Annotated in this window: 47 protein-coding genes and 1 tRNA gene; 22 read left to right on the top strand and 26 right to left on the bottom strand. The window is 41.2% G+C overall.

Translation table 11 applies throughout. The features are described 5' to 3' along the window. Nucleotides 1–36 precede the first annotated feature (36 nt). Nucleotides 37–810 (top strand): MerR family transcriptional regulator, encoded by a 774-nt coding sequence (locus ABI367_RS06525; RefSeq protein WP_462231205.1) that lies wholly within the window; start codon nt 37–39, stop codon nt 808–810. 13 nt (nt 811–823) lie between these two features. Here the strand turns inward: ABI367_RS06525 and ABI367_RS06520 are convergent, their stop codons facing one another. The 7 genes from ABI367_RS06520 to flxA form a co-directional block, all read right to left on the bottom strand. After that, a complete protein-coding gene (locus ABI367_RS06520; protein ID WP_462231203.1) occupies nt 824–1189 on the bottom strand; it encodes a hypothetical protein in 366 nt (121 codons plus the stop codon). Beyond that, on the bottom strand, nt 1183–2229 hold the full coding sequence (locus ABI367_RS06515) for a beta-ketoacyl synthase chain length factor (protein ID WP_462231201.1): 1047 nt from the start codon (nt 2227–2229) through the stop codon (nt 1183–1185). Before ABI367_RS06515 ends, ABI367_RS06520 begins: the two co-directional genes overlap by 7 nt. 1 nt (nt 2230) lies before the next feature. Further along, entirely contained in the window at nt 2231–4069 is a 1839-nt protein-coding gene (locus ABI367_RS06510) for a beta-ketoacyl-[acyl-carrier-protein] synthase family protein (RefSeq protein WP_462231199.1), read from the bottom strand. A gap of 122 nt (nt 4070–4191) precedes the next feature. Next, the gene (locus ABI367_RS06505; protein WP_462231197.1) at nt 4192–5316 is read right to left on the bottom strand and encodes a beta-ketoacyl-[acyl-carrier-protein] synthase family protein; all 1125 of its coding nucleotides are present in this window, start codon (nt 5314–5316) and stop codon (nt 4192–4194) included. Between the two features lie 2 nt (nt 5317–5318). Further along, nucleotides 5319–5732, bottom strand: coding sequence for a 3-hydroxyacyl-ACP dehydratase (locus ABI367_RS06500; protein ID WP_462231195.1), 414 nt, complete (start codon nt 5730–5732; stop codon nt 5319–5321). A gap of 161 nt (nt 5733–5893) precedes the next feature. Then, a complete protein-coding gene (flxB, locus tag ABI367_RS06495; protein WP_462231193.1) occupies nt 5894–6613 on the bottom strand; it encodes a flexirubin biosynthesis SDR family reductase FlxB in 720 nt (239 codons plus the stop codon). A 1-nt stretch (nt 6614) separates the two neighbouring features. Next, nucleotides 6615–8168 (bottom strand): flexirubin biosynthesis tyrosine ammonia-lyase FlxA, encoded by a 1554-nt coding sequence (gene flxA, locus ABI367_RS06490; RefSeq protein WP_462231191.1) that lies wholly within the window; start codon nt 8166–8168, stop codon nt 6615–6617. Nucleotides 8169–8820: 652 nt separating this feature from the next. Here flxA and ABI367_RS06485 point away from each other — a divergent pair. Beyond that, nucleotides 8821–9042, top strand: coding sequence for a hypothetical protein (locus ABI367_RS06485; RefSeq protein ID WP_462231189.1), 222 nt, complete (start codon nt 8821–8823; stop codon nt 9040–9042). Next, on the top strand, nt 9039–9350 hold the full coding sequence (locus tag ABI367_RS06480) for a type II toxin-antitoxin system RelE/ParE family toxin (RefSeq protein ID WP_462231187.1): 312 nt from the start codon (nt 9039–9041) through the stop codon (nt 9348–9350). Before ABI367_RS06485 ends, ABI367_RS06480 begins: the two co-directional genes overlap by 4 nt. A gap of 68 nt (nt 9351–9418) precedes the next feature. On the opposite strand, the gene flxY is transcribed toward ABI367_RS06480, so the two are convergent. The 3 genes from flxY to ABI367_RS06465 all read right to left on the bottom strand — a co-directional run bounded on the left by flxY (nt 9419) and on the right by ABI367_RS06465 (nt 11965). Then, nucleotides 9419–10711, bottom strand: a complete 1293-nt coding sequence (flxY, locus tag ABI367_RS06475; protein ID WP_462231185.1) for a flexirubin biosynthesis putative acyl-CoA ligase FlxY — start codon at nt 10709–10711, stop codon at nt 9419–9421. A gap of 28 nt (nt 10712–10739) precedes the next feature. After that, on the bottom strand, nt 10740–11618 hold the full coding sequence (locus ABI367_RS06470; RefSeq protein WP_462231182.1) for a CE1 family esterase: 879 nt from the start codon (nt 11616–11618) through the stop codon (nt 10740–10742). A 167-nt stretch (nt 11619–11785) separates the two neighbouring features. Next, nucleotides 11786–11965 carry a hypothetical protein gene (locus tag ABI367_RS06465; RefSeq protein WP_462231180.1) on the bottom strand — a complete coding sequence of 60 codons (180 nt, stop codon included), beginning with the start codon at nt 11963–11965 and terminating at the stop codon, nt 11786–11788. A 100-nt stretch (nt 11966–12065) separates the two neighbouring features. On the opposite strand from ABI367_RS06465, the gene ABI367_RS06460 reads away from it, so the two are divergent. Further along, nucleotides 12066–12257, top strand: coding sequence for a cold-shock protein (locus tag ABI367_RS06460; RefSeq protein WP_462231207.1), 192 nt, complete (start codon nt 12066–12068; stop codon nt 12255–12257). Between the two features lie 67 nt (nt 12258–12324). On the opposite strand, the gene ABI367_RS06455 is transcribed toward ABI367_RS06460, so the two are convergent. Further along, entirely contained in the window at nt 12325–13674 is a 1350-nt protein-coding gene (locus ABI367_RS06455; RefSeq protein WP_462231178.1) for a sensor histidine kinase, read from the bottom strand. Between the two features lie 206 nt (nt 13675–13880). Here ABI367_RS06455 and ABI367_RS06450 point away from each other — a divergent pair, with 206 nt between their 5' ends. Next, nucleotides 13881–14861, top strand: coding sequence for an acyl-ACP desaturase (locus tag ABI367_RS06450; protein ID WP_462231176.1), 981 nt, complete (start codon nt 13881–13883; stop codon nt 14859–14861). Nucleotides 14862–14918: 57 nt separating this feature from the next. On the opposite strand, the gene ABI367_RS06445 is transcribed toward ABI367_RS06450, so the two are convergent. After that, the gene (locus ABI367_RS06445) at nt 14919–15791 is read right to left on the bottom strand and encodes an AraC family transcriptional regulator (protein WP_462231174.1); all 873 of its coding nucleotides are present in this window, start codon (nt 15789–15791) and stop codon (nt 14919–14921) included. Between the two features lie 292 nt (nt 15792–16083). Between ABI367_RS06445 and ABI367_RS06440 the strand changes: the two genes are divergently transcribed. Together ABI367_RS06440 and ABI367_RS06435 are read left to right on the top strand one after the other, a co-directional pair. Beyond that, nucleotides 16084–19278, top strand: coding sequence for a SusC/RagA family TonB-linked outer membrane protein (locus tag ABI367_RS06440; protein ID WP_462231172.1), 3195 nt, complete (start codon nt 16084–16086; stop codon nt 19276–19278). A 10-nt stretch (nt 19279–19288) separates the two neighbouring features. Further along, entirely contained in the window at nt 19289–20980 is a 1692-nt protein-coding gene (locus ABI367_RS06435; protein WP_462231170.1) for a RagB/SusD family nutrient uptake outer membrane protein, read from the top strand. Between the two features lie 113 nt (nt 20981–21093). Here ABI367_RS06435 and ABI367_RS06430 read toward each other — a convergent pair whose 3' ends face one another. Continuing rightward, the gene (locus tag ABI367_RS06430; RefSeq protein WP_462231168.1) at nt 21094–21423 is read right to left on the bottom strand and encodes a hypothetical protein; all 330 of its coding nucleotides are present in this window, start codon (nt 21421–21423) and stop codon (nt 21094–21096) included. 88 nt (nt 21424–21511) lie between these two features. Here ABI367_RS06430 and nth point away from each other — a divergent pair, with 88 nt between their 5' ends. Beyond that, entirely contained in the window at nt 21512–22270 is a 759-nt protein-coding gene (gene nth, locus ABI367_RS06425; RefSeq protein WP_462231166.1) for an endonuclease III, read from the top strand. Nucleotides 22271–22408: 138 nt separating this feature from the next. Beyond that, entirely contained in the window at nt 22409–23419 is a 1011-nt protein-coding gene (gene recA, locus ABI367_RS06420; protein WP_462231164.1) for a recombinase RecA, read from the top strand. Nucleotides 23420–23638: 219 nt separating this feature from the next. Here recA and dnaA read toward each other — a convergent pair whose 3' ends face one another. Beyond that, entirely contained in the window at nt 23639–25063 is a 1425-nt protein-coding gene (gene dnaA / locus ABI367_RS06415; protein ID WP_462231162.1) for a chromosomal replication initiator protein DnaA, read from the bottom strand. A 611-nt stretch (nt 25064–25674) separates the two neighbouring features. Further along, nucleotides 25675–26205: a DUF7935 family protein gene (locus tag ABI367_RS06410; protein WP_462231160.1), complete on the bottom strand. Its 531-nt coding sequence runs from the start codon at nt 26203–26205 to the stop codon at nt 25675–25677. Nucleotides 26206–26297: 92 nt separating this feature from the next. On the opposite strand from ABI367_RS06410, the gene ABI367_RS06405 reads away from it, so the two are divergent. The 3 genes from ABI367_RS06405 to ABI367_RS06395 all read left to right on the top strand — a co-directional run bounded on the left by ABI367_RS06405 (nt 26298) and on the right by ABI367_RS06395 (nt 29309). Then, nucleotides 26298–26651: a HesB/IscA family protein gene (locus ABI367_RS06405; protein WP_462231158.1), complete on the top strand. Its 354-nt coding sequence runs from the start codon at nt 26298–26300 to the stop codon at nt 26649–26651. 111 nt (nt 26652–26762) lie between these two features. Beyond that, nucleotides 26763–28019: a C4-dicarboxylate transporter DctA gene (gene dctA / locus ABI367_RS06400; RefSeq protein WP_462231156.1), complete on the top strand. Its 1257-nt coding sequence runs from the start codon at nt 26763–26765 to the stop codon at nt 28017–28019. A 51-nt stretch (nt 28020–28070) separates the two neighbouring features. Continuing rightward, nucleotides 28071–29309, top strand: a complete 1239-nt coding sequence (locus ABI367_RS06395; protein ID WP_462231154.1) for an ABC transporter permease — start codon at nt 28071–28073, stop codon at nt 29307–29309. A gap of 73 nt (nt 29310–29382) precedes the next feature. Here ABI367_RS06395 and cdaA read toward each other — a convergent pair whose 3' ends face one another. The 3 genes from cdaA to ABI367_RS06380 are packed head-to-tail and all read right to left on the bottom strand — an operon-like array spanning nt 29383 to nt 32260. Then, nucleotides 29383–30174 (bottom strand): diadenylate cyclase CdaA, encoded by a 792-nt coding sequence (gene cdaA / locus ABI367_RS06390; RefSeq protein ID WP_462231152.1) that lies wholly within the window; start codon nt 30172–30174, stop codon nt 29383–29385. 57 nt (nt 30175–30231) lie between these two features. Beyond that, nucleotides 30232–31287, bottom strand: a complete 1056-nt coding sequence (locus ABI367_RS06385) for a TerC/Alx family metal homeostasis membrane protein (protein ID WP_462231150.1) — start codon at nt 31285–31287, stop codon at nt 30232–30234. Between the two features lies 1 nt (nt 31288). Beyond that, on the bottom strand, nt 31289–32260 hold the full coding sequence (locus tag ABI367_RS06380) for a polyprenyl synthetase family protein (protein ID WP_462231148.1): 972 nt from the start codon (nt 32258–32260) through the stop codon (nt 31289–31291). Nucleotides 32261–32596: 336 nt separating this feature from the next. Here ABI367_RS06380 and ABI367_RS06375 point away from each other — a divergent pair. From ABI367_RS06375 to ABI367_RS06335, 9 genes are all read left to right on the top strand, one after another. After that, nucleotides 32597–32684, top strand: a tRNA-Ser gene (locus tag ABI367_RS06375). A gap of 328 nt (nt 32685–33012) precedes the next feature. Further along, nucleotides 33013–33849 carry an amidohydrolase family protein gene (locus tag ABI367_RS06370; RefSeq protein WP_462231146.1) on the top strand — a complete coding sequence of 279 codons (837 nt, stop codon included), beginning with the start codon at nt 33013–33015 and terminating at the stop codon, nt 33847–33849. Between the two features lie 2 nt (nt 33850–33851). After that, the gene (locus ABI367_RS06365; protein WP_462231144.1) at nt 33852–34862 is read left to right on the top strand and encodes a zinc-binding alcohol dehydrogenase family protein; all 1011 of its coding nucleotides are present in this window, start codon (nt 33852–33854) and stop codon (nt 34860–34862) included. 11 nt (nt 34863–34873) lie between these two features. Then, on the top strand, nt 34874–36391 hold the full coding sequence (locus ABI367_RS06360; protein ID WP_462231142.1) for a tagaturonate reductase: 1518 nt from the start codon (nt 34874–34876) through the stop codon (nt 36389–36391). 41 nt (nt 36392–36432) lie between these two features. Then, nucleotides 36433–38394 (top strand): sialate O-acetylesterase, encoded by a 1962-nt coding sequence (locus tag ABI367_RS06355; RefSeq protein WP_462231140.1) that lies wholly within the window; start codon nt 36433–36435, stop codon nt 38392–38394. A gap of 25 nt (nt 38395–38419) precedes the next feature. Further along, nucleotides 38420–39556, top strand: a complete 1137-nt coding sequence (locus tag ABI367_RS06350; protein ID WP_462231138.1) for an alpha/beta hydrolase-fold protein — start codon at nt 38420–38422, stop codon at nt 39554–39556. Nucleotides 39557–39579: 23 nt separating this feature from the next. After that, nucleotides 39580–42018 carry a glycoside hydrolase family 31 protein gene (locus ABI367_RS06345; RefSeq protein ID WP_462231136.1) on the top strand — a complete coding sequence of 813 codons (2439 nt, stop codon included), beginning with the start codon at nt 39580–39582 and terminating at the stop codon, nt 42016–42018. 42 nt (nt 42019–42060) lie between these two features. Next, a complete protein-coding gene (locus ABI367_RS06340; RefSeq protein WP_462231134.1) occupies nt 42061–42867 on the top strand; it encodes a 3-keto-disaccharide hydrolase in 807 nt (268 codons plus the stop codon). Nucleotides 42868–42892: 25 nt separating this feature from the next. Next, a complete protein-coding gene (locus ABI367_RS06335) occupies nt 42893–44827 on the top strand; it encodes a glycoside hydrolase family 97 protein (RefSeq protein ID WP_462231132.1) in 1935 nt (644 codons plus the stop codon). A 131-nt stretch (nt 44828–44958) separates the two neighbouring features. On the opposite strand, the gene ABI367_RS06330 is transcribed toward ABI367_RS06335, so the two are convergent. From ABI367_RS06330 to ABI367_RS06305, 6 genes are all read right to left on the bottom strand, one after another. Beyond that, entirely contained in the window at nt 44959–48003 is a 3045-nt protein-coding gene (locus ABI367_RS06330; RefSeq protein WP_462231130.1) for an efflux RND transporter permease subunit, read from the bottom strand. Then, on the bottom strand, nt 48000–48941 hold the full coding sequence (locus ABI367_RS06325) for an efflux RND transporter periplasmic adaptor subunit (RefSeq protein ID WP_462231128.1): 942 nt from the start codon (nt 48939–48941) through the stop codon (nt 48000–48002). The genes ABI367_RS06330 and ABI367_RS06325 overlap by 4 nt, the downstream gene beginning before the upstream one ends. Before the next feature lies 1 nt (nt 48942). Then, nucleotides 48943–50178: a TolC family protein gene (locus tag ABI367_RS06320; protein ID WP_462231126.1), complete on the bottom strand. Its 1236-nt coding sequence runs from the start codon at nt 50176–50178 to the stop codon at nt 48943–48945. Nucleotides 50179–50222: 44 nt separating this feature from the next. Next, on the bottom strand, nt 50223–51482 hold the full coding sequence (locus tag ABI367_RS06315; protein ID WP_462231124.1) for a sensor histidine kinase: 1260 nt from the start codon (nt 51480–51482) through the stop codon (nt 50223–50225). Continuing rightward, entirely contained in the window at nt 51479–52156 is a 678-nt protein-coding gene (locus tag ABI367_RS06310) for a response regulator transcription factor (protein WP_462231122.1), read from the bottom strand. The genes ABI367_RS06315 and ABI367_RS06310 overlap by 4 nt, the downstream gene beginning before the upstream one ends. Before the next feature lie 190 nt (nt 52157–52346). Continuing rightward, a complete protein-coding gene (locus ABI367_RS06305) occupies nt 52347–53108 on the bottom strand; it encodes a hypothetical protein (RefSeq protein ID WP_462231120.1) in 762 nt (253 codons plus the stop codon). A 254-nt stretch (nt 53109–53362) separates the two neighbouring features. On the opposite strand from ABI367_RS06305, the gene ABI367_RS06300 reads away from it, so the two are divergent. After that, nucleotides 53363–54334 carry a hypothetical protein gene (locus ABI367_RS06300; RefSeq protein ID WP_462231118.1) on the top strand — a complete coding sequence of 324 codons (972 nt, stop codon included), beginning with the start codon at nt 53363–53365 and terminating at the stop codon, nt 54332–54334. A gap of 91 nt (nt 54335–54425) precedes the next feature. On the opposite strand, the gene ABI367_RS06295 is transcribed toward ABI367_RS06300, so the two are convergent. Beyond that, the gene (locus ABI367_RS06295) at nt 54426–55544 is read right to left on the bottom strand and encodes a sulfotransferase family protein (protein WP_462231116.1); all 1119 of its coding nucleotides are present in this window, start codon (nt 55542–55544) and stop codon (nt 54426–54428) included. A gap of 1 nt (nt 55545) precedes the next feature. Next, nucleotides 55546–56452, bottom strand: a 907-nt coding sequence (locus ABI367_RS06290; protein ID WP_462231114.1) for a DUF5777 family beta-barrel protein, incomplete at its 5' end; no start/stop codon positions are given.

Here is a 56452-nt window from a genome sequence, read left to right as displayed (position 1 = left end):
TGACTCTTACCCTGCGTCATAGCCTACCTTTGTATCATGGATCAAAATTATACCGTTAAGCAATTGGCAAAAATGGCCGGCATTAGCGTGCGTACCCTGCACTTATATGACAAGCTTAAGCTATTGCGGCCCGCTTTGCGTACCCGGGCAGGCTACCGGATGTATAGTGAAGCCGAACTGTTGCGACTACAACAGATCCTATTTTATAAAGAGCTTGATTTTCCATTAAAAGATATTGGACGAATTTTAGATGAGCCGGGCTTTGATATCATCAAAGCGCTGCAGGGTCATAAAAAGGCCCTCGGCTTAAAAAAAGCAAGGATAAATACATTATTAAAAACCATTGATAACACATTACAAAACCTAAAAAATAAAACCATGTTAAACGCAGATGAACTATACGATGGGCTTTCGCCGCAGCAGGCGGCAGCTTATCGCAAAGAGGCCATTGAGGCCTATGGTACCGAGGTGGTTGAGCGGGCAGAAAACTATCTTAAAAAACTTAATAAAGAGGAATTAAAGGCATTGGTTGCCAAACAAAAGGAACTTGGCGCATTGCTTTACCAATTAAAGGATATGGAGCCAACGGCCGCACAGGTACAGGAATTAATAGCGCAACATTATACCAACACCCGCAAGTTATGGGGAACGGATGGTGCTGCCGATAAGCAGGCTGAAGCGTATAAAGGATTAGGTAATTTATACCTAACTGATGAGCGCTTTATTTTGGCAGGCGAAAAGCACGATGCGGATTTTGCCGGGTTTATTAAAACCGCCATGGCGCATTTTGCAGATGAGCAATTAAGCTGATATACAACCAACGTTATTTCTGCATAAATACACCCTGAAACTTAAAGTAAACCACATCTTCGGCTGTAAGGTCGCCGTTAACTTTTATCAGGTCATCTTCGGTGGTATAGTTTAATTGCAGGTATAGGTTAGTGGTAATACGCGGATCTATAAGAACAAGGAATTTCAGGTTATTGGCTATTTTTAATTGCAGGGTAGTGGCCAGTTTTTTCTCCAGCACATCTTTTACTAACTGTACCATACAGGCGCCCGGCACTACCGGTTGATCTGGAAAGTGGCCGTTAAATATTTCGTTATCAATATCTATTTCTAAGGCGGCACTAATTAAGCCCTCGGTGCTGTTAATGGATAAAATTTTAAAAACAGGGTGCGTTAACATGCGGACAATAGCATTAATGAATGATAGTTTCCTTGATATTGATTGTAAATTAATACTTTTTTAGGTGCCATATCGCTATCGGCCACAATTGTTGGCACTTTGCCATTTTTAATACAATTAGCCGCCAGCCATAACGCGAACGAGGACGACGTCGGGTATTCGCCGCAAAGATGTTTATAGTTTGCGGTAAGCTTATCAGCAAAAAGGGATTGGCTTAACTCATTATATATTTTATCATTCTTTATATCGCCGTTTCGTCCGGTTATGATTAGGTCGATATCAGCAATGGTTAAATCATTGTCGGCTAAAAACGTGGTGATATTTTGTTCAATGCCATCGGGCTTGTACAACGTTTTCAAAGCAACCAACTCGGCCATGTTTGCTGTGGATGGTTTATCGGTCAACAGAAAAAATGATGCGCCCTCGCCGCCTATGGTACCTTTGCTTTCTTCTTTATATAGATCAAGGTTTGATAGGGGATGACGTTTGTAAAGGCCCAGACGCGTTAAAACGGTAAAGCTTACGTCTATCATTTCCTCGGTGCCGCCCACTAAAATATTATCAGCCTCGCCTTCATTTAACAGCATCACGGCGTCCAGCAAAGCGTTTTCAAACGATACCCCTTTATGCACAAACGTATTATTATACTCGTGGCATTGCAGCATCAGCGCAATTTGCGCGGCCACCGTGTTATGGGTTGATTGTATAAAAGCAGTTGGCGGCAGCATCTCCTCGTTCAGTTCTATTATCCGCGTTAAAAAAGCTACGGTATCTTCCATACAACCAAATGCGGTGCCTGTTATAATAGCACCCGGCATTTCAACCCCGGCACGGTTTAAACAATCTTTAGCTGCCGATACACCCATTTTAATAACATGGCTCATGCGGCGTATCAATTTGGGGTCGATGTATTGTTTATAATCGGGCTCGATAGCTTTTAAGCGGGTGCCTACCGATTCGACTATATCCGTTAAAATGCCATTTTCCCCAAAGGTGTTTTGCGGCGATATACTGGATGCAGAACGTATATAGGTCTTCATTTTATATCTCCGAAAATATTAATGATGTACAATTACCGCCAAACCCAAACGAGTTAGACATGACGTGTTTTACTTTTTGCCCGGTTAAAAAATGGGTTTCGGGTTTAAAAGGCAATTCGGCCATAGGTGTTTCAAATCGCAGGTTGGGATAAATGATACCTTTAGCAATTGCCAATGCCGAAAATACCGCCTCGATAGCACCACTTGCCCCCAGGGTATGCCCGGTGAACGATTTGGTAGAGCTCATGGGCGGGAAATCCTTTTCAAACAAACGCAAAATGGCTGTACCCTCGGCGCTATCGTTATTAGGCGTGCCGGTGCCATGCAGGTTAATGTAGCTAATATCAGTTGTGGCTAATCCCGCTTTTGTGAGCGCGCCTTTCATGGCCAGGTATGAGCCCGTTCCATCAGGCGATGAGGCTGTTTGATGGTAGGCATCATTGCTGTTATTATAACCGCTTAGTTTGCAATAGGCCGGCTTAGTTAAGGTTTTAGCTACTTTGTCAGACACCAGCACCACATAGCCTGCGCCTTCGCCCAGGTTAAGGCCCTCTCGGTGTTCATCAAAGGGTTTGCAAAACTGTTTATCCAATATCATAAGGGTATTAAAGCCATTAAGGGTAAACTTGGTTAAGGCATCTGTACCGCCCGCAATCACCACGTCCAGTATATCATTTTTAATCAACCTTGCCCCATAAAATACCGCGTTGGCTGATGAGGAGCAGGCCGTGCTGATGGTGGTCATATAATCTGTTATGCCCAATTTATCAGCCACCACTTCGGTAACACTGCCACATTCGTGGTCAAAAACGTTCTTTAATTTGCCTTTGCTGTTATCTTTTAAAAACTCCACAAAAAAGGCTTCGCTTTTATCCATGCCACCTACCGAATTTGCCGATACAAACCCGATGCGTAAGTTAGTTAGGTTGGGTATGGCAGCATCATTTAAAGCCTCGCGGGCGGCTACTAAACTTAACATGGTGGTGCGGCTCACATCAACAGAAAGTCCGGTCATCTCCGCAAGTTCTTCGTTGGTTAATTTCACTTCGGCAACCGGTATTTCGCCCCGGTGTATGGTTTGCATGTGCGTAATAGCACCCATGCCTGCTTGTTCCTTTTTAAAGGATGCCAAACATTCGGCAACATTATTACCAATAGCGGTAATGGCTCCCAACCCGGCAATAAAAACTTCCGGAGGGGTAATTGGTTTATTTTTTTTATCGCTTGTAAAAAGCTTATTCATATTGTCTGCATTAAAACTTAAAGCGTTTGGTGCCGCTTGTTTTTCAACCAAATATAACGCGGCTTTATAATCCGTGTCAAGTACGTCAACCCAGCCGCAAATACATGCTTGCAATATATCATTATCCAGCAGTTGGCCCACATAGCTCGCGGTAAAATCAGCGTCAAATTTATTTGCTACAAAAAACGCGTCCTCACCTTTAAAATTATTACGGATACATATTTCGCCCGTCATGATGTTGGGCAGGGTATATACAAACAACGCCGGACTTGGGATATCGTCCACACTTTTCAGATACTTTTGGTCACTGTCCAAACTGGCATTCGCGTTAGCTAAAATTAACCCTACATCTTCCGGTTGATAAGCATTTTTGTTAAAGCTATCCTTTAATAGTATTTCGGAGGCGAGCCAGCACAGCTTGCTCAGGTTGTCCATTTTATAGAACCGTGGATAGTTAAGCTGAAAATGCTGGTATACTGATAACAGGAACGCCGCCACATCTGCCGACTTATTTTCAAAGACGACAACCCCGTTTTTGTAAACGGTATTATTGCTGATGATGCAGCTGCTGGTTATATGGTTTTTTGTATTACTCAATGATCTCTAAAAAAACGTTTGTCATCTCGAAACGCAGTGAGAGATCTTATACGCCCGGCAGGCGGATGTTATTGTAAAAGATTTCTCCTCGTTCCTCGTTCGAAATGACATTGTATTATCAATTATGTTTTACTAAACAAAACTGCTGCATTACACCCCCCAAAACCCGATGCGGTTTTCATGAAGGTTGTATAATTGCCCTGCAGTAAGGTTGTACAAATATTTAACGGCGCACTAACGCCCATGCTATTAAACCCTAAAGTTGGCAAAACTACATTTTCTTTTAAGGACTGCATGGAAATGATAGACTCTATTAAACCGGCAGCTCCTAAAGTATGCCCGTAAAAGCCTTTTAAGCTATTGGTGGGTATATTTTGTAAACCTGCAAAGGCTATAGCTTTGGCTTCCATTTCGTCGTTATAACTGGTGGCTGTTCCGTGGGCCGATATAAAATCAACGTCATGCGCATTAACGTAGGCCTGTTTTAAGGTTTTGGTGATGGCAAAACCCAGTTCTTCACCGGTGCGCGATGGTGCCGAAATATGGTTGGCATCGTTACTTACCGCGCCGGCCAGCACCTTAACACCATCAGCATATTTGGGGTTAGATGATAAAATAACCGTTGCCGCGCCCTCGCCTAATGTTATTCCGGTTCTATCTGCATCAAAAGGTTTGCAAGGCTCGTTGCTTATGGCCTGGAACGATTGAAAGCCCGATAATACAAATTTGGTTATCTCGTCGGCCCCGGCAACCACTACGTTTTCATATTGTCCCGATTGTATTAATCGCATCCCTGTTAAAATAGCCATAATACCTGATATGCAGGCATTGGATATAATGACAGGCCTATTAACAAACCCAAAATGTGCCGCCACCAATTTAGCCGAGGTTGGTAAAGCGATGCGTTTTTTCAGCGCTTCGTTATTCTCCCCCGTTTCCAGCAGGCTGATATTGCCTTTGGTGGTTGATATAATTAATGCTGTTTTTTTATCTGTTGCGTCAACTTCGCAGTTAGCCAAAGCATCGGTAATAGAGGCTATTAATAATTGCTCAAATTTGGTGTATTGGTTATTCGGGGTAAACTGATCTTTATTAAACAAGGCCGCGTAAAAGGGCTCGTTGCCCAATGCGGTATCGGTATGCAGTTTTACGCCGGATATTCCTTTTTTTAGCTGCGCGAAGTTTGTCCCGGTAGTTGGGCCAATAGGCGAGGTAATATTATCAGCAGCAACAAAAACTCCGGACATTTTTATTTATTGGTAAATACTTTCATTTCGCATTGCGCAATCAATTGATCGTTGCGCCATACCTTGCCCGTAACTACGGCTATATCTAACAGCCGGGTTTCTATCTTTGTTTCGGTTATCAGTTCGTCGCCAACTTTGGGCAACTCAAATACTTCCAGGTTTTTTACCGCGCCAATGTAGCCAACGGTAATGGGGCGGTCCTCAATACGTGCCAGGCTACCCTCACCCGCGGCGGCAGTTTGCGCCATGTTTTCCATTAAACCGGCCTCGGTAAACGCGCCGTTAATTACCAATACATTATCTACAGTAACAGTAAAGCCTGTTTTAGTATGGGCATCATCACAGAACAGCAATTCGTCAACCATTACAAATGGCGGCTTTTGCGGTATCAAGGATAAAATATCTTCTGAGAACATATATAATCAGTTAACTAATCGCTTTATTATTAACTCACCCGGTCTTTGCTTCGCTCGACCACCCTCTCTATGCTAGAGAGGGATTTTGCTTTTCTATACCCTCTTTACGCCAAAGGCGAAGAGAGGGTCGACGAGTGAAACGATGTCGGGGTGAGTCAAATTTACGAATACAACCCCCCATTTATCGACAACACCTCCGCAGTAATATAGCCCGCTTCTTTAGAAGCCAGGAAACCTACCGCGTGTGCTACCTCTTCGGGTAAGCCGAAACGGTTTACCGGTATTTGTTTTTTTAACTCTTTTTCGTCCAGGCCTTCGGTCATATCGGTTTTAATAAAACCCGGGGCTACGGCGTTTACGGTGATACCGCTGCGACCAACTTCCTGTGCCAGTGCCTTGGTAGCGCCTATTACCCCGGCTTTTGCCGCCGAGTAATTCACCTGTCCCGCCTGCCCCTTTAAGCCGGATAGCGACACCACATTAATGATGCGCCCATAACGGTTCATCATCATACCCTCTAAAACCAAACGCGTTACATAAAAAAAACTGTCTAAACTGGTTTTTATTACGTTGTCCCATTGCTCATCTTTTAGCCAGGCCATCAGGCTGTCCTCGCGGATGCCGGCGTTGTTTACTAATACTTCAATGGTTTTTTCAGGGTTGGTGGTTAGCCAGTTACTCAAAACTTTATTGATCTGGGTTTTATCGGCCACATCAAACTGCAATAGCTCGCCATTGCCATCTATTTGCTGTAGGGTAGTATTCGCTTCTGCGGTATTGCTTTTATAATTTATCAGCACATAGTAGCCCATGTCAGCCAGTTTAACGCAAATTGCTCTGCCTATCCCTCTTGATCCGCCGGTTACTAACGCGCATTTCATGTTATTTGCTTTTAAATGTTATAGTCGGATCGGTGGTTTCCAAAAAGTTTTTCACGTTCTCCACGTCCTTGTATTTATGGGTATCCTCAATAAATTTCGGGAATATTTTTCTAACCTCGTTATATAGGGCCAATGTATGCGGTGCCATTTTATCCTGACAGTTTAAATGATCTATCCCCTGCAAAATACTCATTAATTGTATAGCAAGTACCGCGAACGAATTATCAATTACCTTGCGCGTCATCAAAGCGGCGTTGCAACCCATGCTTACAATGTCCTGGTTGTCGTTATTGTTGGGGATGCTGTGTACATACATCGGGAACGACAGCGTTTGATTCTCGGCTACGGTTGAGGTAGCGGTAAACTGCACGCCCTGCATCCCAAAATTTAATCCCAACACACCTAAGTTTACAAATGGCGGAAATTTAAGGTTCAGTTTATCATTCAGTAAATAATTCAACTGGCGCTCGGATAGCATAGATAGCTTGGTAATAGCTATTTTCAGTTTGTCCATTTCCAGCGATACATAATCGCCGTGGAAGTTGCCGCCGTGAAACACGTTTTGGTTAACATGGTCAATTACCGGGTTGTCATTAACCGAATTTAATTCATCCACCAATACTGTTTCGGCATGTACAATAGTGTCATATACCGGACCAAGTACCTGGGTAACGCAACGGAGTGAATAGTACTCCTGCACCTTGTCCTCAAAAACTTCCTGATCAATATTAGCCGGGTGATACAAGTGATCCGTACGACTGCGTATCATTTTGCTGCCCTGCAAAATATCGCGCAGCATAGCGGCTACTTTATTTTGCCCTTTATGATGTTTAACTACGTTCAGCTCGCGCGAAAAATGATCGTCATAAGCCTCCACGATCTCGTTGGTCATGGCGGATAGCATGGCCGACCAGCCCAACAGCTTTTGCGCCTGTATAATGTTTACCATGCCAATACCCGTCATGGCCGATGTGCCGTTTATGGTAGCCAGCCCCTCGCGTACGTGTATGGTAAGGGGCTTTATACCCAGCTCGCTAAATACTTCGGTAGTTTGGCGGATGTTGCCATCGTATATCACTTCGCCCTCGCCAATCAGCACCAAACCTAAATGGGCCAACTGTACCAGATCGCCGCTGGCACCTACACCGCCGTGTTCAAAAATGCAGGGGTAAACGTCTTTATTTATTAATTGGGTAAGCAGTTCAACAATATCGGTATGCACACCCGAGTAGCCCTGCATCAAACTATTTAAGCGGGCTACCATCAGCGCCTTTACCAATACCGGCGATAGCAGCGCGCCGTTACCCGAGCTATGACTGCGTATCAAATTATATTGTAGCTGTAGCAGGTTCTCCTCGCTTATTTTGTATTGCGCCATTGGCCCAAAACCGGTATTAATGCCGTATATTAATTTATTGGATGAGAAGTTTTGCAGGAACTGAAAGTTAGTCTCAATTTTCGCTAAAGCGGATGGGGCTAAAGTAACTGCCTTATTGTTAAACAGGATGTCAGCAAAATCAGCTAAAGTAAGGACGCTTTGTCCAACTGGTATCATAGGCGGGATGTTGTATAGTTTTTGTCATTTCGAACGAGTAACGGGAGAGAAATCTATACATTGACAAACTTGCGGATGCTTGTGCATAGATTTCTCTCTATCGTTCGAAATGACAGGTTGTTTTATGTTTTTCTAGCTGTCAAATATAGTAATTTGGCACTAGTGATAGGTAAACCACAAATGATAGAAATAGTTTACTGATTAATTAATGACTGTGGAATTGAAAATCATAAATCCCCTTGCTTCATAATTAAATTTCTTTACCTGTTGCCAATTTTTTTTATCATGTTGGTTTAACATCGTTTAACACATTTTTACTAATTTAATTTTCAAATAGTTGAAAATTAAATAGTTACGTAAAAAACATCAAAAAAAGTGTTAAACATGATTTCACCACCATAATTATTTTTTTTAAAGAAATTTCTTTAATTTTGCATTTTTTTATGTTTGTGTGAACGGAGAGCTTATTGGATTATCCACTAGTTATAAACACGGGGGAGCGGTTTCCAACCAAAAAGTTGTTTATGCATTACTTATCTCCATAATGGCCTATGGCAGACACAATAGTAACGGTAATGGTTGGCCAGTAGAAGAATTAGCTATTTAAAACTTATAAAATCTTTAGTAACTTAGTGCTATTAAAGATTTTATTATGAATTTGCAAGCCGAAAAACTTAAATTAGTACAAGCTGTATTAAATATTGATGATTTAGGGTTAATAAAGGAAGTTGAAACTTTATTAAAAAACAGGGAAGGGGACTGGTTTGATGATTTAAGTGAGGAACAGCAACAATCAGCAATAAGAGGAATGGCACAAGCAGACAGAGGCGAAACTATCTCTCATAAAGAAGCGGTTGCCAGGCTGGGTTTATGAGTTATTCCATAACCTGGACCCCAGAAGCATTAACCACCTTTGAAGACAGAATTACTTACTTAAAAGTAAACTGGACTGAAAAAGAAATAGTAAACTTCAAAAAAAGAGTTAGCGAATATCTTAAGGTATTAGAAACAGAACCGCTTATAGGAAAAAGGCCTGGAAAGTTCAAAAATGTTTACATGGGCCTGATTTTGAAGCAAGTTTCTCTAATTTACCGGGTAAAAATACTTACCAAGGAAATTGAACTCATTTCATTTATTGATAACCGTCAAAACCCAAAAAGAATTAGGAAATATAAACTATAGTGATTAGTTGCTTTTTTGGCCTTATCGGATAAAATTACTTCAAATTTTCCCATATGGTTTTAGTACGATCAAGCACGTCTGTCTATAAACTTTATTGCCTTCCTACTCGCTTCGGGGAATTGTATTTTTTTAATCTCGTCAGCCAAAATATAATTTACGTGCGGACTAACACGTAGCCTGGCCTGTAAATAGGCGCGTATCTTGTTGTCGCAGGCTTTGCTGTCATCGGCTGGTACAAGGTGTAACAGTACCTCGTCCATACCTATTTCATTGCTATATACTTCTACTACAAAATCCAAAACTTCGTCCATTTCATTTAACAGATCAAATAGGGCAGGTGGATACAGCGTAGTGCCTTTAAACTTGATCATCTGCTTTTTACGGCCAATGATAGGCGATAGGCGCAGGCTGGTCCTGCCGCATGCACATGGCTCATCCTCAAACTGGCAAATGTCGCCGGTTTTGTAGCGAAGCAGCGGCATGCCTTCAACCCCTAATGTAGTAATAGTAACCTCGCCCGGCTTGCCGGCGACTACCGGTTGATTGTTTTCGTCTAACAACTCCACGATAACCAATTCGGGCTGTAAATGCCCGCCTTGTCCTGCAGAGCATTCTGTAAACGCGGTTTGCATTTCGGTAGAGGCATAAGTAGAAAATAGCTTAATATTCCAATTTTCGGTGATTTTTCGACCCAATATACTTAAAGAAAAATCCGTATTTCTGATATTCTCCCCAATGCACACGGCCTTTTTTACAGATGTTTTATTAAGGTCGATGCCCGCATCTTTGGCGGCCTGTATCAGCTTCAAAATAAACGACGGGACAGCAACAATAGCCGTAGGCTTTAAACGTAAAATAGTTTCCAGTTGTAAGGACGGTACACCCGGCCCCAGCCTGATAATGCCCGCACCTAATTTACGCAGACCCGAGTAATAAGCTATCCCCGCCATAAACTGCCTGTCAAGCGTGAGCATTAACTGGTAAGTGTCCTCTGCCGAGCCATCCGCGCATAAAAACGAATTGTATTCATTTAGCGTAAGGCGGTTAAGGTCATTATCCGTTAAGGCGATAGTAACCGGGCTGCCCAATGTGCCTGATGTAGAGGCATACTCAATGATCTGGCTTTTAGGCACACATAAAAAATCGTCGTTACGCTGCTGCAGGTCCTCTTTGGTGGTGGTTGGCAGATTGGTTAAATCTTTCAATGTTTTCACTGCGCCAATATCAATCCCATGCTTATTAAACAGTTCTTTATAAAAAGGCGAATGTAAATTAAGGTGTCGCAATAATGCCTGCAGTTTTTGCTCCTGCAGTTGTTTTACATTATCAGGCGAGGTATGGGTGGCTGTTGTTAAACTCATATCAGTTTACGAAGATAAGCTACATCCGCTAAATACCCGCTTTTAATTGGTAGGGTTTAAAAAAGTCCCATATTACCTGGCAGGCGTTTAGGTTATGCGTAGTTTTGCCCACAATAAATTTAGGGAAATATTGCCAGCCACCCGGCCAGGTATGCCCGCCGTTATTAATAATATAGCTTACTACTTTTAAATTGTTTTTGGGGTTACTGTACGCTTCGCGCATTACCGTTGTGCCATCATGGGCATTATCAGGTATTTGGGTAACTACGGGTTGGGGGTCGCAACCATCAAGCGTTACCCACTTGTTAATAATGGCATTATGCGAATACATTTGGCGGCCAAATTTTTTGCCGCCGTTGTAGGGCACAATTGGGTCGGTTACGCCATGTATATACATTACCGGCATGGGTTTTTCCAGGTCATAGCCCTCGTTTATATTTAAGGTTGCCGCCACTACGGCTATGGCTGCAATACGGTTGTGCAACTGGCAGGCCAGGCGGGTAGTCATAAAACCACCGTTTGATATGCCGGTAACATACACTCTTGATGCATCGGCATTATAAGTTTTAATGATGTAGGTGATTAGCTCATCAATAAATTTTACATCATCAATGCCTTTATTATTGGCACCGTCATGCCATAAATTTTTGGATGCCGGGCATACCAAAATAAAATGTTCCTTATCAGCCAGTGGGCGGAAATCGGCCAGGTGCAGCATGCCTTTTGGGCTGGCAAAGCCACCATGCAATGAAATTAAAATGGGCATATTAGCGGTTTTTTGAGCAGGCAGATAAGTTACAAAAGCGCGTTTCATGCCATCAACAATTATTTCTTCTCTTTTTTGCTGCGCCGATGCCACTATGGGTAAAAAGCTTAATAACAATAACCAGCATGCAATCATTTTCATAATATGTACTTAAAAGTAGTTGGGTTAGTAACGTATATTTTAAGGTTGTGGTTTTAGTTGTTAAAATGAAACTCTTGACCCAGTTAATGGTTGTTGGTAAATATATATGCTATCAAATTAAAAAAGCAAGATCATGAAAGCCATTAAATTACTATTAGTTACTATTGTTACCGCTTGCACATTTGCAGCCGCCAGCGCGCAATTGAGGCTTCCGCCACCGCCACCGCATCCTCCGGGCCCAGGGCCGTTACATTTACGTTTACGCAGGCCGCCGGTACCAGTTGTCCGCCATCGCCGGGTAGTGGTTGTACACCATTATCGCCACCGCGTAATACGTCGTCCGGCACGCAGGTATTAGCAAAAACGCAATAACGACCAAAAAATAATTTTAAATGTTTTAATAGTTTATAATTATTTAGTCTATCTTTATGAAAATAATAAATTAATATAATGCAAGGAACAGTAAAATTTTTCAATGAAAGCAAAGGCTTTGGCTTTATTATACCAGCAGATGGTAGCAGCGAAGTTTTTGTACATGCCTCAGGCCTTATTGACACTATTCGTGAAAACGATAGCGTTACCTACGATGTAGAACAAGGTAAAAAAGGTTTGAATGCGGTAAACGTAAAAGTAAGCTAATTAGAAGTATACTTATATCGTATCAAAAAAGCATCCGTCAAAAAATGGCGGATGCTTTTTTTTGCCCTTAACCCGGTAACGCATCAAACTCTACTTTAAAATAATTGCCGTTGCTATCACTTCTATAATACAAGTTGCCACCCATTTCGGCAGTAACCGTTTTAGCTATTGACAGGCCCAGTCCAAGCTTGCTTTCGGCTATTTCGGGCGCGTCATTTAACTGTTTAAGTTTATTAAACATATCGTCCAGCGCTTTTTGTCCTATGGCCATGCCTTTATCAATAATTTCAATTACAACTTTGTTGTTTTGATGGGCCGTAGCTATAGTTATGCTGTTGTTGGTTTGCGAAAGCTTAATACTATTTGATAATAGGTTTTGCAATATTTGCCCGGTAAATACTTTATCCAGCTTAACGTTAATAGGCTCTGTAGCAATACTGTCAATTAGTGTAATGTTTTTTATTTCAGCTGCTTCGGTAAGGCCCTTAACAATTTGGCGCAGTTCGGTATTAATGTCAAATACTTCCATATCAAATATCCGCTCGCCGGTATTAATTTCCTTCACATCGGTAAGCTTATCCAACAGGTACTGCATTTTATCGGTTGATTGCGAAATATATTCCAGGTATTCTTTCTGGTCATCGCTAAGGCGGTTATATTCCTCCTTTATCATCTCATTGCTCATCATAATTGTACCTATTAAATTTTTAAGGTCATGACCGGCAATATTCATAAAGCTGTTTTTGTTTTCGTCTACTTTTAACAGTCGCTCGTACTGACTGTCAATAATTTTATTTTTTTCGGTGATGTCCTTGTTCTGCTCTTTTAATTGTTCGTTTGATTTTTCTATCAGCTTTTGCGAGCGCACGTCGCGCTCAGTTACCTTAAAGCGGGTAGCCGGAATAAGGCACGATGCTATAGCTATTAAAATAAAAAAATGGCCACCATTGCTAATAAAAACTGCAAGACTGTATTTGCTAAACAGCGCGAACAATGCTACGGTTAACAATACAGCTATTGCCGATTGAATAATGGAGTGGACGGGCTCCCAAAAAACCAGCAGGTTTAGCAACAACAATATAGCCGAGTAAACCATCAGGTAAATACCCAACTGTGATACGTCAACAATGGCGCAGGCAAATGCCGATGTTACGGATAGTAACAAAAAAGTAATATGCAGTAATATACGATAGCTTAATTTTACCTTATGAAACAAGGTATAAAGCCCAAATATAAAAAGTACAGTTGCCAGCCGCGCAATTAAAAACGGCAGTGCTATATTAGGGATACGCAAAAAATCAATTATGCTTATAAAAGGATATACAAATACTATGGCCCATATAATATTATTGGTTTGCTGCCAGGCTTTTTTTGATATGTCCCGCGAAAACTCCTCATTGGTAATTTGAACAAACATATTGGTGGTTGTTATGGCTATTATTAATAATACGTATAATGACGCAATAAAGTTTAAACTGATAAATATAAGTTTATTGATAATTTAATAAAATTAATACCTGCAATTGCCGTAAAACTGTTAAAATGTTATTTTACGTTAAATTCATTACCTTTGTAACAAAACCCCCTACTGATAGTTATACATACTAATTAAACTAATAAAAGATGCATTTTTTTGAAGAAAAGCGCCGGGAAGTGATGAGCCACATAGAAAAATTTATGCTGGAGAAAATGGACGAATATTTAAAGCCCATTGATACCATTTGGCAGCCATCTGATTTTTTACCCGATTCTTCAAAAGATTCTTTTTACAATGATATAAAAGAGATGCAGGAAAGCGCGGGAGGGTTATCTTATGATCTGATTGCGGTTTTAATTGGCGATACTATTACTGAGGAAGCTTTGCCTACTTACGAATCATGGTTAACCATGGTTGAAGGTGTGTCAAGAAACGAAGAAGGCGGCTGGATGAAATGGACCAGGCAATGGACCGCCGAGGAAAATCGTCATGGCGACTTGCTGAACAAATACCTTTACCTTAGCGGTCGCGTAAATATGCGCATGATGGAAGTATCAACCCAGTATTTAATTGCAGATGGGTTTGATATTGGTACCGGGCACGACCCATACCGTAACTTTATATATACCTCGTTTCAGGAACTGGCTACCAATGTATCTCACCGCAGGGTGGCTTCGCAGGCTAAGAAAGATGGCGATACGCTGCTTTCAAAAATGTGCGGCGTTATTGCTGCTGATGAGATGCGCCATGCCAAGGCCTATAAATATTTTATTGAAAAGATTTTTGAGGTTGACCCTAACGAAGCCATGCTGGCTTTTGAAGATATGATGCGTAAAAAAATTGTAATGCCTGCGCATTTTTTACGCGAGGTGGGTTTAAAAATAGGCCAAACATTTGGCCATTTTACTGATGCCGCGCAACGCCTGGGTATTTATACCGCGGTTGATTATGTAGATATTTTGAAAGAACTGATAACCGACTGGCAAATTGAAACCGTAGGCGATTTGAACGAGTCGGGCGAGAAAGCGCGCGATTATATACTGGCCCTGCCGGCACGTTTATTAAGAGTTGCCGAGCGGATGAAAAACCCCATGCTTGAATATAAGTTTAGCTGGATAAACGGGTAAAGCCTGAAATTATTCAGGAAAATAAACTATAGTAAAACTCATTACCCATAAGCGGTGTTAAAAAACAGCTTTAGGCATAAAGTTTTGTTTATAACCTAATGGTGTTTTACCTGTTATGGCTTTAAATGTAGAGTGAAACGAGGAGAAGTTATTAAAGCCGCTTTCATAACATATTTGTTTAATACTTATCTCATCTTCAATAAGTAGTTTACAGGCATGCCCAACCCTTATTTCGCTTACAAACTGCAAATAAGTTTTACTGGTTTTGGCTTTAAAGTAACGGCAAAACGAATTAGGGGTTAAACTGGCAATTTCAGCTATGTTCTCCAATAATATCTTATCTTTAAAATGAGCGAACGAATAGTCGTATATTAAATTTATTCTGTGCTTATCAGCTTCCTCAAAATTGAAAGTAAAACCAATTGATGATAGCAGTTTAGGGTTACTTATTGAGCCTATTAATGCCAATACCTCCATTAAATAGATAATACGTGCCGGACCCTCAGAAGCTGCCATTTGGTTAATCAGTTGGCCAATCTGCGGTTCGTTTTTTGCCGAAATCTCTATGCCCCTTCCAGCCTTCTCCAGCGCATGTTTAATGATTTTATTTTCGGGTAAATTTAAAAAAGTGCTGCTCCAAAAATCTTCAAAAAAATGTATGACTGTCGAATATGAATGCTCATCACTGTACTCAGGTTCTTCATCAAATTTCCAGTAGTGAGGTAGGTTAGCACCTATTAAAGCTATGCTATCACGCTCAAATCTCTTAATACTGTCGCCAACAAATTGCATACCTGATCCTTTATGAAAATAGATCAATTCAATTTCCGGGTGATAATGCCACCGGCTATTAATATTGGGTACCATATCCTGCCGTATACTAAATGAGTGGGTGGATTGGTTAGAAATTTTTAATAATTCTGGTTTCATATAATGGTTAAGTCCAATATACTGATTATTGCTACAATTAAACTAGTTCATGTTAATATTCCTTAATAGTCGGGTAATTATCTAAAATCATAAGTAATATTTTAAGGCTTTATTTGAGTGCCAATATCCTGTGATTAATATCTTAAAATTGCAGCTAACTTTTTATTAACCATTTAAAAATATAAGTGCCTATGGAGTAAGGAAAACCAACTATTTTTTTTGAAAGAAACTTTTGGCATGTATTCCCCTATACATACCATACTAACCTAAATAAACACCAAAACCCAAAATTATGAAATTTAAAACGCAGGTTATGCTGGGCGCATGGCCTACTTTATCAAGAAATTTACCTATCAAAAAATTAATATTTCCGTTGTTGATCATTGCCTCTACTACCAATGTTATGGCAAAAAATGGAAGATCGGGTATCTTAACAAATACATTTGAGGTTGTTAGTGTTCAACAACAATCTATTAGAGTTACAGGAACAATAAGCGATAACACAGGGCAAACACTGGTTGGCGCTACTATAAAAATTAAAGGAACCAGCAGCGGTGCCGTGTCTGATATAAATGGTAAGTATTCAATTGCTGTGCCAAATGCAAACACAACACTGGTATTTACCATGGTTGGTTATGAGTCACAAGAAATAACAGTAGGTGGCTCCAGATCAATTAATGTCACTTTGAAAGAAACAGTGAGCGCACTTAATGAAGTGGTTGTAGTTGGTTACGGCGAAGCAAAGAAAGCCACTCTTACCGGTTCTATATCTACCGTTCAGGGTGCTGATGTTGCAAAAAGTCCGTCGCCAAACCTTGCTGCCTCGCTGGAGGGCAGGCTACCGGGCCTTGTGGTTAACCAACGTACAGGCGAACCGGGCAGGGATGATCCAAATATTTTTATCAGAGGTACTGGTACTGATGGTAATTCTAGTCCACTGGTAATTATTGACGGTGTTCCGCGCGATGGATTCAGCAGGCTAAACCCGGAAGATATTGCAAGCTTCTCAGTTCTTAAGGACGCATCTGCTGCAATTTACGGAGCACGTGCTGCCAATGGGGTTATATTGATAACTACAAAAAGAGGCGCAAAGGGAAAACCTGTTTTTAATTTTAGTTACAACTATGGCATTCAAAGCCCTACCAAACTACCAACCGTACTGGATGGGGTTGGTTATGCAACTGCATATAATGAAGGCGATTTTTATGATCAACGCAGACCAACTGATCCTACACAATATCATCCAACTTTCTCTCCTGATCAGCTAGCAAAATTGCAAAACGGTACCGATCCGAGCTTACCTAACACCAATTGGGTAAAACAGGCTATAAAACCTTCAGTAGCCCAGAAAAAGTATAACATGCAGCTTACCGGTGGTTCAGATGATATACACTATTTAATGTCATTTGGCAGCCAGAGTCAGGAGGGGTTTTTTATAAACAATCCAACGAATTATCAACAATATAATTTCAGGGTAAAAGTAGATGCTGATGTTACCAAATACCTGAATATCGGAGCGAATATATCTGGTAATTTAAGTAATTCAATATATCCTTCAAACGGCGCAGGCTCAACTGCTGTTAACTTTGTAAACATCCTGCAGGCCAATCCAACGTTGGTGGCGCGTTATCCAAATGGATTATTAGGAGGGGGGCGCCTGGGCCAAAACCCGTTATTGATGAATGAGCGTGGTACAGATCAGACCAACTCTTACCCTCTTTTTTCGACTTTTACCGCCAGTTTAAAAATTCCTGGCATAGAGGGCTTAAAACTTGATGCAAGTTACAATTATGACTTGTCCAACGGTTTTGAAAGCAACTTTGACTTACCTTACACTTATTACCAGTATAATGGGACTACTCAAAATTATGATCTTACCAGTGCTACTGGCCCAACAACGGTTTCATTAAATGACACTTATAGAAGATCGTACACCATACTATATAACTATAGGTTATCTTATGATCATAATTTTGGCAAGCACCACGTAGGCGGTATGGTGGGCCATGAAGAACAGCAGAACTACTACCAGCAAATTAGTGCCTACCGCAAAAACTTTCTTAGCCCCGCTATTCCTCAACTGGATTTAGGAAGTAGTGCGGCTACAGATAAAGACAACGGAGGGTTTGGTACAAGTTCGGCATATAACAACTATTTTGGCCGCTTTAATTATGATTATGATTCAAAATATCTGCTTGAAGCAGTATTCCGTTATGATGGTTCACAGATTTTTGCTCCGGGCCATCGTTATTCTTTATTTCCCGGAATTTCGGCAGGCTGGCGATTGTCTGAAGAAAAATTCATCAAGGATAATGATAATTTAAAATTCATTGATCAGTTAAAATTAAGGGCCAGTTGGGGCGAAGTAGGTAATGATAGGGTGAACGCTTACCAATATTTGCAACAATTTGGTTTCGGAAATAACTATGTTTTTGGTACATCTGATGCTGGGGCTATTTACGCTAAAACTGTACCTAATCCTGATATTACCTGGGAAACAAGTAAAAAGACTGATGTTGGTCTGGAATCAGACTTTTGGAATGGCTTGTTAGGTTTTGACTTTACCTATTGGAACGAAAGCAGGACTAATTTATTGGAAAAACCATCCGGTTCAACCAGCGGCGCATTTGGCTTTACTGACCTTCCTAATAAAAATATTGGCAAAGTTAGTAACCATGGTTTTGAAGTGGTGATTAATCACCGTAGTTCAATAGGACAAGTTAAATATAGCCTAAGCGCAAGCCTTTCATATAACAGAAGCAAAGTTATTTTTGCAGATGAGGCTCCGCAACTGCAACCCTATCAGGGCCGTGCAGGTCATCCGGTTGGCGCAGGTTCATATTACAAGGCCGATGGGATCTATCATACCCAGGCTGAGTTAGATGCCTCTCCGCACGCTGCCGGCAGCCAGGTTGGCGATATAAAAGTACTTGATTTGAACGGGGATGGTAAGATTGATGGTAATGATGCTTTTACCTTTGATGGAAGCCAGATACCAAGATATGTTTTTGGGTTAAATTCTGATTTTGCTTACAAAGGCTTCGATTTGAATATCTTTATACAGGGCCAGGCCGCTGCCTGGGCTTATGATGGTAATTTACAAAATTTGGGAACCACAGACTTTGCAAATTCAATTGTTGCAAGATGGGCAAATCACTGGACTCCAAGTAACCCAACTGGTACCATGCCAAGAGCAAGAGCCTATCAGTATGGAAATACCACGTTTTTCTTATATAATGATTCATTCGCCCGCTTAAAAACCCTAGAATTGGGATACACCATACCAGGTTCGGTTTTATCTAAATTAAAAGTGCGTAGCCTTAGGGTGTATGTAAGCGCTTACAACTTGCTTACCTACTCGCCAACTATTAAATGGGCCGATCCTGAACTTAGTTTTAATGGTAGTAATAATACCGGCAGTGGTAGTGGTACTAATAGTTATCCGCCAATGAAGGTTATTAATTTTGGTGCGACATTAACATTTTAAAAAATAAATTATGAAAAAGTTATTATTCTTATTACCCATTCTTGTATGTTTTTCTTGTAAGAGGAATATACTTGATCTTACCCCGCAAAATGCGGTTTCAGATGCGGCGGTTTGGAGCGATGCCAGCTTAATTGGAGCCTACGAGGTGGAAATGTATAATGCCATTCCGCATGGATTTTACATTCACATGTATTCTAAAATGACAGACGAGGCGGTTAATACCGCGCCATGTTGCGGCGCAGATATGTTTGGCCGGCAACCCTTAACTCCAGATAACGTTGCCAATGCCAACAGCGGCGACTATTGGGGCGGCTACATGTATTATTATAACCAGGGTTTTCAATATATCCGCAAAGTAAATATCTTTTTGGAGCACATGGCAACAACTACTATAAGCTTACCTAAAAAAGCTCAATGGATTGCAGAAGCCAAATTTATACGCGCCTTTGCATATTTTGAACTTATTGAAAGGTTTGGCGGTATGCCAATTGTTACAAAATCGTTCCCCCTTGGCGATTTAACTCAATTTAAACGTAACACGTATGATGAGTGTGTGGCTTTTATAAAAAGTGACCTTGACGCGGCAAAGCCTGATCTTCCGGTATCTTACCCGTCTACAGATCCTAATTTTGGCCGTGCAACACAAGATGCTGCAAAGGCATTATGGTCTCGTGTAACTTTATATGCGGCTTCAAAATTAAATAACCCAACCCACGATAATGCAAAGTGGCAGGCTGCGGCAGATGCTGCTGCTGCTTTGTTAAATTCGGGCTATTCACTTTATCCGGATTATCGCACAGAATTTAATCTTTTGAGCGGGCAGGCAAATAGCGAGTTGATCTTTGCAAGGGAATTTACCACTACTAATGGTCAGGAGGCACCGGCCAACAATCTTGGCCGCCGTTATGGCGCCTACGGTGGATGGTGGGCAAGTAACGGGCCTTCGCAAAACCTGGTGGATGATTATGATATGACCAACGGACAACCGGCGTTCATTAATTCTGGAGGTGTAAAAACCATTAACCCGTTATCCGGATATGATCCGCAACATCCATACACCAATCGTGACCCACGTTTTGAAGCAACCGTTATTCATGACGGATCTGTTTATCATGGTGATACTTTTGCCATGTGGGTAGCTTCTGATGGTAATACCTGGGGATTTGATTCGCCTAAACAAAGCAGCGATAACCCTACAAGTAATTATGAGTTAAGGAAGTTTATGCCCGAAGATCCCAATGTGCCTATTTCTTTCCAGACTGTTTACACTACTCCGTGGATACACTTCCGCCTGGCAGAAATTTATCTGAACTACGCCGAAGCTAAATTTGAGTTGGGTGATGAAGCCACCTGCCGTCAATATATAAACATGGTTAGGGCAAGGCCATCAGTTAATATGCCGGCTATCCCGGCCACCGTTACAGGTGAAGCATTACGTCAACGGCTTTACAACGAACGGAGAATTGAACTTGCTTTTGAAGGCCATCGCTTTTTCGACGTAAGAAGATGGATGATTGGAGCAACTACAGAAGGTGTAGGTATGTATGGTATGCAAATCATATTAAATACCGCAACTAACGTAAAAACTTATACACCGGTGTTATTACTAAGTCGTCCTTGGTTTGATCAGTACAACCTGCTTCCTATTGATAGGACAGAAGTGAAACGTAATCCTTTGTATACCCAAAACCCTGGATATTAATAAACCGTTTTTCACTAAACATTCATAAACAGGGAGCCCGGCATCGCCGGGCTCCCTGTTTTATTATCAAGACAAGACAGTTTAAAAAAGGTAATATTTTTGTTAGGCCCAGCCTATCCCTCAGTAACCAGGTCAACCCCGCGCGGATCGTCAGACATATCTTCAAACAAACTGTTTAAAATAGATTCAAGCGTTAGCGAGTTTACGTCATCAACATAATGCTCATTGCGGGTTATCCAAAGTTCTGAGCCTTTTATTTCAAGCTTAAACAAAACACCTTCATACATTTCGGGTTGTGATATTTCAATAGCTTCGCCATTTTTTTCTATAGTAAAAACAATAGTTTCCTGACGCTGTTCGCGAAATAAGGTGTTAAGCTTGCTGCGTAAATGCTCCAGCAGTTCGTCGGTTACAATAGGTGTATGCAGGGTTATAACTTTCATATTGTTATTACAAACGGTGCATTAGTTTTGTTTAAGTCGATATAAGAGAGCTTATTGTTTCCCGTTAAAAGACTTGCTATTTTTAGCCATGTTAAAAAAAGATCGTTACCGCCACTTTGTTGCGTATTTTTCAAAGCAGCAGCCTAACGCTGTAACCGAGTTGCACTACACATCGCCATTTGAATTGTTGATGGCGGTTATCCTATCGGCACAATGTACAGATAAGCGCATTAACCAAATTACGCCCGCGCTTTTTGAACGTTTCCCTACACCGCAAAGTCTGGCAGCATCAACCACCGACGAGGTTTTTACCTATATACGCAGTGTAAGCTATCCAAATAATAAAGCCAAACACCTGGTAGGTATGGCACAAATGCTGGTAAATGTATTTGGTGGCGAAGTGCCATCAGACATAAACGAACTGCAAAAAATGCCCGGCGTGGGCCGTAAAACTGCCAATGTAATAGCATCGGTTGTATTTGATGCACCAGCCATAGCGGTTGATACACACGTTTTCAGGGTGGCTAACCGTATAGGGCTAACCACCAATGCCCGCACCCCGCTGGCGGTAGAAAAACAATTGGTGCAAAACCTTCCTCAAGACACGCTGGCAATAGCCCACCATTGGCTTATACTGCATGGCCGTTACATCTGTGTGGCCCGCAGCCCTAAATGTGATATATGCCCGCTCACATGGTTTTGCCGTTATTATGAGCAAGCAAATACCGAAACAGCATTGTTAAAAGCCGAGGCGTTAAAGATCAAGAAAGGTAAAGCGGCCAAAAAGAAAAAGGCATTAAACACCATCAGCAAAGAGTTGGCTAAAAGGAGTGTGGATAAAGAATAGTTGATGGAGTTGATTATGTTGATTAAGTTAGTAGTAACAATCACTTTGTCAAGATGACAAAAAAAAGGCAATAAAAATTGCTAAAAAAATTAGTATTAATAAAAATTGTTTTTATATTTGTTGTAAGATATTTTTAAGATGAGTAACGCAGAAAAATTAAAGGCACTGCAGCTTACGTTGGATAAGCTGGAAAAATCATACGGAAAAGGTACCATCATGAAACTGGGCGATTCTGTAATAGAACAGACCGAAGTTATATCAACCGGATCATTAGGGTTGGATATTGCCTTGGGTGTAGGTGGTTTGCCAAAGGGCCGTGTAATAGAAATATATGGCCCGGAATCATCAGGTAAAACTACGCTGGCCATACATGCCATTGCCGAGTCGCAGAAAAAGGGTGGCATCGCCGCTTTTATTGATGCCGAGCATGCGTTCGATAGGTTTTATGCTAAGAAACTGGGCGTTGATGTGGAGAATCTTTTAATATCACAACCGGATAATGGCGAGCAAGCTTTAGAGATTGCCGATAACCTGATCCGCTCGGGTGCTATTGATATATTGGTTATTGACTCGGTAGCGGCCCTGGTGCCAAAAGCGGAGATTGAAGGTGAGATGGGCGATTCGAAAATGGGGTTACATGCCCGTTTAATGTCGCAGGCATTGCGTAAATTAACCGGTACCATCAGCAAAACAGGTTGCTGCTGTATATTTATTAACCAACTGCGCGATAAAATTGGCGTAATGTTTGGTAACCCCGAAACCACAACCGGTGGTAACGCCCTTAAATTTTACGCTTCGGTACGTTTAGATGTGCGCCGCATATCGCAAATAAAAGATACTGACGAAGTATCAGGTAACCGTGTTAAGGTTAAAATTGTTAAAAACAAGGTGGCTCCGCCATTCCGTATAGCCGAGTTTGACATTATGTTTGGCGAAGGTATTTCAAAAGCCGGCGAGATCATTGACCTGGGTGTTGAACATAACATTATTAAAAAGGCTGGGTCATGGTTCAGCTATGGCGATACCCGCCTGGGCCAGGGCCGTGACGCGGTTAAACAATTAATTTTGGATAATCCAGAACTGATGGACGAACTGGAAGCTAAAATAAAAGAAACCGTAACCGGCGATCATTTAGCTGAAGTGGAGTAATTTTTATTTCGGATTTGCTTATAACAAGAAATGCTTGCCAATTAATTGGCAAGCATTTCTTGTTATAAGCTTAATGTCATTTCGAGCGATAGCGAGAAATCTATACACGTACTATACCCGCTTCATGGATTTCTCGCTACCGCTCGAAATGACAAGCGGTTATAATAGAAAAAGCCCCGCAAATGCAAGGCTTTCTGTTTTATAATAGTGGATTTTTAATTAAGACATTTTAAGTTTCTTCTGTATATCGGCTACATAACCTTTAAATTTCTTATCGGTATCAATAAGATCCTCAACAGTTTGGCAGGCGTATATTACGGTAGAATGGTCGCGGCCGCCAAAAAAGTGGCCGATGGATTTTAATGAGCTTTTGGTATGCGCCTTAGCCAGGTACATGGATATTTGGCGGGCCTGCACAATTTCGCGTTTGCGGGTTTGTGATTTTACCATTTCAATAGGCACTTCAAAATATTCACAAACCAAGTTTTGTATATATTCCATCGAAATTTCCTTTGAAGAATTTTTTACAAAGTTCTTCAGCATCTGCTTGGCCAGGTTCAGATCTATCTCCTTGCGGTTAAGGGTTGATTGTGCCAGTAATGATACCATGGCGCCTTCCAGTTCGCGCACGTTATTATCAATGTTATGGGCCACGTACTCAATAACATCGTCATTAAGTTCAATGCCATCCTGATAGGTTTTATTTTTTAGGATAGCCATCCGGGTTTCCAGATCGGGTATCTGCAAATCAGCAGAAAGGCCCCACTTAAACCTCGACAGCAAACGCTCCTCTAAACCGGCCAGATCTTTCGGCGCTTTATCAGAAGTGATAATAAGTTGCTTACCTGACTGGTGCAGGTGGTTGAATATATGGAAAAAGAAATCCTGTGTTTTTTCTTTGCCGGCAAAGTTGTGCACATCATCCATTATCAACACATCAATGGCCTGGTAAAAATTCACAAAGTCATTAATATTGTTATGTTTCAGGGCGTCAACAAATTGCTGGGTAAATTTCTCGCATGATACATATAGCACCAGCTTATCGGGCAGTGAACGTTTAATTTCATTACCAATGGCTTGTGCCAGGTGGGTTTTACCCAAACCAACGCCGCCATATATCATTAAAGGGTTAAATGATGTGCCTCCCGGTTTTGCAGCCACCGCATATCCTGCTGATCGTGCCAAACGGTTGCAATCGCCCTCCACAAAGTTTTCAAAGGTATAATTACGGTTAAGCTGCGGGTCAACAATCAGCTTTTTAAGTCCGGGTATTACAAACGGGTTCTTAATATCCTTATTTATTGAAATAGGGATAGGCATCGATTGGTTTTTTGACTCGGCACCGTTTCCGTTTGAGGGCATATTAGTAGTATATGGCTTGCTTGACGATTGCTCAACAACTATATTATATTCTAAACGCCCGTCATCTCCTAATTGTTTTTTTATGGTTTTACGTAATAAGCCAACATAATGTTCTTCCAGCCATTCGTAAAAAAACAAACTTGGTACTTGTATAGTAAGGACGCTACCCTCCATGCGCAATGCTTTAATTGGCTCAAACCAGGTTTTAAAGCTTTGTGCAGGGATGTTATCTTTTATGATTTGAAGACAGCTATTCCAGACGTTAGTACAAGTTTTTTCCATACAATTAAATTAATATCTTGATTTACAATCCCCAAAGAAGCAATTTTTGAGGCTGCTACGGAACATCGAATATTCAGAAAAAAAGCGAATTAAAAAATTAAATTTTCACTTTTTCTGAAAATAAATTTACTGAAAATAATAGGGAATTGTTAGGTAATTTAAATGCAAAATGTTATATTTCGCATGCAGTAAACCATAATATTGCCTTTCTAATACGTAGGGGCATTTTTTGCTCCGTCAAGTCTCGCTGATATGTTACAAAAAATATTTTAGTGCCATCTTGCCTTACACTGTTATGCCAATAATAAGGCATTATTATCCTAATATTACGGCAAGCCATGCTAAAAGTTACAACCTATAGTAGATGATATTTTGGCGGCAACGCACAATTTTTTTACTTTATTAAATATAAAGTGAATAAAATGCAGGCATGTTTTTGATTATAGTCGACCTCTATTTTTAAAAACAACGCTTAACCTGTTCTTTTTTTTGTGGGGATATACGTTTTAATTATTATTTGCGCTTAGGTATACAGTATAATTGCTTTTTCTTTCCGAATAAAAATTTTACCATTTAAAATATATTTTTTCGTTTGGCCGGCGCTGTTTGTATTAAAAAAGATGTTCCAGGTCTTTCCTGATCAAACTACAGCCCATATCATAAGGGTTATCTTCCAACTGATGTAAATGGGTCAGTATGGTTTTGCTCAGATCAAGACCGGTTGCAGTTTCGGGCAAGGCTTTAACGGCATTGTTAACAATACTTAGGGTATCATCTTTAAGGCGCTTTACCACGGCCCAGGCCCCGCTGCTTATATATATTTGCTGTGATATGTTATGCTGAAACTCGTCGCGTACCTCGGCTACTATTATGCTATGCAATTCGGCGGCACTGTAACCCGGTCCGTTTAACCTTATCAGCATGTTGGCGGGGTTTATACGTTCAATTAACAATACTATACGCTCATAAGCCTGCAGGCGCAAGGGCAGGGTTTGGCTGCTCATGGTCTTTTTCAGTTCTAATAGCTGCAGGCTTTCGGCCCGGTCAAGGTATGGCCTGAACAGGTAGAAAGCAATATATACAATACCAATACCTGCAACCGTATATTTTAAGATATCTAATAAATAAGATAGGTTCATCATAACTACAAAATGTTAAGCAGGGGTCATAAATAAATCGCCCCGAACAAAAATCCGCATTTTACCTTATATTTGTGTAGTTAATTAAAAATAAGATGAGTACAGTTGTTGATACGCTACAGGCCCCGGTAACTTTTACAGAAGGTGCCGTAAAAGAATTGTTTAAATTGAAAGATCAGCAAGAAATTGGCGATGATTTTGGTTTACGTATTGGTGTTGAAGGTGGTGGATGCTCGGGTATGAGCTATGTGCTGGGCTTTGATCAGAAAAAAGACGGCGATCAGGAGTTTTTTATAAACGACATTAAGGTTTTTATGCATAAGGCACATGGTATGTACCTTATGGGTATGCAAATTGATTTTCAGGATGGCCTTAACGCGCGTGGGTTTACCTTTAATAACCCTAATGCCGCCAGTACCTGCGGCTGCGGCACTTCGTTCTCGGTTTAATAGTATTCTTATATTGTATACATACAGGCTCCTTTACAGGGGCCTTTTTTGTTAGCAATAATTATTAAATTTAGCCATAATGTATCAACCTAAAACCAGTTTGTTAGCAGCATGAAGCGTTTAGTATCAAATTTAACTTTCCAGGTATTGGTTGCTATAGCGTTGGGTATAGCCGTTGGTTTTATATTCCCCTCGTTTTCGCCTACGGCTAAGGTTATAAGCCAAACCTTCATCAGCCTTATACAAATGTTGATAGCGCCTATTATTTTCCTGACCATTGTTTTGGGTATAGCCGGTATGGGCGATATTAAAAAGGTAGGCAGGGTAGGTGGCAAGGCATTATTATATTTTGAGATAGTTACCACCTTTGCCCTAATTATTGGATTGGTAGTAGCCAATGTATTAAAACCCGGCGAAGGTTTTATACACAAAAGTATTGATGTGACCAAAATAGCCGGTTACCAAAAGCAAGCCGCCGAAATGAACGTGGGCGACTTTTTAACACACCTTGTGCCGCATAACATTTTCGCGGCTTTTGCCGAGGGCGATATTTTGCAAATACTTTTCGTGGCCGTATTATTTGGTTACGGCCTTAGCCACATGGGTAATGCCGGCGAGCAGGTGGTAACCTTATTTGAAAAAATATCGCAGGTGTTTTTTAATATTATGAAGGTAATAATGAAACTGGCACCTTTAGGCGCTTTTGGCGGCATGGCATTTACGGTGGGTACGTTTGGTATAAAAACGTTACAGCCTATGGCTAAACTAATGGGGTCAGTTTACCTGACTATGGCCCTTTTTATTTTTGTAGTGCTTAACATAATTTGCCGCTTATATAAATTCAGCTTATGGCAATACCTTAAATTTATTCGCCAGGAAATTTTGGTGGTGCTGGGTACCTCATCATCAGAAAGCGTATTACCCGCCATGATGAATAAAATGGAACGGTTTGGCTGTTCGCGTTCTGTAGTGGGCCTGGTTATACCTACCGGGTACTCCTTTAATTTAGATGGTACTACCATTTATTTGGTAATGGCCGTAGTTTTTTTGGCGCAGGCCTTTCAGGTGCCTTTATCATTAACACAACAAATAACGCTAATTGCTATACTAATGCTAACCTCAAAAGGAGCAGCCGCTGTAACAGGTGGCGGTTTTATTGTACTTACGTCAACCCTGGCGGCAACCAAAATAATACCGGTTGAAGGGGTGGCGGTATTGTTGGGCGTGGATAGGTTTATGTCAGAATCGCGCGCTATTACCAACATGATAGGCAACGGTATCGCTGCTGTTGTTATTGCCAAAAGCGAAGACGAATTTAATGAAGATGCCTATCGCCATGCCATTAATAATAAGGATGGTTTGCTGTAACAAACGGTAAGGTTAAGTAGTCATACCATAAGTTTTAGTACATTTATATACATGCCTGTAAATACCACACTTCGCGAGAATGTTGCTATAGCCCTGCAATCAATAGGCGGCAACCGCCTGCGTACCTCGTTAACCGCTTTAATAATTGCCATTGGTATAATGGCGCTGGTGGGTATTTTAACCGCTATTGAAGGTATAAAACAATTCACCAACGACGCGTTCTCCAGCCTGGGAGCAAACTCATTTACTATTCAAAACCGGGGGTCGGGCATAAATTTTGGCAATGGCGGTCACCGTAAAATATACCCCGCTATAAGTTATGACGAGGCGCAGCGTTTTAAAACGCGCTATAAGCTGCCGGCGGTAGTAGCTATTAACCTAACGGTATCAAGCACGGCGGTGGTAAAATATGAAAGCGAAAAAACCAACCCTAATATTACTGTAACAGGCAGTAATGAAAATTTTGTATCTACTAATGGGTACAAAATAGCATTGGGTCGTAATTTTTCGGCATCCGAGCTGGAACATGGGGCCAGTGTAGTTATTATTGGCGATGAAGTAAGGATCCAGCTGTTTAAAAACCACGATCCCATTAATAAGCCCATATTTATTGGCAGCAATAAGTTTTATGTAATTGGCGTATTCGCCTCCAAAGGATCAAGTGCCGGAGCGGGTGACAGGGTATGTTTAATACCTATATTAAGGGCCAAGCAATTAGCATCCACCTCAAACCCATCATTTGCTATTAATGTTATGGCCACCAACTCGGGCGCGCTTGATGCCAGCGTGGGTGAGGCAACCGGGCTTATACGCAACATACGCGGACTTAACATAGCCAATGATGATAATTTTGAAATAACCCGCAGCGACTCAATACAGCAGCAGCTAGCAGGGCAATTAGCAGGTATAACTATTGCAGGCTTTGCTATAGGCGCCATTACTTTAATAGGCGCAGCCATTGGGTTAATGAATATTATGCTGGTATCAGTTACCGAGCGTACCCGCGAGATTGGTATACGTAAAGCCATTGGCGCCACGCCAACTGTAATACGCCGCCAGTTTTTAATAGAGGCCATTGTAATTTGCTTAATAGGCGGTGTAGCCGGTATTATATTGGGGATGGCCATAGGCAACCTTATAGCGGTACAAATAAGCGGCACATTTATAGTACCGTGGCTATGGCTTTTTGCCGCTATTGTATTATGTACGCTTATTGGTTTGTCATCAGGATTTTATCCCGCAAAAAAAGCATCCAAGCTTGATCCGGTTGAGGCCTTGAGGTATGAGTAAGGATTGTTGCTTACTGGCGTAACAGTGAAGTGTTTACGCGTAAATATCATTCATCGGCACATCCACGCACCTACTAAAAATCTTTATTCAACAATTTCTCTAATTCGGCAAAGCTTACGTTCATTTTTACGCGGCCCTGCTTGGCGTATGATATTTCGCCGGTCTCTTCAGATATGATAATAGCGGTAGCTTCGTTGGCTTCGGTAACGCCAATACCGGCCCGGTGACGAAGGCCAAATTGCGGGGGCAGATCAATCTTATCGGTTAACGGCAAAATGCAACTGGCCGATTTGATTTTATTTTCGGCAATAACCACCGCGCCATCATGCAGCGGACTGGTTTTCTGGAAAATGGCTTCCAGTAATCGTTTTGATATTTTGCCGTCAATTACCTCGCAGCTGTTTTGATAAAATTGCTCATCATAATACTTGGCAAATACTATAAGTGCACCTGTACGGGTTTGCTTTAAAATTTTGCAGGCATCAATAATAGGTTTAATGCGCATGTAGTTGTTTTTTTCAACCTCGGCTTTGCCAAAAAAATACTGCCACCAGGCCTTATTGCGCTGTAATGATGCATTTTTGCCCACAAGCAGTAAAAACCGGCGTATCTCCTGCTGAAAAATAACGATAACCAGTATAATACCTACATTGGTAAAATAACCCAATATGGTGGTAAGCAGTTTCATGTGCAAGGCACTTACCGCAAAGTAAAGCGCATACAAAATTGCAATGCCAATAACAATATTAGCGGCTATGGTACCTCTTACCAGGTTATATAACTGGTAAATAAGGAAAGCCACCAATACAATATCAAGCACATCAAAAAAGGTGAATTTTAACAGGCTGAAATCAATTGCGTGCATGTACGCAATTTAGCACAAATGCTTTTAATATTGGAAACATGACCGTTAATAAATAGCTTAATGTGCTGGTTTAGTTTCTTTTTTTGGGAAAAGAAGCGATGCTACAATACTTATTACCAATATGGCCAAAATAATTAATAACGAATTCATGGTGGTTAAACCGATTTTTTCTACATAATTAGCAAGCAGCATTTTTAATCCGATAAAGGCCAGCAAGGCTGCTAATCCTACCTTGAGGTAATGAAACTTATCAATAATATTAACCAGTAAAAAGAACATTGATCGCAGCCCCATTATGGCAAATATATTGGAGAAGAACACGATATAAGGATCTTTAGTAATTGAGAATATAGCCGGTATAGAGTCAACCGCGAATATCAGGTCGGTAAATTCAATAATAAGCAGCACCAGGAAAAGCGGTGTTATATATTTTTTACCATTTAGTTTGATAAAAAATTTGTTGCCTTCAAATTTAGGGTGTACGGCAAAATATTTAGAGGCCAGTTTTACAATTTTATGGTTTTCGGGGTCTATTTTTTCTTCCTCGTTACGGTTAATATACATGCTAATGCCGGTGTATACCAGGAACGCGCCAAAAAGGTACAATATCCAATGGAATTTGGTTATCAGCGCGGCGCCCACAAAAATGAATAAAAAGCGCATCACTACAGCACCTATAATGCCCCACAACAATACTTTATGGTAATACCTTTGTTGTACGGCAAAGGCCGAAAATATAAGTACCATCACAAAAATATTATCAACAGACAGGGCGTATTCAACTATATAACCGGTAATAAATTCAAGCGCAAGGTTTTTGCGGTACAGGTTTAAACTGCCCGCAAAATCATTGGGGTTTAAGGTTAAATGGTGTTGGTGCTGTTGGTTAATTTCCTGCAAAGCTGCAAAGCTGTCAACATGGTGCAATAAATGCCCGTATTGAAATATTAAACCATAAAATATCAATGCCAGGCTAACCCATACGGCACTCATAATACCCGCCTGTTTCAGGCTTACGGGTTTGTCTGATTTGCCAAACAGGCCCAGGTCGGCAGCCATCATTAAAAAAATGAACACCACAAAGGCCCCAATAAAAATAAGTTCGTTGGGCATATTATTTATTACGTTCGGTAGTAAAATGTACTAATTGTTCTAACCCGGTACGAGCATCGCCGGCGGGGAAAGTGCTTAATATGGTAAATGCCTCTTCCCTGTATTTTTTCATCTGCGTTTCGGCATAGGTTAATCCACCGGTTTGTTTTACAAAACTAATAATGGCCTCAATTTTTACAGGGTCGTCATTATGGTTTTTTACCAGGTTGATCATGCTTTTTTTGGTTGCGTTATCGGTATTATTTAAGGCATAGATAAGGGGTAGGGTAACCTTTTTCTCCTTAATATCAATACCAAGGGGTTTACCTACATCATCTGTGCCAAAATCAAACATATCGTCCTTTATCTGGAAAGCTATACCAATCTTTTCTCCAAACAAGCGCATTTTTTCAATAGTTTCATCATCGGCCCCGGCCGATGCAGCGCCGCAGGCACAACAGGCCGCAATTAACGAAGCGGTTTTTTGGCGTATAACATCATAATATATATCCTCGCCAATATCCATGCGCCGCACTTTTTCAATTTGCAGCAACTCACCCTCGCTCATCTGCTTTACCGCTTCTGATACGATCTTCAACAAACTAAAATCTCCATTATTTATTGAAAGGAGCAAGCCTTTTGATAGCAGGTAATCGCCCACCAGCACGGCTATTTTGTTTTTCCAAAGGGCATTTATAGAAAAAAAGCCCCGGCGCTGGTAGGAGTTATCTACCACATCATCATGCACCAGGGTGGCGGTATGCAGTAACTCAACCAACGCTGCGCCACGGTGTGTAGCCTCATTTATGCCACCGCAAATACTGGCCGAAAAAAATACGAACATAGGCCGTATCTGCTTGCCTTTACGTTTTACAATATAGTGGGTAATGCGGTCAAGCAGGGGTACTGAGCTTTGCATAGAGCTTTTAAAACGCTCTTCAAAAACATCAATATCTGCAGCAATGGGTTTTTTAATTTCGTTGATGCCGGGCATTAACTAAACAGGGCTTTAAGTAATAAAATATTGCCTGCCGGCAACAAAAGCAAACATAGCTAAAATTTTTATTGACCTGCGCCAAAAAAAACTGAAGTAAACATTAAACCATTACTGCTTTTAGTAATCTTACAAATACAATAGCACGTTATTACAATTAACGTTTGTAATAAAGTGACCTCATATAGTTTTTGTTTATATTAATGATTTGTTATTTACGCGGGGTCCGTTGGTGCGGGCCCCGCTTTTATTTGCGTAATTATTTTACCTTTGCCGCTCGGCTAAATATTAAAGGGCAACCCTTTTAACTTTTACAACGTTTTAATGACATAATACGGAGAGGTGTCTGAGTGGTCGAAAGAGCACGCCTGGAAAGTGTGTATACGCCAAAAGTGTATCGAGGGTTCGAATCCCTCCCTCTCCGCAACTTATTAATCGATATTTCCCAAACCCTATAAAACTGCCATTTTATAGGGTTTTATTATTTAAACGTAGTCCAAATTCATCATATTACTTCATATTACCCTATCCCAATCATTACCTATTTCTCAAATCGAGATAGTAAGCTTGATAATTGGTATAGCTAAGTAGAAATACGACTAATGTGCATTTTATAAGGTTTTTAGTGGTTTAAATGGTAGTATAGTTTAATAAAATGACAATTCTGCTAATTTTATAATAAAATTTAAATGCTTACTTTGAAAGCCGATTAAACGTACTAATAACACTTTTTGTTTAATTAATATAACATAATGTTAAAAATAGATTCTCATCAACATTTTTGGAAGTATGACCCGGTGCGGGATACGTGGATAACCAAAGAGATGAGCATTATACAAAAGGATTTTCTGCCGGAAGATCTGGAGCCGGTATTAAAAGCAAATGGTATTGATGGTTGCGTGGTTGTACAATCAGATCAGTCGGAGGATGAAAATCAATTCCAACTGGCTAATGCCGATAAACATGATTTTATTAAAGGAATAGTTGGATGGGTAGACTTTCGATCGCCAGATGTAGAAAAAAGACTTGAATATTATAGTCAGTTTTCCAAACTTAAAGGTTTTCGCCACGTGTTGCAAGGCGAGAAAAAGCGCGATTTGATGTTACAGCCTGATTTTTTAAACGGGATCTCGCTGCTTAATAAATATGGATTTACCTATGATATCCTGATCTACCCCGATCAATTAAAATACGTAACAGAGATGGTTGCTAAGTTCCCTGAACAATCATTTGTAGTTGACCACATTGCAAAGCCGTATATTAAAGATAAAATTTTATTAGAGTGGGCCGAAGATATTGCCGCATTGGCTCAATTTAAAAATGTGTACTGCAAAATTTCAGGGATGGTTACTGAAACTAACTGGAACCAGTGGCTGCCTGATGAATTTGAGCCTTATATGGATGTTGTGGTAGAAAGTTTTGGTATTGACAGGGTGATGTTTGGGTCAGACTGGCCCGTTTGTTTGGTATCAGCCACCTATAAGCAAGTTTACGATATAGTTAAAGAGTATTTTTCGGGATACAGTGTTAGCGAGCAGACGAAGTTTTTTGGCGGTAACGCAATTAAGTTTTATAATTTATCTAAATAAGAATGAATTCATTGGTTTGTATACAGCCCGGGAGGTTTGAATATAAAGAGTTTGATAAACCGGTATTAACTGCCGGAAACGCTATCATAAAAATTAAAAGGATAGGCATTTGCGGGACAGACCTGCACGCGTTTAGGGGTACGCAACCCTTTTTTAGTTATCCACGCGTTTTGGGGCATGAGTTATCCGGCGATTTGGTTGAAGCTGATGATGCCCCCGGGTTTACTATTGGCGAACCGGTTACGTTTATACCATACATTAATTGTGGCCATTGTATTGCCTGCAGAAACGGAAAACCCAACTGTTGCGAAAATATTAAAGTTTGCGGCGTACATGCGGATGGTGGTATGGCCGAGTATTTTTCTATCCCATCCCGTTTATTGATACATGGCGATGGGTTAAGTTATGATGAATTGGCACTGGTTGAACCTTTGGCAATAGGTGCTCATGGTGTAAGACGTGCTGCTATTACCAAAGATGAATTTGTGTTAGTTATCGGCGCGGGCCCTATTGGGTTAGGTACCATGGAATTTGCACGCATAGCCGGGGCAAAGGTAATTGCTATGGATATTAACGATAGACGACTTGCGTTTTGCAAAAACAAATTGGGCATTCCGCATATAGTGAATGCAGGCGAGAGTGCGAAAGAAAAAATAAGCGAAATTACAGGGGGCGACATGCCGACTGTAGTAATAGATGCAACCGGGAGCAAAAAGGCTATCAACTCCGCGTTTCAGTATATGGCACATGGTGCCCGCATGGTATTAATAGGTTTACAAAAGGAAGAAATATCATTTAGCCATCCCGAATTTCATAAACGTGAAGCTACTTTGATGAGTAGCCGTAACGCTACACGGGCTGATTTTGAGCATGTAATAAATTCGATGAAAAAAGGATTGGTTGACCCTACAAACTACATAACACACCGCACAGATTTTAGCGAGTTGAGTGCCGAGTTTGAAAGCTGGCTCGACCCGCAATCGGGTGTTATTAAAGCAATGGTATCATTATAATATAACCGTAAATGGATAGCATAACATCTATAAAGCTTTCAAACAAAACATTACCGGCAATAAAAAGTCCCGGCGTTATGATGCCGGTTGCTGATTATTTAAAACTACCGGTAAAAGTTTTACAGTTTGGTACGGGTGTTTTATTAAGGGGACTTACAGATCATGTTATTGATAAGGCCAACAGAAAAGGGATTTTTAATGGCCGTATAGCTGTTGTAAAATCAACCAACACCGGCAAAACCGATGCCTTTGCCGAACAGGATAACCTGTATACCTTGCAAATGAAAGGTATTAAAAACAAGCAATTAACAGAGGAGACCGTTATTAATGCTTCAATAAGTCACGTATTATCGGCTGCTGACGAATGGGACAATGTATTGAAAGAAGCCGAAAACCCTCAACTTAAAGTCGTTATTTCAAATACTACCGAAGTTGGCCTACAATTGGTTGAGGAGGATATTAATCAGCAACCACCGGCGTCGTTCCCGGCTAAATTATTGGCAGTACTTTACCATCGGTATAAAACCTTTAAGGGTAGCAATGATAGTGGCCTGGTGATTATTCCCACTGAACTTTTACCTGATAATGCAACAATACTCAAATCCATAATCACAAAATTAATTGCCTTTAATAAACTGGATGCAGGGTTTGAACAGTGGGTAAATGAAAACAATCATTTCTGTAATTCATTGGTCGACAGGATAGTGACCGGCCGTCCATCGGCGCACGAGCAGCAGTTATTTGAAGAAAAAAATGGCTACCAGGATGAACTGTTAATTGTGTCTGAACCATACTTACTATGGGCCATTGAAGGCAACGATACCGTAAGAGACCTATTAAGTTTTGAACAAGCAGATGAAGGCGTAACAGTAATACCGGATATAGAGGTGCACCGAGAGCTAAAATTGCGCTTGCTTAACGGAACACACACCCTAAGTTGTGCCCTGGCTTTTTTAACCGGGTTCGAGCATGTGAATACCGCTTCGGAAGATCCAAAATTTGCAGATTTTCTGCAAGGTTTAATGGCCGAAGTACGCGCGGCTATGCCTAATACTGATTCAAAACTGGCAGGAGACTTTTCTGATAGTGTTTTAGACAGATTTAGAAACCCTTACATACAACACCAATGGATAGCTATTGCACAACAATACACTACCAAAATAATAACCAGGGTTGTACCCATATTAAAAGCGCATTATAAGGTACATAATCGGGCACCGGTATATATTACTAAAGGTTTTGCGGCTTATGTGCTATTTTTAAGTACAATTAAAAAAGATGGTGATGCATATTATGCATTATATAAAAATGTGAAGTATCCTTTTAAGGATGATAAGGCAATTATACTGATAGAAAAGTTAACAGATTATGATGCAGGTAGTATGGCTGTGGCTATACTTAGCAGTAGTGAAGTATGGGGAGAAGACCTTACCACACTATCCGGCTTTGCCGATGCTGTGCAAAATTATTTAACTAAATTAACCAACGGTAATTTAACTACGGTAAGCAATGGAATTAACCTAAGCTAACATTATAAATTGCCGAACCAATATAACCTGTAATAAATGTAATGAGAGTAATTGTTAAAGCACTTTGCGTAGCTTTTTGTTCGGTTATAATATGTGTTCACCCGGCAAAAAGTGATGTCAGGCTGCCTAAATTGATTGGCGACGGTATGGTGTTGCAGCGCGATAAGCCGCTTAAAATATGGGGATGGGCAGCGCCAGGAGAAAAAGTAACGGTTGATTTCATCAAAAAAAAATATAATACCGTTGCCGGTGCTGATGGTACGTGGCAAATTATGTTGAAACCTATTGCTGCCGGTGGTCCTTATAATATGACTGTTACCGGCAACAATAAAATAGAAATAGCTGATATATTATTGGGCGATGTGTGGTTTTGTTCGGGCCAGTCAAACATGGAGATGGGCATGGGCGATATTGCAGAAAAATATGAAAAAATAATAGCTCAAAACCAAAATACCAGCATCAGGCAGTTCTTAGTGCCTAAAGGGCTAAATGATGCAACAAAAATTCACGACGATTTTAGCAATGGTCGCTGGGCGCCCGCCACAGGTACAAACGTAAACCGTTTTAGTGCCGCCGCCTACTTTTTTGCTATAAACTTATTTGAACGTGAGCATGTACCTATTGGTTTGATCAATTCCAGCTTTGGCGGCACGCCCATTGAATCGTGGATAAGCGCCGACGGCTATAAAACATTCCCGGAGATAGCTAAGCAGGTGGTACGCTTGAGTGACACCGCCTATGTAAACCAAATGAACAGGAACAATGCCGCAAACAATCGTTTACAAGCTGCGCGGACGGATAAAAAATATGACGATGGGCTAAACGAAACGCCCAAATGGTATGAAACAGCTTATCAACCAGTGGGCTGGAAAGATATCATGGTTCCGGGTTTTTGGACCGGGCAGGGGTTGAATAATTTTAGTGGTGTAGTTTGGTACAGAAAAGTGATCAATGTGCCGGCAGCCGACGCTTCGAACGCGGCAAAATTATATTTCGGGCGCATAAATGATAACGATGAGGTATACATAAATGGTCAGTTAGCCGGTCGTACGGGCGGGCAATACGCAAACCGTATGTATACATTAAAATCAGGTCTGCTGGTTCCCGGCAAAAATGTTATAGTGGCAAGGCTAAGCAATAATGCCTCGGCTTTGGGGGGCTTTGTAGGCGATAAACCATATTATATTACGGCCGGTACGGATACTATTCAACTAAGCGGAAAATGGCAGTATAAAGTAGGCCAGGCTTATCCGGCGGTAAAAAGCAGTTACGAGAGTTACTCGGCGGCAAACCAGCCTACCTTATTGTACAACACCATGGTTGCACCGGCGGGCAATTACGTGATTAAAGGCGCATTATGGTACCAGGGCGAATCAAACGTAACCCGTGCAAAAGAATACGAACGTTTACTGCCCGAATTGATAGCAAACTGGCGCGCACTTTGGCATGACCCTAAATTACCGTTCATTATCGCGCAATTGCCAAATTACCAGGAAGTAACTTATTTGCCTGTAGAAAGCGGCTGGGCTGAATTAAGAGAGGCCGAACGCAAAGCCCTTGCCATACCAAATACGGCAATGGCTGTTTTAATTGATGTGGGCGAATGGGGCGATATACATCCCCGCGATAAAAAAGATGTGGGCGAACGCCTGGCGCTTGCAGCCGAAAAACTGGTGTACGGGCATACCACTTTAGTTGCCTCCGGACCAACCTTACAGGGTGCAAAAAAAGACGGTAATAAAGTAGTGCTAACTTTTACAGATACAGGCAGCGGGCTGATTGCTAAGAATAGCAATAAATTGCAGCATTTTGCAATTGCCGGTGCAGACAAGCATTTTGTTTGGGCAACAGCACAGATAAACGGCAACCAGGTAATTGTTTGGAGCGATGAAGTTCCTGATCCGGCTTATGTGCGGTATGCCTGGGCAAATAATCCCGATAGGGCAAATTTGTATAATAAAGAGGGCTTGCCAGCCTCTCCTTTTGAAGCAGAAGTAAAATAATTATAAACCCAATTAATAACCTTAAATGAAATTTTTTATAACAATTGTTTGTGGCATTGTACTATCAGTTTTGATACCCTTTGCCGGCATGAGCCAGGCTGTTAAAAGTGATAACATCATACCCGAAACTAATATGCGGGGAGGGAAGTACCCACAGATATTACCTAACCACCATGTGGTTTTTCGTATCAAAGCACCCGACGCCAAAAAAGTGCAGATAGATCTGGGTAAAAAATATGATATGGTAAAAGAAGGGGATGGTACCTGGACCACTACAACCGATTCCATAAGCGAGGGCTTTCACTATTATTCATTAATAGTTGACGGTGTTACCGTTGCCGACCCGGCAAGCGAAAGCTTTTATGGTATGAGCCGTATGGCCAGTGGTATTGAAATACCTTTTGCAGGTGGTGATTATTACGCCCTTAAAAATGTACCCCACGGTGATATCAGGATTAAAAACTATTACTCAACTATAACCAAATCATGGCGCAAAGTATTTATTTATACCCCTCCGGGTTATGATGTTAATACCGCAAAAAAATACCCTGTGCTTTATATTTTGCACGGCGGTGGCGAGGATGAGCGTGGTTGGGCACAGCAAGGCAAAACGGATGTGATACTGGATAACCTTATCGCGCAAAAAAAGGCAAAACCAATGCTTATTGTTATGCCTGATGCAAATATTGGAGGCGGAGGCTTTGGTGAAGATGGTTTAAAAGCCTTTGCCAACGAGATGAAGCAAAATATAATCCCATTCATTGAAAAAAACTACCGCACATTAAATACTTCAAACAACCGCGCTTTAGCAGGTTTATCAATGGGTGGCATAAATACGTTATATACCGGTGTTTATAATACCAACCTATTTGGTTACCTGGGTGTATTTAGTTCGGGATGGATCGCCCCTTCGCAAAAAGACCTAGCCAATGCGCAATACGATTATTTGCAAAAAAACCGGGCGATGGTAGAGAAGAACCTGAAACTACTTTGGGTATCAACCGGCATGAAAGAAGATATAGCTTACAACAATTGCAAAACCATGCTTGCTAAATTTGATGAGCTAAAAATAAAATATACTTACAGCGAATATCCCGGCGGACATACCTGGCCGGTTTGGAGAAACAACCTATATAATTTTGCACCTTTATTATTCAAATAGTAAACCTAAAACATTAACCAACAATGACCCGCTTTTCAAAATTATTTAACCCAATATCCTTAGCTGCTGCTTTTTGCGTGTTGGCCATGCCGCTTGTATCAGGTGCGCAAGGGTATCAAAAGACTGCCACAGGTGTAAAAGCAACTGTAAATGGCACATCGGTAGAAGTTCAGTTTTATAGTCCTGAGATCGTGCGTATTGTTAAAGTGCCTGATGGCAAAACCTTTAACAAGCAAAGTCTTTCGGTAATTAAAGACCCCGCGGCTACGCCGGTTACCGTAAAACAGCAGGGTGATGTTTTAAACGTACGCGGCAGTAAGTTGGACGTTATGCTAAACCTTAAAACCGGCGAGGTTGATTTTGCCGGTATTAACGGTGCTTCTTTATTAAAAGAAAAACCCAATAGCGCAACCTTTACACCATTTAATGATGCTGGTAGTAGTACCTACAATGTTTCGCAGGCATTTGTTTTGGATAATGATGAATCTATATATGGACTTGGGCAACATCAGCGCGGCAACCTGAACCAGCGTAACCAGGTGTACAAAAACATGATACAGGGTAATACAGAAGATGTGGTGCCATTTTTTTTATCAGTTAAAGGTTATGGTGTTTTCTGGGATAATTATTCGCCCAGCACTTTTGCTGACGGGAAAGATGGAACCAGTTTTAAATCGGACGTTGGCGACGGTATAGATTATTATTTTATGTCTGGCGGCAATGCCGATGGCGTTATTGCCAATATGCGCGACCTTACCGGGCAGGCACCCATGTTCCCGTTATGGACCTTTGGTTACTGGCAAAGCAAACAGCGTTATAAAAGCCAGGACGAATTGGTTGACGTAGTAAAAAAATACCGCGAGTTAAAGGTTCCTTTAGACGGTATTATACAGGATTGGCAATATTGGGGAAATAACTATTTATGGAACGCCATGGACTTTCTAAATTCCGAGTTCCCTAATCCTAAAAAGATGGTAAATGATGTGCACAATATGAACGCGCACATGATCATTTCTATCTGGGCTTCATTTGGTCCGCAAACATTGCAATACAAAGAAATGCGCCCTAAAAATATGCTGCTTGATTTTAAGACCTGGCCAGAATCAGGTTCAGATAAATGGCCGCCTATGCAGGATTATCCGTCGGGCGTAGTACCTTATGATGCTTATAACCCACAGGCACGTGATATTTTTTGGAAATATGCTAACAAGGGCTTGTTTTCAATTGGTATTGATGGCTGGTGGATGGATTCTACCGAACCGGATCATAGCCAGTTCAAGCCTTCTGATCTTGATATAAAAACTTACTTAGGTTCGTTCCGCAAAGTGCGTAATGCTTTCCCTTTAATGACCGTAGGTGGCGTGTATGACCATCAGCGTGCAACAACTTCGGATAAACGCGTATTTATACTTACACGCTCGGCATTTGCAGGGCAACAGCGATATGGTGCCAATACATGGTCAGGCGATTTGACCTCATCATGGCAGGTACTTAAAAATCAGATCCCAACCGGGCTTAACTTTTCATTAAGTGGTATTCCATATTGGAACAGCGATATAGGCGGTTTCTTTTTATCTAAATTCAGAAGAAAACTGGAAGATCCTGACTATCGGGAACTATATGCCCGGTGGTTTGAATTTGGAACGTTTTGCCCAATGATGCGCTCGCACGGCGACGACGCCCCGAGAGAGATATACCAGTTTGGAAGCAAAGGCGGTAAAGTTTACGACGCGATAGAAAAATATATTAATCTGCGTTACAGTCTGTTGCCTTATATTTACTCAACTTCATACGATGTTACAGCGCACCAATCAAGTATGATGCGTGCCCTGGTAATGGATTTTGCAAATGATAAAGATGCATGGAATGTAAACACTGAATTTATGTTTGGTAAATCGATGCTGATAAGCCCGGTTACTCAGCCTATGTACACAAAGCCCGGACAGATAACCGGCCGCGACACGGTAAAACTGGAAGATTTCAGCACGGTAAAAACCAAACAAACCTACCTGCCTAAGGGTACAAGCTGGTATGATTTCTGGACCGGCGAAAAAGTAACCGGCGGTCAAAATGTTGCTAAAGAAACACCTATTGATATCATACCAATTTATGTAAAGGCCGGATCTGTTTTACCGTTTGGCCCTAAAGTGCAATATGCCACCGAGAAAAAATGGGATGATTTAAAAATTGCCGTTTACCCGGGTGCCAATGGCGACTTTACGCTATATGAGGACGAGAACGATAATTACAATTATGAGAAAGGTAAATTCAGCGAGATCAAGTTCCATTGGGATGATAAAAGCCGTACTTTAAAGATAGCCGATCGTACCGGCTCATTTAACGGCATGTTAGAGGACCGCAAATTTGATATAGTTATAGCACCAACAGGAGGTGATGTTGAAAGCTCAAAAATTGTTAAATCTGTTCCTTATAATGGAAAAGCTGTAAGCATTAAACTTTAATAGTTGTGATTATTGGTTCTCGAAAAATAAACAATTGAAAATATGAAAACAGCCTTTTTATATGTCGCTGCTCTATTGTTTATAGCAGTTGAATCAAAAGCGCAAATGATAGTTGACCCCAGTAAGCCGTTAACCAACAAGCCTGAGGAAACTGAAATATTTCCGCCGCAGGCTGCACTGCCAAAGGTAGTGCAGCCCGGCAAGACATTTGACATTGCACCATCAGACGCGATTATTCTTTTTGATGGCAAAAATTTGGATGAATGGGTATCAACAAAAGATAAAACCCCCGCAAAATGGACGTTGGCAGATGGTGTTATGGTAGTTAACAAACCTGCGGGTGATATTGAAACCAAAAGAAACTTTATCAATTACCAGCTACACATTGAATTTAGGATACCCGCAAACATAACAGGCAGCGGGCAATCGCGCGGTAACAGTGGTATTTTTCTGGCAGCCACAAATGGCAAAGCAGGTGGGTATGAAATACAGGTACTTGATGGCTATAACAACGAGAACAAAACTTATGTTAACGGCATGGTAGGGAGTATTTATAAAGAAAACATCCCCCTGGCTAATCCTGCCAAAAAAGCCGGCGAATGGAATGCTTATGATATTGTTTGGACGGCCCCCACTTTTAATGATAACGGTACTGTAAAAACACCTGCACGGGTAACCGCTTTTTTAAACGGCGTATTGGTGCAAAATAATTTTGAGGTAGAGGGCGAAACCAATTATATAGGTAAGCATGAATATGTAAAACATGGTCCTGCCCCAATAAAGCTACAAGCACATGGCGACAAAAGTGAGCCTATAAGCTACCGTAATATTTGGTTAAGAGAGTTGTAACATATTCATCAAAACAGAATGACCTGTGAAAAATAAAATTGTTTTATTCTTAGGCGCTTTAATGGGCGTACTCGCTCAAACGGCCATTGCGCAGGCACCTAAAGTAACTTCGCCCGATAAAAATATTGAGGTGGAGTTAGTGGCTCCAAAAAACCAAGGTGCAGTATGGTCGTTTGCGGTTAATTATAAAAACCAGGTAAACATTTTACCCGAAGTTAAATTGGGACTGCTAAGAGAAGATGCCGACTTTGCCCATAATTTAACATTAAAGGGTTCAGGCAAAATAAAAGCTATTCATGATCAATACACCGCTATCCACGGTAAAAAATCATTGTGTATAAATGATGGTAATGAAATGAGTTTTCATTTCATTAATGCCAATGCTACCGCGATAGATGTAATACTCAGGGTTTATAACAATGGGATTGCGTTTAGGTATGATTTCCCTGAAAAAAAGCCGGGCCAATTTAAAATGCTTGATGAGCTTACTGCCTTTCACGTGGCAGATAGCTCGAAGCGATGGCTGCAAAAGTTTGTTAGAAGCTACGAAGGGTTTTATCCAATACAGGAAAACAATTTTAAAACCGGCGAATGGGGATACCCGGCATTATTTAAAGCTCCCGGTGCCAATGAGTGCTGGGCATTAATTACCGAAGCTGATATTGATCGCAATTATTGTACAACCAAACTCACCAATACTGTTGCTGCTAAAGACGAATTTAAATTGACCTTCCCATCGCCCGGAGATGGGAATAAAACGGGGGATGTTAACCCAACTTTTTCTCTTCCGTGGCAGTCGCCCTGGCGTGTGGCAATTATTGGACAACTGGCAGATGTGGTGCAATCAACCTTGGTTGAAGATGTAAGCAAGCCACCGTTGGCAACCGAAAATTTTGATTGGGTAAAGCCGGGCACAAGCTCGTGGATTTATTGGGCGGATAACCATGGCACAAAAGATTATCAGCACGTTACCAAATATGTTGACTTAGCAGCCCGCATGGGATGGCCTTATACCTTATTTGATTGGGAATGGGACCAAATGAGCAATGGCGGCGACTTGGAAAAAGCGGTAGGCTATGCTTTAGCTCATGGCGTTAAGCCGGTTATATGGTATAATTCGGGAGGTAAGCATAACACCGTAATGTCAACCCCACGAGATCGTTTATCAACGCATGAAAGCCGGGTTAAGGAATTTGAATGGCTGAATAAGATAGGGATTGTTGGTATAAAGGTTGACTTTTTTGAAAGCGATAAGCAAAACATCATCAACTATTATATTGACATATTAGAGGATGCCGCTAAATATAAGTTAATGGTATATTTTCATGGCTCAACGGTACCGCGTGGCTGGAGCCGCACTTATCCTAATTTAATGACCATGGAGGCAGTGGCAGGGGCAGAACAATATAACAACGGGCCGGTAATGACCACTGAGGCACCGGCCCATAACGCTACTTTGCCATTTACGCGTAACGTAATTGGCCCAATGGATTATACACCTATTACTTTTACAAATTCGCAATACACCCATACCACAACCTATGCGCACGAGTTGGCACTGGCCGTAGTATTTGAATCGGGCGTACAAAATTTTGCCGACCGCCCGGCAGGTTTTGACAATTTGCCCTACGCCGAAAAGCTATTTTTAACCAAAGTGCCGGCTGCCTGGGATAACACCAAACTGCTTTCAGGCTATCCCGGTAAATCGGTAGTTATAGCCAGACGGAAAGGTAAAGAATGGTATATAGGCGGCATAAATGGCGACAGAAGAGGCGGGCAAACCAGTATTGACCTTGGGTTTTTACCCGCAGGAAAAAAATATAAGCTTACACTTATGAGCGATGGCGAATATGACAGCGTTTTTCAGGAGCAGTATATAGTTGTTGAAAACAAAGATAAGGTGCCGGTTAAATGGCTCCCACGCGGCGGGTTTGCCGCTTATCTGGAAGAAGAACTATAATAACAAGGGCTGTTATATCTTCCGGCAGTATCAGCATCCAATCCCGCCCACCTAATGGTGGTTGGCAAATAAACCCTTAATTAATCTATATATATAAAACCGCTCCCGAAAAATTTTCAGGGCGGTTTTTTTTATTGGAATTTATAATTACGATAAGCTATGCGCAGCAAACTTGGCAGCACTATTAATAGCAGCGGCAGCGCAACAATAAAGCCACCTATAACCGCAATTGCTAAAGGCTGATGTAATTGCGCACCGGCGCCAATACCCAAGGCCAGCGGCATTAAGGCTATGATAGCGCCCAATGCTGTCATTAACTTAGGGCGAAGTCTGGTAGAAATAGAATAAATTATAGCCTCATCAACGCCCTGTTTCATGGCGCTGTCTTTAAATTGCAGGAAGGTAAATATGGCGTTTTCGCCAATTATTCCTACTATCATAATAAGCCCTGTATAGCTGCCAACGTTTAACGGCGTATGGGTAATAAATAAAGCCAGCAAGCTGCCCGATACACCCAAAACAGATATCAGTAATATGATCAACGCTACCCTGAACTGTTTGAACAGGAATAATATCACCGCGAAAACCAACAGGCTTGAAGTGATCAATATGATCAATAACTCCTTAAAAGATTGTTGTTGCTCGGCATAGGCCCCGCCATATTCAACGTGGTAACCAGATGGCAGACTCACCTTTTGGGCAATACCTTTTTTTATAGATGCCATAGTGCTGCCCAGATCGCTGTTCTCCAGTCGTGCGCTTATCACTCCCATGGATTGCAGGTCCTGTCGGTTTATTTCGGCATCGCCGGCCCTTAATTCAACATTGGCCAGTTGGGCAATGGGCACCAGCTTGCCGTTAGGTAAAAATATATTCAGATTTTTGATACCTGCAATGTTTAAGGAACGGTTACCCGGGTAAACCAAACGTATGGGTGATAGCTGCCTCGACTCGTAAACACTGCCTACCAGGTTCCCTTCCTGTGCGGTTTGCGCCTGGTATTGTAAATTAGTTGGGGTTAGGCCATATTGTGCCAGTTTGCTGTAATTAGGCACTATGCTTACCGCCGGGCCTGCTATTACGATGCCGTCAAAAACATCGGCGGTACCTTTCGCATTACGCACTACACCGGCTATTTGTTTGGATAACTCCTGTAGTTTTTGCTGATCATCACCAAAAACTTTAACCTCAATCGGTTCAACAGAACTCATCAAATCGCCCAGCATATCGCCTATTACCTGGCCAAATTCAATACGTAACGCAGGCTGTGTTTCGGCAATGGATTTACGGAGATCGCTTATTACATCTTCTGTTGTTTTATCACGTTCCTTTTTAAGCTGAATTAAATAGTCGCCGGTGTTAGGTTCAGTAATAAAAAAGCCCATTTGGGTACCTGTTCGGCGCGAATACGCTTCAACTTCCGGCTGTTTTACAATTATTTTTTCTACCTCGCGCAGTATACGGTCGGTCTCTTCTAATGAGGTGCCAGGAGGCGATGTATAATCTAAAACTATGGCGCCCTCATCCATTTCAGGTAAAAATCCTGTCTCTAATCCTGATGGGATGGCTATCATGGCAACAATTAACAGCAATATGATAACGCCGCCAACGTAGGGGCGTAAAATAAAAAAGGAAACCCACTTTTGGCGTTTAACCTCATGTACTTCTTCCTTCTTTTTAGTTAAGCCAAGTTTGTCTTTGCTCAACAATAAGTAAATTACTGGCAAGCCTATCCATGTAACAAAAAACGAGCATACCAACGTAATAATCATGGTATTGGTAAGCACCTTAAAATAGGCCCCCGCGACCCCGCTCATCAACACAAAAGGGATAAAAATTACAATGGTACTTATAGACGAACCAACCATCGCCGGAAAAAGATAATCAACTGCTTTGCGTAGCAAATGCCTGGTCAATTCATCAGGGTGTTCCTCATGGGTACGGTGTATTTGCTCAACCACCACAATGGCATCATCAATAATTAAACCTATGGCCGCGGCAATGGCGCCCAACGTCATGATATTAAAAGTATATCCAACTGCATACAGCACAATTAAGGTTAAACTTAATGTGATGGGTATGGTAATTAATATGGTAGCGCTTGCCTTTAACGAGCGTAAAAAAATTATAGCTACAATAATGGCCAATACTAACCCTATCCATAAACTGTCGGTTACGCTTTTAACAGACTCGTTAACAAAATCGGCCTGAACATAGTAGGGCTTAATGGTAACGTCATGAGGTAATATTTTTTGCAGGGCCTTTATTTTTAAAGCCATATCGTTTGATAGGTCTATCAAATTGGCATTAGGCTGCTTAATTACGGCTATTAATACCCCATCATGGCCATTGGCATTTATTTTAGTGTACTCAATACCCTCGCTAATTTGTACATCGGCAATATCTTTTATCCGGGTAATACGTTTGCTGTTATTACTGATTACCAGGTCCTCTAACTGGTCCTTTGCAACCAATGTGGCATCGGTAACCGTTAGGTACAGCATTTTATAATCTGCCAGGTACCCGCCTGATTTTACAAAGTTTGTTTGCGATAGCGCAGTGCTAATATTATCGGGAGTGATGGATAGCGCGCTCATTTTTTGACGATTAAGCACCAGCCAGTATTCTTTGGTTTTGCCGCCTATAACCCTTATTTCAGAAACCCCGCTTACCTGCGATAGAAAAGGCTTTACGGTAAAAGTAGCCAGCATTTTCAGTTCAATAGGCGACCGGTTATGACTCTCCAGCGTATAACCACTTACCGGTAAGATAGAAGGGTTCATCTTCTCGGCGGTTATTTGTACATCGGCAGGCAAATCGCCACGAATTTTATCTATTTGTGCCTGTATACGTTGCAGGCTTAGATCTATATCGGCACTCCAGGCCATATAGGCTGATATTTCGCAAGTACCGCGGCTGGTGGTGCTGCGTACCATTTTTAAGTCGGGCACTTGTTTTACGGCATCTTCCAGAGGCTTGGTAACCGTTATCATCATTTTATTTACCGGCTGCAGGCCCGCGTCGGCAATGATCTTTATTTTAGGGAAGGTGATCTCCGGGAAAAGCGAGGTTTGCAACTTACCATACACAAACACCCCGCCAATTAAAATTAGCGCCAATACCAGGCTAATGGGCTTTTTATAGGATATAAAATAATCTTTAACCCGGTTTATCATGGCTTCACAATTTTTATCTTGGCGGTATCAGCCAGGCCATAATTGCCGGTGGTAATTATCCTGTCATGCACCGAAAATTTAGGCGAAACGATCTCAATCCTATCTGCTGTTTCAATGCCCTTGGTTACCGGTACTTTTACCGCAAGGGTATCGTTTATTAACTTCATTACCCAAAAATCGGTTTGTGTTTCATTGGCCAGCACTGCCGATTTTGGCAATGATGTTGTATTAGCTTTGGCCGTTTTAATAATACGTGCTTTAGCTACCAAATTTTCGGGAATTGGATGCGTGCTATTTACTTTTACTACCACACCCTGGGTTTGAGATAAAGTATCAACCGATGGCATTAAGGATGATACACGGCCATTTAGCTTTTCGCCATCAGGTAGCGTAAGGGGTATCTCATTTCCAACCTGCACCAACCTGCGCAACTCGTAAGGAACCTGCAATACAAACGCAAAGCTTGATTCATCGCTAATAATGGCCAGCTGTTCGCCATCCTGCACATAATCGCCAACCTGATGGTTTAATTGGGTTATAAAACCATGCTCGGCCGCTTTAATACGGTTTACCCCCGAAAATTTAAAAGTAGTATCTAATACATTGATACTATTGCCAATGCTTTGCGCCTCTTTTGTTTTTATAGTGAACAGCAAAGCGCCCTTATTTACAAACTGGCCCGGTTTGGCATTTACCAGTTGGATGTAACCGTTGGCATTAGCCTTTACGTAATTTTTTTGCATAAAAACCGCCGTAGCGTTCATATCCACATAATCAGCCATTGGGTTTTCATCAATCGTTGTTACCGCAACCGGGGTTTGCGTGGTGACATCCGCAGCCTCATCATCTGCTGTACCCTGTTGTTTACAGGCAAATAATAACATAACCGCCATAAAACAGGCAGTGGTAATGGTATAATAGGTTGAGCGTTTCTTCATACTATTTTTTCCAGTAGTTTAACTGATTAATAAGCTGTAGCTTGTTGACATTGGTTTGCGTAAGCAAATTTTTTACAGATAGGTAATTGTTAATAGCGATGATCAGGTCGGCTATGCGCAGGTCGCCGGTTTGTAAAAGCTGCGTATCCACCTTTATCAAGCTTTCTGAATATTTAAACTGATCTTTTATTTGTTGTTCAAGGTTATTATTATCGCTTATCTGTTGGTTTAGCTGGGCAATTTGCTGCCGGTACTGCACATCAAAAAAGGCCTTGTAGTTTTGCCTTGTATTTTCCTGTAAAGACAGTTTTTTGTATTGAAGTTTCCGTACGCCGCCATCATAAATGGGTATTGATACCGAAAAGCCAACACTGGTGCCAAAATTTCTATACGGCTGATAGCTAAAATCAGAATTGTACCCGCCATCAGCAAAAATATTTACACGGGGCTTGTAACTATAATCAATTAATGTTCGGGCATTTTCCAGTCGTATGCTATCTGTTTTAAATTGCTGAAAAAATATGCTGTTGTTTTTATCGGCAAAAAGTACCGGTTGTATAGCGGGGTCTTTTATGTCAACAACAGAGGTGTCGGCTATACCCGCTAAATAATTAAGGGTAGTGTATTCAATTTTATATTGCAGACGAGATTGGTATAGTTGTAACTGCTGCTGCTTTAATGTAACTAAAAAAGTTAGATAATCGCTTTGGCGGTATACATTTGCGCGGGTAAGTTTTTTAAGCAGGTCCTCTTCACTGGTTAGCAAGTCAACAACTTCTTTATTAAACTGGTATTGCAACAGGCTGCCATAGGCAGTAATGTATTGCGTAGTGATAGTTTTATTAAGATCCTGCTGAGATATTTTAATGGTATTACCCAACGAGTCGCGGCTTAGTTTTAAGGCGTTAAACTGGGCATTTAAATAGTTTCTGCTAATAAGTGCCTGGTTAACACCAACCAGGGCGTTTAAAGTTTGACCGTTGGTGATGGCCTGTTCATAACCATATCCACCTATAACAGGGGCATAAATGCCGGTACTGCTGGCGCCAACCTGAGGTTTTAACCCTGCACGTATCCTGATGCTGTCCAGTTTGCCCGATTCTATCTGGTTTTTAAGATCATTAAGCAACGGGCTGTTATGTGCGGCGGTTTGCAAATAATCATTTAATGATCGCGATTGTGCCTTTACAACTTGAGCGGTTACCAGTAATACTAAAAATATATATACGTATCGCATTATAAGCTAAAACTATGAATGAATTCTGTATAAAAATTGAAAAGTTATGATCTGTTAAAATCTATGATAAAAGTGTGCCTGCTTTGCTCATAGGTATAGGTTAAATTAAATCCAGATGCCTCACAAATTTCGCGCGATAACGTTAGGCCAAGCCCGCTGCCGTCAGAGTCTGCCGACTTTTGGAAGCGCTGGAAGATAACGTCCTTTTTTAACTGCTCAGGTTGCCCGGTATTGGCAATAACCAATTGGTTTTGATTAAGGGTAATTAATATTAGCCCGCCAACATAATTATGCCTTATAGCATTGCCCAGCAAGTTGTTTAATAAAATATAAAGCATTTCCTTATTCATTAATACTTCAACCTGTTGTAAACTGGGGTTTAGGTGCAAACTTTTGGCTGCTAATAGTTCCTGAAAATCATTAATAACATCCGTTATTCGCTGCTGTATATCCAGCGTTTCTTTTTCATTAATAATGCGGTTTTCAATTTTCGAAAGTAACAGCATTGATTTATTTAGCTTTCGCATTTTTGATACCATGCCATATACCTCGCCAATTAAGGTTCCCTGCCTGTCTGTTAGCTCGCCACTTTGTACCAGGGTATCGAGTTTTGAATTTATTACGGCAAGTGGTGTCATTAACTCGTGCGAGGCATTTTCTACAAAGCTTTTTAATTCCTGGTAATCGTTATTTACCCTTAATGACATGGCTGTTACTTCCTGGTTCATGTCTTTAAATTCATCAATAGCCGTTTCCAGTTCAATGATGTGGCTATTGTCTGTAAGGTTAAATAGTTTTATTTGTTTCAGCATTTGATAAAAAGGCTTCCACAGGTTGGTAATTACCAACCTGTTAATAACCATCAGGGTTAATATGAGCAGCAATATTATCCCCAGTGTTATAAGAAATATAACCTGGATCAAATCATCAGTTTCTACTGTCGATTCAATAATACTAATGCGATAATTTATGCCACTAACTTGTACTGAGCTAATTAACTCTCGTCCTAACTCTCGTTCTTTATGGGATTTATCCCAAACAAGCACATCTGTAAAATGCCTTTTCACAGAATCCCTGCCAACAGGGGTAAAGCTAATTTTAAGGTATTCTGACCTGTATATTTCGGGCAAACGGTTATCGCGTTTTACATGGCCAAATATTTCAATTTCTTCTGCCTGTAGGTCCTTGTCTATTTCTTCTGTTAAAACAAAGCTTATGGTGAAGTAGTAAATAATGCCGGTAATAATAATAACCACTATGGTTACCATTAAACTGATGCGGTTATATTTAGCTAATAATTTCATCCGTCAGTAAATTTATACCCCATTCCATAGGCCGATTGTATGTAATCTTTGCTTCCGGCATCTATTAGTTTTTTGCGGACATTTTTTATGTGCGAGTATATAAAATCAAAATTATCAGACAGGTCTATCTCATCGCCCCAAAGGTGCTCGGCCAGGGCGTTTTTTGAAATTACTTTTCCCTTATTGGCAACAAAATATAACAGCAGGGCATATTCTTTTTTGGTGAGTTTAAGTGTTTGCTGGTTAACAGTAACTGATTTAGCCAGGATATCCATTTGTATCTCGTTAAAAACAATCAGGTGATTGCCGTCAAACGATTTACGGCGAACAATGGCCATTACGCGGGCACGTAACTCTGATAAGTGAAAGGGTTTAGCCAGATAGTCATCGGCACCAAGATCAAGGCCCTGCAACCTGTCATCCAGCGAATTTTTAGCCGAGATGATTAATACCCCGTCCGGAAACCGACTTTGTTTAAGGCTTTGCAAAATATCCAGTCCATTGCCCTGTGGTAAGGTAATGTCCAATATAATACAGTCATACCGGTAAACGTTTATTTTCTGCAATGCGGCAGGATAATCGCTCACCGTTTCGCAAATATTACCGGCATCGGTAAAATAATCCCGTATGCTTTCTCTTAACCCGGTTTCGTCTTCAATAACAAGTAACTTCACTTATTAAAAATCGTTATTTAATCTGGAGAAAATCTGTTGATTGCCTTTTTACTAAGGTGCGTATAAATTTAAGGTTAGTTAACCATATTATGGTATATACCTAATTTATATTGACAAAGAACCAACTCTCCTAAGCTTACTAACTGGAAATTAAATTAACGAAACGTAATAAAAGGATTACCGAGGGGTATTAAAACCTTCGGCCAATAATCATTTTAACAATTGCTTTATCGGTACTGTTGGTTAATCCCAGACCAAAGCCGGCGTTAAATTCCCAATCTGGGCTAACATCCAGATCCGTTGCTATAAATATTTGATGTTGTTGCTGCTGGATAGGGTCATAATGAAAAAACGGGCCCGTACTGCCGTAATATTCTAATCCTAAAGCAACCGCCTTGCTTACATCATAGCTGCCTTTAACATTTGGAGAAAATATGAACCCCGCGTTTTGATCAGGGCCTGCAAAACTTTTGTCTAAAGTAGGATTTATAGCAAGGTATAGTTTGTTCCATTTTTTATCTATAATGGGCCTTAACTCTAACGAGGATGTATTAGCATCGAAAGCACTTTTTTGAAAGCCAAATTCGGCAGATAAACTAACGCCTACTGGCCATTTCCAACTTTCAGGTACAGCTACTCTTGGCCTGATGTGCGAACCAACATAGGCGGTTCGGCCGTCACTTCCAATTGAATTAAAAATGTAAAAGCCTGTTTCAAACCAACTTGTCCAGCCGTGGGTTATTTCAATAGTTTCGTGTATTACATGGTTAGTGGGCAATTCAGGGCCTGACGAGGTGGTGCTGCCATTAAGCGTATAATTGCTATGCAATTCAAACATGGTTTTGCCTTTATCCATAGTTGGTGCCCCGTAAACCTGTATTTCGTAATTATTTTGGGCGTATAAGTGTGCCGTAAATAATAAGGTAGCAAACAGTAAGTAGATTTTTTTCATTCGATTATGTTAAGGATAAAAGCAAAATTGCCTTCAAGCTATAGATCAATTCTGTGCAAATTCAGAAGATTTGATGTTTGGTTGAGCTGCAATCGCGGCCAAATTATAAATAATCAGACAGTTAAATATTATACATAACATAAATTTTACACGTGTTATTATCTCGTCGAGTCATTATCCCCATTGGTCGATTTGATTTCGGGTTGCTTGTAAACATCGCTTTATTTGAGTAGATAACCCCTAAATAATCGAAAATGAAAAAGATCAATTTAATAATAATGCTTGCTGCACTTGCTACACAGCAGGTGTTTGCCCAGGATTCAAAATTAAAAAATGAACAACCCGAGGCAGGAATATGGGCACAGCCCATTAAGGTTGATGGCAACCTGAAAGAATGGAATGATAGTTTCCAGGCATATAATAAGCAAACCAAACTTTTTTATACCATAAGTAATGATGATAAAATGCTTTACCTGGTGGTACGGTCAACAGATATGCAAACCTCTAATAAAATAGGTGCTGGCGGAATAAGCTTTATTATTAATACCGATGGTAAAAAGAAAGATAAGGATGCGTTTAAAATTACTTATCCGGTAATAGCCCGAACAGCCGGCGGCGGCTTTGGTGGGTTTGGTGGTCCGGGTGGCGCCCGTGGCGGGGGCGGTGCCCCCGGAGGATTTGGCGGCGGCCGACCAGACGGTGCGCGTGGCTTTAATGCAACGCCCGATTCGGCAACGCTTGCAGCCAGGCATAAAACGGTTATTGACGGCGCAAAAGAGATAAAAATATTCGGATTTAAAGATATAACCGATAGCCTTGTATCCATTTACAACGAATATGGCATTAAGGCGGCGTTAGGCTATGATGCTGCAGGAAATTACGGATATGAACTGGCTATACCGTTAAAACTTTTAAACATCAGTACTGAAAACAACAAAGGTTTTGCGTATGATATTAAAGTTAACGGCATAACAAGACCCGATTTTGGACAACGTGACGGAAATCCTGGTGGTGGCGGCCCCGGCGGTGGCGGTCCCGGTGGTGGCGGTCCGGGCGGTGGCGGTCCGGGCGGTGGCGGTCCCGGCGGCGGGTTTGGTGGCGGCCCTGGTGGTGGCGGTCCCGGTGGCGGGTTTGGCGGCCCAGGCGGTGGTGGCATGCCCGCCGGACTTAATGATATGTTTGCTGCGACAGATTTTTGGGGTAAATATATACTTGCCAAAAAATAGACCTCACAAAACCTGTATAATATTTATTGTTTCTGCCGGACACCTTAATAAGCTGTGCTGGCAGAAACAATTTTTTATTAAAAACGATCAATTAAGATTTTAATAAATACAGCAATCTCAATGGGTAATTAAAAAGCGGGTTTATGCGCATAACTGTATAACCTAAGTGAGGTGCTAAGTTGCCTAAACGTACACCTAAATACTGTTGGTCTGTTTTTGTTAACAAAACCCCATGTTGTTTTAAATTTAATATTCTTCCAAACGGATTGTCAGTCGTAAATGAGCTGTTTACTTGTGCTAATTTTCCTGCTACAGTGGGTGTAAAAAGCTGAGGTACTATAGTAATATTTAAAAATGCAGCTAACTGTTCAATAACCTGTTGAGTATTATTGCAAATATTTTCATAACGTATCAATAAAAATCGCTGATCGTTATTTTTTTCCTGCTGATTGGCTACGCTAAACGATAGTTTGATATCATTTAGTGCATTGCGTAAGGTTATACTGGGTTCCATTTTTTTGCGGGATGCAAGAATATTAACCGGATTACGTATAAGCTGTATGATCAGGGCCTGGGGGTTTTCAATCCATATCCTTTTTAAATAGCGTTCGTTAACGGGTGTTTTATCAACCCAGGCCTTTGCGTCAAGTTTATTTTGGCAGCTGGCGTAAGCCAGTATAATTGCGTGGTGCGGCCATTGGGGGTTGGTCTTGTCTGCAACTTCCCACCAAGCCATAACATACCGGGCAAAGTCAACATAAGCCGAGTTTTGATCATCGCTTCTCTCTAATAACCAATAAGGCGACTGATTTATAGGGTTGGCCAGCCTGCGTAACCATTCTTTACCCAAATAAGCCATTCGCTTGTTTTCAGGTATTGCTTTTAGTTTAGCTTCAAGGTTGGTATAAAAAGTACCTTCAGAGGGCAACACTACCAGTTGAGGATGGTCATCTAAAATATCCCTTACCAGGGTAGTGCCGCTGCGGTGCACACCGCATATAAATATTGGTCGGCTTGCCAGACTAAGGCCCGCAATAATTTGTTGCTTTGATAAAGATATGGGCCCCCGCTTTTTGGCGGCGGCCCATACTGTATCTGACCATGCATGGGCGGCATTTATGAGTGCCGGCAAACTTTGCTGTAAACGCGAAACGGGCAATAAGGTATTTAATTTTTCTTCTGCCGTTATTATGTCCGCGTTGTGGCCCATTTTATTTTTTATTTTTTGGTCTGAAATCAAACATCCTCGAAATAGTAAAACCTATACGGTATTGCCCTTGAGAAAACCTTGATTGCGAATTACTGAGATAATTAACCTCTGCAATAGCGTTTGAGTTGGTAATATTAACCGTAAACACATGCCCGCCGGTTTCTACTTCGTAGCCAATACCTATTGGATCTTCAAAATTTACATTATTGGTCCTGAAGCTCGAAAACGGGTGGGCATAATCTAACAATAAGCCTGTATGGTTGGTTAATTTAATACGGGCCGCTGTTTGTATGGCAAAAAATTGCTGCTCATTACCGGGCAGTTGGGGGTAAGGTGTATTATCGCGCACAAAGGTTGGCGCTACCTGTAATGATAATCCTGAAAATTTGCGTGCTATAACCGCTTCGGCCAGCCAGGTCACCCTATCTTCAAAGTTTTGAAACACACTGTAAGGGCGTGCGCCGGCCTCGCCAATAAAGGTTAATGCAAATGGCGAACTATTATCAGTAGTTTGGTGCATTACTGCATACTTAAGTTCAAGTTGTATTAACTGGCCAATAGTGCTGCGGTTTAAACCAATGTTAAAGTTATCGCTAACGCCATATTCAAAGCCGAACAAAACATCGTTTACCCTGTCTAACCCAAAGGCGGTTTGCCCTCCGCCATTTTTGCCCGCTATATCGCCAAAACGGTGGATGATCTGGAAGTTGAAATTTTGTTTTTTGATCATTTCGGTGGTTTGCGAATTAACCAGCCGGGTAGCTTTAAATATTACTACACGTTCTGGTTTTGCGGGGCCTTCAATAGCGTTTAATAAGGAGTCGGCAGATGACCGCTGCTGGGCATTTAAGTTGATTGCCATTGCAAGCAGGGCTGCTACAATTAAGGTATGTTTTAAAATAATTTTC

The organism is Mucilaginibacter sp. (assembly GCF_039935595.1).
GTDB lineage: Bacteria > Bacteroidota > Bacteroidia > Sphingobacteriales > Sphingobacteriaceae > Mucilaginibacter.
This window is presented reverse-complemented; position numbering and strand designations above follow the sequence as displayed.

Excerpts from the sequence above, each read along its gene's own strand:
- dctA (WP_462231156.1), top strand. The coding sequence starts at position 26,763 with ATGAAGCGTTTAGTATCAAATTTAACTTTCCAGGTATTGGTTGCTATA.
- ABI367_RS06320 (WP_462231126.1), bottom strand. The coding sequence starts at position 50,178 with ATGCGATACGTATATATATTTTTAGTATTACTGGTAACCGCTCAAGTT.
- ABI367_RS06455 (WP_462231178.1), bottom strand. The coding sequence starts at position 13,674 with ATGTTTGTTCAAATTACCAATGAGGAGTTTTCGCGGGACATATCAAAA.
- ABI367_RS06450 (WP_462231176.1), top strand. The coding sequence starts at position 13,881 with ATGCATTTTTTTGAAGAAAAGCGCCGGGAAGTGATGAGCCACATAGAA.
- ABI367_RS06440 (WP_462231172.1), top strand. The coding sequence starts at position 16,084 with ATGAAATTTAAAACGCAGGTTATGCTGGGCGCATGGCCTACTTTATCA.
- ABI367_RS06300 (WP_462231118.1), top strand. The coding sequence starts at position 53,363 with ATGAAAAAGATCAATTTAATAATAATGCTTGCTGCACTTGCTACACAG.
- ABI367_RS06525 (WP_462231205.1), top strand. The coding sequence starts at position 37 with ATGGATCAAAATTATACCGTTAAGCAATTGGCAAAAATGGCCGGCATT.
- flxY (WP_462231185.1), bottom strand. The coding sequence starts at position 10,711 with ATGAGTTTAACAACAGCCACCCATACCTCGCCTGATAATGTAAAACAA.
- cdaA (WP_462231152.1), bottom strand. The coding sequence starts at position 30,174 with ATGCACGCAATTGATTTCAGCCTGTTAAAATTCACCTTTTTTGATGTG.
- ABI367_RS06485 (WP_462231189.1), top strand. The coding sequence starts at position 8,821 with ATGAATTTGCAAGCCGAAAAACTTAAATTAGTACAAGCTGTATTAAAT.
- ABI367_RS06345 (WP_462231136.1), top strand. The coding sequence starts at position 39,580 with ATGACCCGCTTTTCAAAATTATTTAACCCAATATCCTTAGCTGCTGCT.
- ABI367_RS06395 (WP_462231154.1), top strand. The coding sequence starts at position 28,071 with ATGCCTGTAAATACCACACTTCGCGAGAATGTTGCTATAGCCCTGCAA.
- ABI367_RS06520 (WP_462231203.1), bottom strand. The coding sequence starts at position 1,189 with ATGTTAACGCACCCTGTTTTTAAAATTTTATCCATTAACAGCACCGAG.
- ABI367_RS06385 (WP_462231150.1), bottom strand. The coding sequence starts at position 31,287 with ATGCCCAACGAACTTATTTTTATTGGGGCCTTTGTGGTGTTCATTTTT.
- ABI367_RS06360 (WP_462231142.1), top strand. The coding sequence starts at position 34,874 with ATGGATAGCATAACATCTATAAAGCTTTCAAACAAAACATTACCGGCA.
- ABI367_RS06500 (WP_462231195.1), bottom strand. The coding sequence starts at position 5,732 with ATGTTCTCAGAAGATATTTTATCCTTGATACCGCAAAAGCCGCCATTT.
- ABI367_RS06355 (WP_462231140.1), top strand. The coding sequence starts at position 36,433 with ATGAGAGTAATTGTTAAAGCACTTTGCGTAGCTTTTTGTTCGGTTATA.
- ABI367_RS06380 (WP_462231148.1), bottom strand. The coding sequence starts at position 32,260 with ATGCCCGGCATCAACGAAATTAAAAAACCCATTGCTGCAGATATTGAT.
- ABI367_RS06430 (WP_462231168.1), bottom strand. The coding sequence starts at position 21,423 with ATGAAAGTTATAACCCTGCATACACCTATTGTAACCGACGAACTGCTG.
- ABI367_RS06330 (WP_462231130.1), bottom strand. The coding sequence starts at position 48,003 with ATGATAAACCGGGTTAAAGATTATTTTATATCCTATAAAAAGCCCATT.
- ABI367_RS06350 (WP_462231138.1), top strand. The coding sequence starts at position 38,420 with ATGAAATTTTTTATAACAATTGTTTGTGGCATTGTACTATCAGTTTTG.
- ABI367_RS06470 (WP_462231182.1), bottom strand. The coding sequence starts at position 11,618 with ATGAAAATGATTGCATGCTGGTTATTGTTATTAAGCTTTTTACCCATA.
- ABI367_RS06305 (WP_462231120.1), bottom strand. The coding sequence starts at position 53,108 with ATGAAAAAAATCTACTTACTGTTTGCTACCTTATTATTTACGGCACAC.
- dnaA (WP_462231162.1), bottom strand. The coding sequence starts at position 25,063 with ATGGAAAAAACTTGTACTAACGTCTGGAATAGCTGTCTTCAAATCATA.
- ABI367_RS06445 (WP_462231174.1), bottom strand. The coding sequence starts at position 15,791 with ATGAAACCAGAATTATTAAAAATTTCTAACCAATCCACCCACTCATTT.
- ABI367_RS06405 (WP_462231158.1), top strand. The coding sequence starts at position 26,298 with ATGAGTACAGTTGTTGATACGCTACAGGCCCCGGTAACTTTTACAGAA.
- ABI367_RS06505 (WP_462231197.1), bottom strand. The coding sequence starts at position 5,316 with ATGTCCGGAGTTTTTGTTGCTGCTGATAATATTACCTCGCCTATTGGC.
- ABI367_RS06515 (WP_462231201.1), bottom strand. The coding sequence starts at position 2,229 with ATGAAGACCTATATACGTTCTGCATCCAGTATATCGCCGCAAAACACC.
- ABI367_RS06315 (WP_462231124.1), bottom strand. The coding sequence starts at position 51,482 with ATGAAATTATTAGCTAAATATAACCGCATCAGTTTAATGGTAACCATA.
- flxB (WP_462231193.1), bottom strand. The coding sequence starts at position 6,613 with ATGAAATGCGCGTTAGTAACCGGCGGATCAAGAGGGATAGGCAGAGCA.
- ABI367_RS06370 (WP_462231146.1), top strand. The coding sequence starts at position 33,013 with ATGTTAAAAATAGATTCTCATCAACATTTTTGGAAGTATGACCCGGTG.
- ABI367_RS06295 (WP_462231116.1), bottom strand. The coding sequence starts at position 55,544 with ATGGGCCACAACGCGGACATAATAACGGCAGAAGAAAAATTAAATACC.
- flxA (WP_462231191.1), bottom strand. The coding sequence starts at position 8,168 with ATGATACCAGTTGGACAAAGCGTCCTTACTTTAGCTGATTTTGCTGAC.
- ABI367_RS06340 (WP_462231134.1), top strand. The coding sequence starts at position 42,061 with ATGAAAACAGCCTTTTTATATGTCGCTGCTCTATTGTTTATAGCAGTT.
- nth (WP_462231166.1), top strand. The coding sequence starts at position 21,512 with ATGTTAAAAAAAGATCGTTACCGCCACTTTGTTGCGTATTTTTCAAAG.
- ABI367_RS06325 (WP_462231128.1), bottom strand. The coding sequence starts at position 48,941 with ATGAAGAAACGCTCAACCTATTATACCATTACCACTGCCTGTTTTATG.
- ABI367_RS06480 (WP_462231187.1), top strand. The coding sequence starts at position 9,039 with ATGAGTTATTCCATAACCTGGACCCCAGAAGCATTAACCACCTTTGAA.
- ABI367_RS06410 (WP_462231160.1), bottom strand. The coding sequence starts at position 26,205 with ATGATGAACCTATCTTATTTATTAGATATCTTAAAATATACGGTTGCA.
- ABI367_RS06435 (WP_462231170.1), top strand. The coding sequence starts at position 19,289 with ATGAAAAAGTTATTATTCTTATTACCCATTCTTGTATGTTTTTCTTGT.
- ABI367_RS06365 (WP_462231144.1), top strand. The coding sequence starts at position 33,852 with ATGAATTCATTGGTTTGTATACAGCCCGGGAGGTTTGAATATAAAGAG.
- recA (WP_462231164.1), top strand. The coding sequence starts at position 22,409 with ATGAGTAACGCAGAAAAATTAAAGGCACTGCAGCTTACGTTGGATAAG.